45 protein-coding genes, 1 tRNA gene and 1 other RNA gene (2 of these 47 cut by a window edge) are annotated in these 57671 nt (G+C 43.4%); 12 read left to right on the top strand and 35 right to left on the bottom strand.

The genetic code is table 11. From position 1 onward, the window contains the following. From FQ084_RS10905 to FQ084_RS10895, 3 genes are all read left to right on the top strand, one after another. Window positions 1-836, top strand: partial view of a RelA/SpoT family protein gene (locus FQ084_RS10905; RefSeq protein ID WP_149490645.1) — the final stretch only. 1723 nt of this gene lie to the left of the window's left edge; only the last 836 of its 2559 coding nucleotides appear in the window; the start codon falls outside the window, past its left edge; the stop codon is at window positions 834-836. 59 nt (window positions 837-895) lie between these two features. Further along, window positions 896-1882: a bifunctional DNA-formamidopyrimidine glycosylase/DNA-(apurinic or apyrimidinic site) lyase gene (gene mutM / locus FQ084_RS10900; RefSeq protein ID WP_149490644.1), complete on the top strand. Its 987-nt coding sequence runs from the start codon at window positions 896-898 to the stop codon at window positions 1880-1882. 326 nt (window positions 1883-2208) lie between these two features. Next, window positions 2209-2649, top strand: a complete 441-nt coding sequence (locus FQ084_RS10895) for a hypothetical protein (protein ID WP_149490643.1) — start codon at window positions 2209-2211, stop codon at window positions 2647-2649. An 87-nt stretch (window positions 2650-2736) separates the two neighbouring features. Here the strand turns inward: FQ084_RS10895 and mscL are convergent, their stop codons facing one another. The 3 genes from mscL to FQ084_RS10880 all read right to left on the bottom strand — a co-directional run bounded on the left by mscL (window position 2737) and on the right by FQ084_RS10880 (window position 6989). Beyond that, on the bottom strand, window positions 2737-3180 hold the full coding sequence (mscL, locus tag FQ084_RS10890) for a large conductance mechanosensitive channel protein MscL (protein ID WP_149490642.1): 444 nt from the start codon (window positions 3178-3180) through the stop codon (window positions 2737-2739). Between the two features lie 293 nt (window positions 3181-3473). Beyond that, on the bottom strand, window positions 3474-5321 hold the full coding sequence (typA, locus tag FQ084_RS10885; protein WP_149490641.1) for a translational GTPase TypA: 1848 nt from the start codon (window positions 5319-5321) through the stop codon (window positions 3474-3476). Between the two features lie 351 nt (window positions 5322-5672). After that, the gene (locus tag FQ084_RS10880) at window positions 5673-6989 is read right to left on the bottom strand and encodes an OmpA family protein (protein WP_149490640.1); all 1317 of its coding nucleotides are present in this window, start codon (window positions 6987-6989) and stop codon (window positions 5673-5675) included. 595 nt (window positions 6990-7584) lie between these two features. Between FQ084_RS10880 and FQ084_RS10875 the strand changes: the two genes are divergently transcribed. Beyond that, window positions 7585-8172, top strand: a complete 588-nt coding sequence (locus tag FQ084_RS10875) for a Tfp pilus assembly protein FimT/FimU (protein WP_149490639.1) — start codon at window positions 7585-7587, stop codon at window positions 8170-8172. 12 nt (window positions 8173-8184) lie between these two features. Here the strand turns inward: FQ084_RS10875 and FQ084_RS10870 are convergent, their stop codons facing one another. From FQ084_RS10870 to coaD, 19 genes are all read right to left on the bottom strand, one after another. Beyond that, window positions 8185-8973: a pyridoxine 5'-phosphate synthase gene (locus FQ084_RS10870; RefSeq protein WP_410477344.1), complete on the bottom strand. Its 789-nt coding sequence runs from the start codon at window positions 8971-8973 to the stop codon at window positions 8185-8187. A 77-nt stretch (window positions 8974-9050) separates the two neighbouring features. Next, on the bottom strand, window positions 9051-9833 hold the full coding sequence (recO, locus tag FQ084_RS10865) for a DNA repair protein RecO (RefSeq protein ID WP_149490637.1): 783 nt from the start codon (window positions 9831-9833) through the stop codon (window positions 9051-9053). Between the two features lie 81 nt (window positions 9834-9914). Then, entirely contained in the window at window positions 9915-10880 is a 966-nt protein-coding gene (gene era / locus FQ084_RS10860; RefSeq protein WP_262880749.1) for a GTPase Era, read from the bottom strand. A 428-nt stretch (window positions 10881-11308) separates the two neighbouring features. Next, the gene (gene rnc / locus FQ084_RS10855; protein ID WP_149490635.1) at window positions 11309-12106 is read right to left on the bottom strand and encodes a ribonuclease III; all 798 of its coding nucleotides are present in this window, start codon (window positions 12104-12106) and stop codon (window positions 11309-11311) included. A 133-nt stretch (window positions 12107-12239) separates the two neighbouring features. Then, window positions 12240-12635, bottom strand: a complete 396-nt coding sequence (locus FQ084_RS10850; RefSeq protein ID WP_149490634.1) for a DUF4845 domain-containing protein — start codon at window positions 12633-12635, stop codon at window positions 12240-12242. 172 nt (window positions 12636-12807) lie between these two features. Beyond that, a complete protein-coding gene (gene lepB / locus FQ084_RS10845) occupies window positions 12808-13710 on the bottom strand; it encodes a signal peptidase I (RefSeq protein ID WP_149490633.1) in 903 nt (300 codons plus the stop codon). Window positions 13711-13818: 108 nt separating this feature from the next. Beyond that, a complete protein-coding gene (lepA, locus tag FQ084_RS10840) occupies window positions 13819-15615 on the bottom strand; it encodes a translation elongation factor 4 (protein ID WP_149490632.1) in 1797 nt (598 codons plus the stop codon). 368 nt (window positions 15616-15983) lie between these two features. Beyond that, window positions 15984-17225 (bottom strand): capsule biosynthesis protein, encoded by a 1242-nt coding sequence (locus FQ084_RS10835; RefSeq protein ID WP_188032948.1) that lies wholly within the window; start codon window positions 17223-17225, stop codon window positions 15984-15986. A 143-nt stretch (window positions 17226-17368) separates the two neighbouring features. Continuing rightward, window positions 17369-19843, bottom strand: a complete 2475-nt coding sequence (locus FQ084_RS10830; protein ID WP_149490631.1) for a capsular polysaccharide biosynthesis protein — start codon at window positions 19841-19843, stop codon at window positions 17369-17371. A 51-nt stretch (window positions 19844-19894) separates the two neighbouring features. Further along, window positions 19895-21676 (bottom strand): polysaccharide biosynthesis/export family protein, encoded by a 1782-nt coding sequence (locus FQ084_RS10825; protein WP_149490630.1) that lies wholly within the window; start codon window positions 21674-21676, stop codon window positions 19895-19897. A 55-nt stretch (window positions 21677-21731) separates the two neighbouring features. After that, window positions 21732-22748, bottom strand: coding sequence for a capsule biosynthesis protein (locus tag FQ084_RS10820; RefSeq protein ID WP_262880739.1), 1017 nt, complete (start codon window positions 22746-22748; stop codon window positions 21732-21734). A 67-nt stretch (window positions 22749-22815) separates the two neighbouring features. Next, entirely contained in the window at window positions 22816-23487 is a 672-nt protein-coding gene (locus tag FQ084_RS10815; RefSeq protein WP_149490628.1) for an ABC transporter ATP-binding protein, read from the bottom strand. A 14-nt stretch (window positions 23488-23501) separates the two neighbouring features. Then, complete coding sequence (locus FQ084_RS10810) at window positions 23502-24314, bottom strand: ABC transporter permease (RefSeq protein ID WP_149490627.1); 813 nt, start codon at window positions 24312-24314, stop codon at window positions 23502-23504. A gap of 249 nt (window positions 24315-24563) precedes the next feature. Continuing rightward, window positions 24564-24640 (bottom strand) — tRNA-Met (locus FQ084_RS10805). Between the two features lie 135 nt (window positions 24641-24775). Continuing rightward, an RNA gene (rnpB, locus tag FQ084_RS10800) (RNase P RNA component class A) lies at window positions 24776-25142 on the bottom strand. 86 nt (window positions 25143-25228) lie between these two features. Next, a complete protein-coding gene (gene bioD / locus FQ084_RS10795) occupies window positions 25229-25948 on the bottom strand; it encodes a dethiobiotin synthase (RefSeq protein WP_149490626.1) in 720 nt (239 codons plus the stop codon). Next, complete coding sequence (gene bioA, locus FQ084_RS10790; protein WP_149490625.1) at window positions 25945-27282, bottom strand: adenosylmethionine--8-amino-7-oxononanoate transaminase; 1338 nt, start codon at window positions 27280-27282, stop codon at window positions 25945-25947. The genes bioD and bioA overlap by 4 nt, the downstream gene beginning before the upstream one ends. 3 nt (window positions 27283-27285) lie before the next feature. Beyond that, window positions 27286-27534: a YfhL family 4Fe-4S dicluster ferredoxin gene (locus FQ084_RS10785; protein WP_149490624.1), complete on the bottom strand. Its 249-nt coding sequence runs from the start codon at window positions 27532-27534 to the stop codon at window positions 27286-27288. A 138-nt stretch (window positions 27535-27672) separates the two neighbouring features. Further along, a complete protein-coding gene (gene coaD, locus FQ084_RS10780) occupies window positions 27673-28182 on the bottom strand; it encodes a pantetheine-phosphate adenylyltransferase (protein WP_149490623.1) in 510 nt (169 codons plus the stop codon). A 313-nt stretch (window positions 28183-28495) separates the two neighbouring features. On the opposite strand from coaD, the gene smpB reads away from it, so the two are divergent. Further along, window positions 28496-28969 (top strand): SsrA-binding protein SmpB, encoded by a 474-nt coding sequence (smpB, locus tag FQ084_RS10775; RefSeq protein ID WP_149490622.1) that lies wholly within the window; start codon window positions 28496-28498, stop codon window positions 28967-28969. A 118-nt stretch (window positions 28970-29087) separates the two neighbouring features. Here smpB and rarD read toward each other — a convergent pair whose 3' ends face one another. After that, window positions 29088-30110, bottom strand: coding sequence for an EamA family transporter RarD (gene rarD / locus FQ084_RS10770; protein WP_149490621.1), 1023 nt, complete (start codon window positions 30108-30110; stop codon window positions 29088-29090). A gap of 238 nt (window positions 30111-30348) precedes the next feature. Here rarD and FQ084_RS10765 point away from each other — a divergent pair, with 238 nt between their 5' ends. From FQ084_RS10765 to FQ084_RS10745, 5 genes are all read left to right on the top strand, one after another. Next, the gene (locus FQ084_RS10765) at window positions 30349-30816 is read left to right on the top strand and encodes an Lrp/AsnC family transcriptional regulator (RefSeq protein WP_149490620.1); all 468 of its coding nucleotides are present in this window, start codon (window positions 30349-30351) and stop codon (window positions 30814-30816) included. Between the two features lie 141 nt (window positions 30817-30957). Then, window positions 30958-31716: a hypothetical protein gene (locus FQ084_RS10760; RefSeq protein ID WP_262880738.1), complete on the top strand. Its 759-nt coding sequence runs from the start codon at window positions 30958-30960 to the stop codon at window positions 31714-31716. A 220-nt stretch (window positions 31717-31936) separates the two neighbouring features. Then, complete coding sequence (locus FQ084_RS10755; protein WP_149490619.1) at window positions 31937-34369, top strand: YgiQ family radical SAM protein; 2433 nt, start codon at window positions 31937-31939, stop codon at window positions 34367-34369. 355 nt (window positions 34370-34724) lie between these two features. Then, the gene (locus tag FQ084_RS10750; protein WP_149490618.1) at window positions 34725-35132 is read left to right on the top strand and encodes a hypothetical protein; all 408 of its coding nucleotides are present in this window, start codon (window positions 34725-34727) and stop codon (window positions 35130-35132) included. A 235-nt stretch (window positions 35133-35367) separates the two neighbouring features. Further along, the gene (locus FQ084_RS10745) at window positions 35368-35901 is read left to right on the top strand and encodes a hypothetical protein (RefSeq protein ID WP_149490617.1); all 534 of its coding nucleotides are present in this window, start codon (window positions 35368-35370) and stop codon (window positions 35899-35901) included. 347 nt (window positions 35902-36248) lie between these two features. On the opposite strand, the gene ligA is transcribed toward FQ084_RS10745, so the two are convergent. The 5 genes from ligA to FQ084_RS10720 form a co-directional block, all read right to left on the bottom strand. After that, window positions 36249-38324: an NAD-dependent DNA ligase LigA gene (gene ligA / locus FQ084_RS10740; RefSeq protein WP_149490616.1), complete on the bottom strand. Its 2076-nt coding sequence runs from the start codon at window positions 38322-38324 to the stop codon at window positions 36249-36251. A gap of 192 nt (window positions 38325-38516) precedes the next feature. Then, entirely contained in the window at window positions 38517-39533 is a 1017-nt protein-coding gene (locus FQ084_RS10735; protein WP_149490615.1) for a cell division protein ZipA C-terminal FtsZ-binding domain-containing protein, read from the bottom strand. Window positions 39534-39738: 205 nt separating this feature from the next. Continuing rightward, window positions 39739-43683, bottom strand: coding sequence for an AAA family ATPase (locus FQ084_RS10730; RefSeq protein WP_149490614.1), 3945 nt, complete (start codon window positions 43681-43683; stop codon window positions 39739-39741). Window positions 43684-43760: 77 nt separating this feature from the next. Then, on the bottom strand, window positions 43761-44249 hold the full coding sequence (locus tag FQ084_RS10725; RefSeq protein WP_149490613.1) for a hypothetical protein: 489 nt from the start codon (window positions 44247-44249) through the stop codon (window positions 43761-43763). 47 nt (window positions 44250-44296) lie between these two features. Then, complete coding sequence (locus tag FQ084_RS10720) at window positions 44297-45100, bottom strand: sulfite exporter TauE/SafE family protein (protein ID WP_188032956.1); 804 nt, start codon at window positions 45098-45100, stop codon at window positions 44297-44299. A 179-nt stretch (window positions 45101-45279) separates the two neighbouring features. On the opposite strand from FQ084_RS10720, the gene FQ084_RS10715 reads away from it, so the two are divergent. Together FQ084_RS10715 and FQ084_RS10710 are read left to right on the top strand one after the other, a co-directional pair. Continuing rightward, on the top strand, window positions 45280-46230 hold the full coding sequence (locus tag FQ084_RS10715; RefSeq protein ID WP_149490611.1) for a biotin--[acetyl-CoA-carboxylase] ligase: 951 nt from the start codon (window positions 45280-45282) through the stop codon (window positions 46228-46230). 38 nt (window positions 46231-46268) lie between these two features. Then, window positions 46269-46997, top strand: a complete 729-nt coding sequence (locus FQ084_RS10710; RefSeq protein WP_149490610.1) for a pantothenate kinase — start codon at window positions 46269-46271, stop codon at window positions 46995-46997. A 104-nt stretch (window positions 46998-47101) separates the two neighbouring features. On the opposite strand, the gene FQ084_RS10705 is transcribed toward FQ084_RS10710, so the two are convergent. The 7 genes from FQ084_RS10705 to FQ084_RS10675 all read right to left on the bottom strand — a co-directional run. Further along, on the bottom strand, window positions 47102-48289 hold the full coding sequence (locus tag FQ084_RS10705) for an isovaleryl-CoA dehydrogenase (RefSeq protein ID WP_149490609.1): 1188 nt from the start codon (window positions 48287-48289) through the stop codon (window positions 47102-47104). A gap of 65 nt (window positions 48290-48354) precedes the next feature. After that, window positions 48355-49275, bottom strand: coding sequence for a hydroxymethylglutaryl-CoA lyase (locus FQ084_RS10700; RefSeq protein ID WP_149490608.1), 921 nt, complete (start codon window positions 49273-49275; stop codon window positions 48355-48357). Window positions 49276-49289: 14 nt separating this feature from the next. After that, window positions 49290-51392 (bottom strand): acetyl/propionyl/methylcrotonyl-CoA carboxylase subunit alpha, encoded by a 2103-nt coding sequence (locus FQ084_RS10695; RefSeq protein WP_149490607.1) that lies wholly within the window; start codon window positions 51390-51392, stop codon window positions 49290-49292. Window positions 51393-51536: 144 nt separating this feature from the next. Continuing rightward, complete coding sequence (locus tag FQ084_RS10690; protein WP_149490606.1) at window positions 51537-52343, bottom strand: enoyl-CoA hydratase/isomerase family protein; 807 nt, start codon at window positions 52341-52343, stop codon at window positions 51537-51539. Window positions 52344-52404: 61 nt separating this feature from the next. Next, window positions 52405-54015, bottom strand: coding sequence for a carboxyl transferase domain-containing protein (locus FQ084_RS10685; RefSeq protein ID WP_149490605.1), 1611 nt, complete (start codon window positions 54013-54015; stop codon window positions 52405-52407). A 126-nt stretch (window positions 54016-54141) separates the two neighbouring features. Continuing rightward, the gene (locus FQ084_RS10680; protein ID WP_149490604.1) at window positions 54142-55896 is read right to left on the bottom strand and encodes an AMP-binding protein; all 1755 of its coding nucleotides are present in this window, start codon (window positions 55894-55896) and stop codon (window positions 54142-54144) included. 278 nt (window positions 55897-56174) lie between these two features. Then, window positions 56175-57671: the 3' portion of an AMP-binding protein gene (locus FQ084_RS10675; protein ID WP_149490603.1), read on the bottom strand. Its footprint extends 261 nt past the window's final position; only the last 1497 of its 1758 coding nucleotides appear in the window; the start codon falls outside the window, past its right edge; the stop codon is at window positions 56175-56177.

Raw genomic sequence — 57671 nt, 5'->3', positions numbered from 1 at the left:
TCATCACCAAAGCATCGCGTGAGCCTAACCGTGATTGGCTAGTCGCCTCGCTTGGTTATATCCATACCAACCGCGCGCGCTCAAAACTGCGTCAATGGTTTAATAAACAAGACCGCGATAAGAATATCGAGATAGGCCGCCAAATGCTCAGCAAAGAGCTTGAGCGTTTATCAGTCCATCCCAATAGTATCGATTTAAACGACTATACTCAGCATTTTAATGTCAATAACACTGATGACATTGTCGTCGGTTTGGTGACCGGTGATATTGGTCTCAACCAGCTTACCAGTCATATTTCTCGTCAGCTGCATCTAGAGCCTGAAAGACCTGAAGAAGACTTTACTCCCAGTATCGATACACGGGATGTAGGAAAACTTGATGCCTATAAAATCCATATCGATGGTTTAGATAATATCGAAATCAACCTAGCAGGCTGCTGTCATCCCGTCCACGGTGAACCCATCGCAGGCTATATTACGTTGTCGCGTGGCGTCAGTGTCCATAATCGTGGCTGCCCCGAATATCTGCGCTTGATTGAGCGTGACCCTGAGCGCGAGATTGATGCCGCTTGGACAGTTAAATCGAGTCGTTATCAACCGGTAGATATTCATATAGAAGCTTATGATAGGCGCGGACTACTGCGTGATTTGACCCAGATTATTGATAGAGAAAACGTCAATATTCGTCAAGTTGAAACATTGAGTAATGATGACAATATCGCTTTTTTAAAATTTCATATTGAAGTATCAGGGCTCGCACATTTGTCTAAATTACTGGCTAAACTTGAGCAGCAGCATGGTATTTTACATGCCCGCCGCGCCGTTGCTGTCAATTAAGTCGGTAAAACTTTCCAACGACACCTTTAATTCATAATAAAGTTTTCATAAGAAATACTATGCCTGAGTTACCCGAAGTAGAAACCACCAAAACCAGCCTTGCACCACTTTTAGGTCAACAAGTGACCAATATCGAAGTCTTCCAACCTAAGCTACGTTGGGCGATGCCTGATGATTTAAGTCAACTAGTTGATTACACTTTAGATAGCGTCGAGCGCCGAGCAAAGTATTTAATTCTTAATTTCGTTCCACTCATTGCTGCCAATACCAGCGCCCCTATCCAACCTACAAACTTAGCACCACGCCAACTTTTGATTCATTTGGGTATGTCAGGTAGCTTACAGCAACACAGTTATGGCACGAATAAGCGCAAACATGACCATTTAGTGGTGACTTTCAATGGCGCTGATGACACCCAAACACAGTTGCATTATTATGACCCTAGGCGCTTTGGGTCCGTGTTATGGTTTGAAGATTATGGCCAGAAGCTATTAGATCATTTGGGTCCTGAGCCGTTATCGGAAGCATTTACCGCTGATTATTTATATCATCTCATCCAGCGCTCAAATAATCCTAATCAAACCTCTGATGATAACGCGACTATCGAAAATAGCACTAATAAATTGGCTGCGAATAAAGCTACTGCCAGTAAGGCTACGAGTAGGCAACCTATCAAACGCGCCATTAAATCCGTCATTATGGAACAACAAATCGTTGTCGGTGTTGGCAATATTTACGCGACTGAAAGTCTCTATTTATCAGGCATTCATCCTGCAACGCCAGCTCATGAAGTATCGTATGCGCAAATAGTTACTTTGGTTGACCATATAAAAACGATTTTAAAAAAGGCGATAGCCCTTGGCGGGTCCACATTACGCGATTTTACGGTCGCCAGCGGTCAAACAGGCTATTTTCAACAAACCTTAAATGTCTATGGCAGACAAGGCGAAACTTGTCCACATTGTGACACGCTATTAGAAAATATTAAGCTCAATGGACGTGCTAGTGTTTATTGCCCTACCTGTCAACCAATCAACATTGATTAGACAATGGTTAATAAGGCTACAAAGTATCAAAATGATACCGTAGCTAAGTTAGCTTACACCATTATTTACAGTAGCTAGTAAATCCATTTAAAATCGCTCATACTAAAAACGCCCTATTAATACACATCTCCTGCGCATTTTTGTTGCTTATTAGCGTACATCTTGCTTTAATAGCCCTTATATTTACATAAATAGTGCAAATCGTTTATGTATCTGTAATATTAAAAATACCTATCGTTGTCGCATTATTTCTATAGGGAATTTGTCTCTGTGTGGAAATAGCAGCAGCTATTAATCATACTACTTATGAGTTTTAGGATATTATTATGAGTGCTCCAGCTAAAATGAAACGCACCGCTAAATATAAGTTACTGACCATGATGGCAAGCGTAAGCTTAATTTTTGCAAGCATGCAACCCGCTTTAGCAGCGATAGAAATTGATGAAACTGATTTTGGCCCCTCTTACGAGACTATGGCGGTAGATACTATTGTCGGGAAGCCATTACAGTTAGTAGCCGCTGTAGCGGGAACAGCCGCTTACCTTGTGAGCTTACCCTTCTCGCTGATCGGTGGCAATGCTGATCAAGCGCAGCAGAAATTATTTGTTGAGCCATGGGATGCTATGGGCCGCTGCTTAGGCTGTACGGTTGCTGAAGATAATTATTATAAATCACAAGCCGTTGATAATAATGTCGTCCGTATCGTTGTCGATCGTCCTTCAGAGATTTTAATCAATACGAATGACTATGTGGTAGTCACACCATAGGTTGCACGCTTCGAATTCATCAATTGACAATAAAAAAGGCTAACTTCTCGTTAGCCTTTTTTATTCTAGTAAGCAAATTGTATGGTTTTATTTTGTTATGTGATTATTACTAAGCTTAGCACTAATCTCACGAAGCAGTTGCACCTCTTCAGACGGCTCTTCTATCGCTTCTTCTACCTCATCTTCACGGCGTAATCTATTAACCATTTTGACCATCATAAAGATAATAAACGCTAAAATCAGGAAGTTAATAAGTACGGTGATAAAACTACCGTAGGCCAATACTGGCACACCCGCTGCTTTAAGTGCATCGTAAGTCATGGCAACGCCTTCAGGAGCGTCTCCTAATATGAAAAACATATTTTTAAAATTGATTTCGCCACCAGCAATAAAAGCCACAATTGGCATAATAATGTCTTCAACCAAAGACGTTGTGATGGTTGCAAAAGCGCCACCGATGATGACACCAACTGCTAGGTCCATCACGTTACCTTTTAAAGCAAACTCCTTAAACTCAGATACCATACTCATAATGTCACTCCTCAAAAGTATTATCTATGGTCAGATAGATAATTAGTTAAATAGTTAATCTTATTGAAAGATAACATAAGAAAACCTAAACAAACCAATTCGATTGATTAGTTTTTTATTGTATATAAAAGATAGGCGCAAAAAAAAGCAATATAAAGTGAATCATAGTTGACCCACTCTATACTGCTAATTATAGCGCTCATTCAATACAAATAAAAAAGGTCTTTACTAATATTGAATACTTCTCTCAATTCTTAACAAAAATTATGATTAATATCATTTTTTGTCAGAAATTAAGCACCTTTCTTACGACCATGACGCTTACGCTCGCTTTCCGTCAAATAACGCTTACGTAAACGAACGGCTTTTGGCGTTACTTCTACTAGCTCATCATCTTGAATAAATTCAAGTGCTTGCTCAAGAGTAAACTTAACCGCTGGGGTCAAGGTCAACGCTTCATCAGTACCACTTGCACGAACGTTGGTCAACTGCTTAGCAGTCGTCGGATTCACCGCCATATCATCGTTACGAGAGTTAAGACCAACGATCATACCTTCGTAGACTTCAAGCTGTGGCTCAGCAAATAATTTGCCACGTTTTTGCAGATTAAATAGTGCAAAACCTAAGCAAACGCCATTTGCCATAGAAACCAATACGCCGTTAGAGCGGCCACCAACATCACCAATTTTTTGTGGACCGTAATGCGAGAAACTTGAAGTCATGATACCAGTACCCGACGTCAGTGTTAAAAACTCTGAACGGAAACCAATCAAACCACGCGCTGGCATTGTCGCTTCAATACGCATACGACCTTTATCATCAAGCTCCATATTGGTCATCTCGCCTTTACGTAAGCCGATTTGCTCCATGATTGGACCTTGATGCGCATCTTCAATATCAAATACGACGTTTTCATATGGTTCTTGTAGCTTACCATCGACTTCTTTAACGATAACTTCTGGACCAGATACGCCAAGCTCAAAACCTTCACGGCGCATATTTTCGATCAGCACCGATAAATGTAGCTCACCACGACCTGATACTTTAAATTTATCAGGAGACTCAGTATCTTCTACACGTAGTGCAACGTTATGAATCAATTCACGCTCAAGACGCTCACGAATATTACGTGACGTCACAAACTTCCCTTCACGACCAGCAAATGGTGAGTTATTTACTTGGAAGTTCATCGATACGGTCGGCTCATCAACCGTCAAGGCTGGTAACGCTTCAACATGGTTAGGATCACAGATAGTATCTGAGATATTAAGCGAATCGATACCAGTAATACAAACGATATCACCCGCTTGCGCATCTTCTACTTCGATACGATCTAGACCGTGATAACCCATAATTTTCAGAATACGACCATTACGCGTTTTACCATTTTTATCAACGATAGTCACTGGTGTATTGGTTTTAACTTTACCGCGCTGAATACGACCAATACCGATAACACCAACGAAGCTGTTATAGTCAAGGCTAGAGATTTGCATGCGGAACGGTGCATCGGCATCAACCTGTGGAGGCTGTACGACATCAACAATGGTTTTAAACAGCGGCGTCATGTCATCCGCTAAGTTGTCTGCTTCTAAGCCAGCAATGCCATTTAGGGCTGAGGCGTAAACAACTGGGAAATCCAATTGCTCATCAGTAGCACCTAAGTTATCAAACAAATCAAAAATTTGATCCATTACCCAATCAGGGCGTGAACCAGGACGGTCAATTTTATTAATAACAACAATCGGCTTTAGACCTTGTTCGAATGCTTTTTGAGTCACAAAACGCGTCTGTGGCATTGGGCCGTCAACACCGTCAACCACTAATAAAACACAGTCAACCATTGACATAACACGTTCAACTTCACCACCAAAATCGGCGTGACCTGGAGTATCAACAATATTAATACGGTATTCAGTGCCATCAGTATCATCTGTCCAGCGGATGGCTGTATTTTTCGCTAAGATGGTAATACCACGCTCTTGCTCAATATCACCTGAATCCATTGCACGTTCAGCAATGTTTGCACGATCGCCAAAAGTACCAGATTGGTGTAATAGCTTGTCAACCAAAGTGGTTTTACCGTGGTCAACGTGGGCAATAATTGCAATGTTACGCAGGTGTTTGATATCGTTCGCCATATAAAATGCTCGTTTCGTCTTAAAAAAATGCAGTAGCAGTAAGCGCCGCTGGATAAACTGTTACCATCAACCAAATAGACATGATTACTTTATGATTAGATGACTGTGCAATAGGCACAATCGATCAATTTTAATAAAATCAAATACCTATGCTGATAAATCCATCGTACAGATAGCTATGCTAATGTACACTTTGTCAATTTACAAAGTGTTTGGGTGGCTAGTATAACATTATTGCACCATTAATTTATGCAATAACTCACTTTTCTCAACACATAAATAAAAAAAAGCCACCCAAAGGGTGACTTTTTTTGTAACTAATTACTTTATGACATAATTAGTAGCTATTACTTATTGAACAACCATATCTTTAGTTTGTTCAACAGTCATGGTTTTGTCACCAGTAATGATGGCATAAACACGACGGTTCATAGCGCGACCTTCTTCAGTGTTGTTGTCAGCGATTGGTTGGTCATAACCATAACCAACTGTTGATAGACGATTTGGCTCGATACCAAATTCGTTAGTCAACATAGATTTCACAGCAACAGCACGAGCTTCAGATAAACGTTGGTTATAACGTGCTGAAGGACCAGTCTTAGAAGCATGACCTTCTACACGGGCTGTAGAGTTAGGATACTCACGCATCTTCTCTGCTACTTTAGCGATTTCTGGCTTGTATTGGTTTTTGATAGCTGATTTGTCGTTATCAAAGAATACACGTAGTTCCATTTTCAGTTCATCAGTAATATCTACTGGTACTGGGCAACCGCGCTCATCAACAACTACGTTCATTGGAGTGCCTGGGCATGCATCGATGCTATCAGGTACACCATCACCGTCAGAATCAAGATCAGACTCAACAACAACGATTGGCGCAGCATCAACGTTAGGCTCTTGCATTGGCGGAACAGCTACTGTAGGTGCTAAATGGCCACCAAGTACAACTTCTAGACCGGCCAAAGCCATGCCTTCCCACCAGTTGTTATCAAAGTTATGAATCGCACGAGCTTCACCACGTAGGCTTAGTGCATCGTTGATACGATACATAGCACCTAGACCTAGGTTACCGATAGTATCTTTAGAGCTCGATACTTCAGTACCTGCTTGTACAATTTCACCAGTGTTATAACCAGCAACTGGAGATGCAGCTCTATAAGCTTCTTGGTTTTCTACTTTGATCTTAGACTGACCAGCACCAACCAAAACGTATGGCTTTAAAGGACTATCAGTATAACCAGTAAACTCTTCTGTACCGATTAAGAAGTTACCAGAAAGCATGGTTTGTTCTACGTCAAAACGGTTAACACCTGAAACTGCAGAATCTTCAGAAGCTTCGCCATTTGCGTTAGATACACCATATTCAACTTGGAATTGCGTAGAAGGAGTTAGTTCGATACCTAGTGCAGCACCAGTATACAGGCTGCTCTCTTTAGCCACACCGCCATTGTTGTTACCACGTGGCTCATTTAGCCATTCAGTACCATTTGCATCTGCATACAGGTTTTTACCTGTACGAAGAATGTCACGCTGTTTATCAGCTGTGTCACTAAAGTCTTCAGTAAAGTGATAACCAAGTAATAATGGGCTAATAGTAACGCCAGCATTGGCTGCTAAAGGAGCTGCTGTTACAGCAACCAGAGCTAGAGCAATTTTATTTAATTTCATGGACTTCCTCCAAAGGATAATTTTAGTAATGCGTTAAGCATAACCGCTTTTCAAGATGCTCTAAAATGTACATCTTTTACAAATTTTAAGTGACAAAGCAAAACCAATTAAGGAGTAGCTTAGCGATTATCAATGCAGTTTACAACTTTTTTCGTTAACCAGCTACACATTATTACACGATAATGTCATAACTAAAACACATTAGTCAGCTGAACTTACTGAGAACTAACACACCTTACAGTTTTTATCTTTTGTATGTTAGGTCACAACAGATGATGAAACGAATCATACCTATTGTTTCAACTTATTTTAATACAAATCATTTATTTTCTCTATTGATAAAACTAATGATTCACGAATTGAAACATTTTTTGACAGTAGACATATATTTAGTTTATATTCATATTAGCAAACATTATTCCACTCTACGGTTAAGTGATTAAATTTGACCAGATTTTATACATTATTAATATTTTAGATATAAGGCTAGATACTAGCAGTCAAGTATAAATTAAGCATCACTAATGACATTAAAACGGTTTGCTCAGTTATATTTTTTATATTTCCATACCTTTTATATAGGCGGCAGTCCATCATGATGGAATCATATAAAGTATCGTCAGGTAAACGAAAACACCTTCAAACATATAATCAGTATGGCTTTAACTTAGTGGAACTGATCGTCACAATCGCGGTCTTAACTATCGTAGCAATAATTGCTACGCCTTACATCCTAGCGCAATTAGCCCGCATGGAAGCAAAACGTATTGAAGGTCAAATTGAAAATACGCTAACATTGGCTAAAGCGGAAAGTTATATCAGGAGACAAGACTTACTAGTTTGCCTATCTAACAATGGTGGCTTGTGTCATAGGGACAGTTATAAGAAGTTATTATTATTTCTAGATACAAACAATAATAAGAACTTTGATTTAGGAATTGATGATCTGCTAGAAGAACAAGCGTTAGATCCCAAATACAGCACACTATATTTACGAGTGGGAAATAATCGTCATTACACTAAGTTCTGGGGCGATAGCGGTAAGCCTCGCGGGCATTTCGGGCATATTAAATATTGCCCGACCTCAACCTATAATAAAACCATGTATCAAATCTCATTCAACCAAGGCGGCCTCATTACTTATAAGCCCAACGAGAACCACCCTACTGGCTGTGGGCAATGAGAAATGACAAGGTTAAGCACCTTGGTGCATTGCAGATTTCATCATAATAACCGCCTGCTCTAATCCAACAAAAACGGCATCGGCAATAAGCGCATGTCCGATATTTAGCTCATATATACCGTCAATTTGGGCAATCGCATGAACATTCTCACGTGTCAGACCATGACCTGCATTAATCAGCATATTACTATTGGCATCTTGGGCAGTCCGCACGGCTTGTTTAATCCGCGTAAGCTCAGCATTCATCCTATCAACATTAGCGGCTAGACCTGCCTCAGCGTAAGCACCGGTATGCAGTTCTATTGCATCAGCACCGCAATTCACCGCTGCAGCAATCTGTTTGTCTTCTGGATCAATAAACAAAGAAACCTTGGTATCTACCGCTTGTAATTTGGCGATATATTCAGTCAACCAAGGCATCTGTCCTGCGACATCCAGACCGCCTTCGGTAGTCAATTCAGCACGCTTCTCAGGCACTAAGCATACCCAAAACGGCTTAACCTGACGAGCAATCTCTAACATTTCAGTCGTTGCTGCCATCTCCAAGTTCATTCTCGTGGTCAGCTGTTCAGCAATCTCATACACATCGGCATCTTGAATATGACGGCGGTCTTCACGCAAATGAATCGTTATGCCATCTGCCCCTGCCTTTTCACATAAAAGAGCGGCTGCCAATGGGCTTGGATAGCTGACACCTCGTGCTTGGCGTAAAGTTGCTACATGGTCAATATTTACCCCTAGTAGAGGCTTTTTTAAGCTGCTCTCTAAGGTTTCCTTTAAGTTAGCTGTCTGTACTATCATGGTGTTAGTCATAAAAAATCCTTTCAATAATATCCAGATCATTTACTAAAAAGTGGGGTATAAAACCTTTACAAACCCTAAGATTGATAGCGCTGTTGCTGTTGCCAAAGCAAACGACTTTGTAATGGCTGGTAATCAAGCAGATGATCAATCAGTTGTCGATGTAAACGTGACCAAGTGTTAAGCGTATCAGCAGAAATACCCTGCTCTACCATCACTAAAATCTCACTACCTTTGAAAACAGCTTGCGCTATTGCGTTTTCGTTATCATCGTTAAGGAAAATCGGCACCAAACCGACATCAGGCAAGAATCGATAAACGCAGTCAGACTCAATTGGCTGATAAAGGCTGTCATGCTTTAATGTTAAAGCAAAGCCCAACTCATTGAATAAATACGTCTCAAATTGGCGCAAACACAAACGCAACTCATCAGCAGTTAAGGGCTGCTTAAGCTGGTATAGGCTGTTTTGATAATGTTGCCACAATACTGGCATAGGATCTTCAGTAGCTAATAGCCGCCACAATATTTCATTTAAATACAAGGCGGCGTATTGATGTTGCCCACTAATACTCTCGTGATGCAACGCCTCTGCTAGGTTCGCGTTATTGTCCTCTGGCTCTGAAAAATCTTGCGCTATAAAACCTTGAACCGCGCTTAAGGGGGCAATATTAATCTGACTGAATGTTTTTAAATCACGTTTACCGCTCGCAAAGAGTTGCAATGGCATAAAGAGTGGCGCGCCTTTTTTGCCAACCCCATGAATCACCCCATGTTGCTGAGAAAACAAATAGTATAAGGCACGTTTTTCTTGGTAAGGGCGCTGATGTAATAAATAACCGATTAACGCTTCGTTACGCATTGATTATTACCTCAGCAATGATGATATGAACGCATGGCGATATAAATGCCTGATCACCATGCTATTTCCGTTAAGTCACTATTAATATCCCAAACTGGTTAACGCTCGCTCATCATCAGACCAGCCACGTTTCACTTTCACCCACAGTGTCAACATGATTTTTTTATCAAACAGCTGTTCCATATCTTTACGCGCATCCATGCCCACTTGTTTGATACGCTGACCTTTATCACCAATCACGATCGCTTTTTGCCCACTGCGCTCGACATAAATGGTCGCATCAATAAAGGTACAAGCTTTACGGGGACGACCTGTTTTTGGATCTATATGCGCCGCCTCGTCTTTAAAGCCATCAATCTGTACCGTCAAATCGTATGGCACTTCATCACCCGCGCTACGCATTATTTTTTCACGTATAATTTCACTTGCTAAAAAGCGCTCTGAGCGATCCGTAATCTGCTCGGTATCATAAATAGGATCAGCGATGGGCAAATGTGATGCAATCACTTCTTGTAGACGATCTAAGTTTTGATTCTTTAAAGCAGAAACAGGGACAATGTCAGCAAAATCGAAACTGTCATTAAAGGTTTCGATCAGTGGCAACACGCTACCTTTATCTTTTAAGGTATCGGCTTTATTAATCACCAATACCACGGTCAGATTGGTATCGCCAAGCTTCTGGAGGGTTAATAAGTCATCATCGCGCCATTGGTCTGAATCAACCACAAATAAGACCAAATCAACATCAACCAGCGCAGATACCGCTGCTTTATTCATGCGTTCATTGATAGCGCGTACTTCATTGCGATGAATACCTGGAGTATCAACAAAGACCGCCTGCATTTCATCGTTAGACAAAATACCATGAATACGATGGCGGGTCGTTTGTGGTTTACGCGACGTGATAGAGAGTTTTTGACCCAATAAGTGGTTCATCAAAGTTGATTTACCCACATTCGGGCGACCAACAATGGCAACATAACCAGTTTTAAAACCATCAGCCCTGTGCGCATTGTTATTCGGTGAAAAAAACTCTTCGATGGCCATATCATTTTCTAGTGTATTGCTTTCTAACGTAGCGTCTTCTGAGCTATCAACATTTAGCTTAGCATCATTTAATCTAGCGTTATTTAATTCAGCATTGTTTTGCGCAATGTCATTCTGTTTACTGTCATTTGCTTCAGCAATATTTTGAGTTGAGCTCGTGTTTGTGTTTTGGGTCATATTTTTGGCATTATCTTCATTATTTAATGGCAAGTCATTGTGATTGCTCATGGGTTAATCCTGTGGGCGTGGTAAGCAGCCCTGCTGCTAGATAGGTTTATCGATTAAAGCAGCAAGACGGTTATCAAGTTAAGAATATGGGTATTAATCTAGTATAGTTGATATTTCAAATATTGAGTGCTTGAAAAAATGGATAATTAAAGACTTAGTGTTTCTAACATGGGCTTGAAAAACAATCTTTATCAAATAAGTTACGAGCGTTTTTTAGGCTGACCTGGCAATTTATGCAACTGATTAATCATCAGCTCTGCCGCTTTTTGCTCAGCGATACGGCGACTCTCGCCAGATTCAGTAATATCAGGACAGTTATCAATATTTACCTGACAGCGCACCACAAAAATTTGATGCGGGGCATTGCCACGGGTTTCCATCAATTCATAATGCGGCAAATCAAACTGCTTAGATTGCAACCATTCTTGTAAGCGGCTTTTGGCATCTTTGAGCGCTTTTTGATCATTGACATTATCAATAAGGTCACCATACCAAGAAAGCACACAATCACGGGTAATATCCATATCTTGGCTGTCTAAATAAATCGCCCCAATCAGTGACTCTACCGCATCTGCTAAGATAGATGCACGATTGCGCCCGCCACCTTTACGCTCACCAACTCCCAATATCAGCTGATTTGACAGCTCTAGATTTTGCGCAATAATGACTAGCGATTCTTGTCGTACTAAAGTCGCGCGCATACGGGTCAAACGACCTTCGTTTTGCGTCGGATAACGGTGGTATAAAGCTTCACCGACTATCATACCTAGTAGCGCGTCACCCAAAAACTCTAAACGTTCATAGTTTTTCTTACTATCAAATGAGCGATGGGTAAGCGCCAGCTTAGGCAGACTTAAATCATTAAACACATAACCCAACTTGCGCGTTAATATCGCTAACCGTTGAATAAATTCTGAGCTAATAATAAGCGTGTCATCAGACATGCTACTTTTTTGGTGATTAGGAATCGCCTGAGGATACTGCGAAGTTGGTTTCATGCGTGGCTTGTGATTATCCCTTTTGTTGCATTAATAAATGTGACGAACTGCTATTACTCTAAAATAGAGCTCAAAAAAAACTTCAAAAAATCAAAATTCAACAAACAGTCTTTTCTATGATATAGACTAGTAATTATTCGGCAGTGGTTGCATCAATGTCACCTTCGAAGCGATTAACGATATCGATATTACCAAAAAGTTTATTGGTGGTTTCATACTTCTTATGGATAGCAAGCTGACCTGTCTTTTTATCGGTAAAGGTGAAAACCTCTTCTGCTTGCGTATCATAATCAGCATTAATAGAAAGCTGCTTATTCACACGCTCCACAAACTGTTTGGCTGTTTCTTTATTAGCATTGGATTCTTTAAGCTGGGCGCTTAACGTTTTAGTCAGCTGGTAATCACCAATCTGCGCCGGTACGATAGCGACGATCAATTTAGCAGCCACACCCAAAACGATAATGATAAAAACGATACTAGTAACACTAGCACCACGTTGCGAAGACAAACCAGATAACTGTTGCACCATAATACCTCTCAAAGCGTAAGTTGCTATAGGTAAACCGCCATACTTTCAAAAACCATACTGTTACCATCACTATTTAATAGTCGATAGTAACAGGCAGATGGCAGTTTATTAGATAGCCATAATATTAGCACAAACTATTATCGGTAAATCAACCTTTAGCTCATCCATGATACTAATCAATACTGCCGTTACGTTTAAAAGTTGGTAAGTTAAGACCAGGTGGTTTATGCATCCAAATATAGACCGCTTTACCGGCTAAGTTATCATCAGGAACGAAACCCCAAAAACGTCCATCGGCACTACGATCGCGGTTATCACCCATCACAAAGTAATGACCTTCTGGCACACTGATACGCCACTCTGTCCCTTCAGAGCTCACCACTTCTGGTGATTCCTGCTGTAAAAATGGCGCATATTGTGCACTATTCATATTAGGTAAGTAGCGAACCAAGTGTTTATTGTCCCCTTGAGTCTCTTCGAAGTACTGCGCTGCGCTTTCTTCCTGCTGACCCATTTGTACAGCATTGTCTTCAGTCAACACTTGCCCTGGTCCAACTTGTCCTGCTGGGTATAGCTGTGACGTTAGCTCGACATCAGCATTGAAATCTACCGCTTTGGTAGGAACAGGTATATCATTGATTGCCAAAGTGCCTTGATTATAACTGACAGTATCACCGGGCAGACCAATCACGCGCTTAATATAATAAATACTTGGGTTTTCAGGATAGCGAAAAACCGCCACATCGCCATGCTCAGGCGCGCCTGTATCAAGCACCTTATTATAAGTCAGCGGTAGGCGCACCCCATAGGCATATTTATTGACCGCGATAAAATCACCGGTATAGAGTGTCGGTACCATAGAAGATGAGGGAATATTAAACGGCTCAATCAGGAATGAGCGCACAATCAACACCACCGCTAACACAGGGAAAAAGTCATATGCCCAGCGTACCAGCAAGCTTTCTTTACCGCGCCCACGAGTTTTACGTTGTTTAAGCGTCAGCTTATCTAATAGCCAAATAATACCCAAACCAATGGTTAATGGTACTAAAATCAAATTGAAATCAAAATCCATACTTATTTGCCTATTAGCGAGCTACTTATATGCCAGTCTTTATTATTAATAAATGAACTATTAAAAATAGATATTAAAACAGATGATGTTTGATCATTTATCGGTGATTTATTCAACTTGCAAAACGGCTAAGAAGGCTTCTTGTGGAATCTCGACGTTACCGACTTGCTTCATACGTTTTTTACCAGCTTTCTGTTTCGAGAGTAGCTTTTTCTTACGCGAAACGTCGCCACCATAACACTTGGCTAGAACGTCTTTACGCATAGCTTTCACCGTACTACGGCCGATAATTTGGCTACCAATTGCGGCCTGAATCGCCACATCAAACATCTGGCGCGGAATCAGCTCTTTCATTTTCCCAACCAATGCATTACCACGGTAGCGCGCTTGGTCTTGATGCACAATCATAGCTAACGCATCGACTTTTTCACCGTTAATCAGCACGTCAACTTTGACCAATTTATCCACTTGATAACGCTCAAAGTTATAATCCAGCGACGCAAAACCGCGCGATACGGATTTTAGACGGTCAAAGAAGTCCATGACCACCTCGCCCATCGGAATGTCAAAAATCAGCTGCACTTGACGACCCATAAAACGCATATCGACCTGCACACCGCGGCGCTCGATACAAAGCGTCATGACGTTACCCAAGTAATCTTGCGGTACTAAAATCTGACAGCGGGCAATCGGCTCCCGGAATTCTTCGATATTATTTGGCTCAGGCAATCTTGATGGATTATCAACATAAATGACTTCGCCGTTCTTCTTTTCAATCTCATAGATAACTGATGGCGCGGTAGTGATTAAATCCAAGTCATATTCGCGCTCTAAGCGCTCTTGGATAATCTCCATGTGCAGCATACCCAAGAAGCCACAGCGGAAACCAAATCCGAGTGCATCAGAGGTATCGGGCTCAAAAAATAATGAAGCATCATTAATCTGTAGTTTTTGCAGCGCTTCGCGGAATTTTTCAAAATCGCTGGAGTCAACTGGGAACATGCCAGAATAAACTTGTGGCGTAATCTGTTTAAAACCAGGAATACGTTCAACGTCAGGGGTTTTAGCATGGGTAATCGTATCACCCACGGGAGCGCCTGCAATGTCTTTGATACCAGCAATGATAAAGCCAACTTCACCGGCTTCTAAAATCCCCGTATCTAACGGCTTCGGCGTAAAGACACCTATCGAACTGACTAAATGTGCTTCTTTGGTTGATAAAATATATATCTTATCGCCTTTTTTGACCGTTCCTTCACGCACACGTACGAGTGAGACCACACCTAAATAGCTATCAAACCATGAGTCAATAATCAACGCTTGCAGCGGCGCCTCACGATCGCCGGTTGGCGCAGGAATAAACTCGACCAAGGCTTCTAACAGCTTATCAACGCCAAGACCAGACTTAGCTGATACGCGCGGCGCATCAACCGCATCAATCCCGATAATGTCTTCAATTTCTTGAATAACGCGCTCAGGCTCAACTTGTGGCAAGTCAATCTTATTAAGAACCGCCATCACCTCTAAGCCTTGATCAACCGCGGTATAGCAGTTAGCCACTGACTGTGCTTCTACGCCTTGCGCAGCATCAACAACCAATAGCGCGCCTTCACAAGCAGCTAATGAGCGTGACACTTCGTATGAAAAATCAACGTGACCAGGCGTATCAATAAAGTTCAGCTGATAGCGCTCGCCGTTAGGATGGTCATAAAACAAGGTCACAGACTGGGCTTTAATAGTGATGCCGCGCTCACGCTCAATGTCCATAGAATCGAGGACCTGCGCCTGCATTTCACGATCTTGCAGCGCACCGCACATCTGAATAAAACGATCGGCAAGAGTCGACTTGCCATGATCAATGTGGGCAATAATAGAAAAGTTACGAATATTGGCTAATGCAGTCACAAAGCGCCTACTAAATAATGGAGGATTGAATAACGGAAATACATACTGTCAGATAGAATCAATAGAATGCTTACTCATACTTCGTATTGGCCAATACGCCAATACTGTCGTAATAAGCAAAAAGATTATCGTTTCTAAGGTAAAAGCTCATGGCCCTTATCACTACTGACTAACTCAATTGGTTAGTGATCAATAGGCGCAGGCATGTAAGGGTATTCTAGCAGTTTTCCACTGTAAAGTAAGGCGATTTTATTAGTAAGGATAGGGTTTGTAAATGAATGTAAGCGTTCATAGACTTTGAAAGTAGAAAGCAAGCTACTTATTAACCCCTAACCTAATTAAAAATTGAGATTTAGGGAAAGAGGCTACTAATGAATATTTGGTTTTGAAAGTTTAACCTCTGCAGATTTAACACTGGTTTGGTGCAGATGCTTAGATATCCATGGCGATTTTCCATAAAACGCACCATTTAGTTGGGTTTGCTCTATCAGATACTCACGAAATCTTAGATAAAATTCATTGTCTGGTTTTTTAGGCTGCTGCCAAAAACGATCAAGTGGCTTTTGGTCTGTCAGTTTAGGAGTATCATAAATCGCACGCCCCATCACTTTAGTTGGTTTTTTATGGTATACAGACTGCAAGCCCGTGGTACTGTTGATAGTCACCATACCTATACTATGTTTAATTAACGTTGGCAGATGCATGTCACAACCATAAAAGACACGCTCACCTACCTGATATCGCATTGCTAAGCGAGTGACAAGCTCACGATAGTCTCGATGGCCACGATCCAATGGGTGATGTTTAAATACTAATAGCTGTGTTTGGTGAGCGTGAACAGCAAAGCTTGCAATCGACTCATCAATAAACTGCACCACATCTCGATAATCACTATGATGCGTAATTTGTGAATCATTATGTACTTGCAAGCTTATCAGGAAATAATTTTCGCTTTCTTGCTTAGTTAATTTTTTTTGCAGTTTTTTATCAGGAAAATAATCTCGTAGCTTACGCCATGGCGCTTTGAGCCAAGCTATTGCCTCTTGCCACGCTGTCATTCCTCGGTAATGAGAATAGTGAGGATAGCGAGATTTATACAGCCAAGTAATGATGTAATAAACGATAGCTGCTATGCTCAAGCGATAAAAGCGGTTATGGGTATATAAAGGCTGGTCATTAGCTTTGTTAAGCGCTTTGATATCGGCAATATTTAAGCGCGAATAACCATTGATACCATGTTCTTGCAGAGTAATATAATCAGGGCGCAAATACCCTTCTTCAAACACAAAAAATGATATACCAAGATTATCACTGATACAAGCAGCCTGGGTATGATGCGGGCGACAATCACCAAAACAAACAATCGCATCGATATTATGTTCTGCAATAAAAGCTTGTAGCCAAGGTGAAAACTGCGCCAAAGTCCCCGTATAGTCATGAGAGTTGGGCTCATGGTAAAAAAATGCATCACCTGCATTAAAGTTAATCTTACTGACTTTAATGTCTTGCGTTTGTAAGAATTTTGAAAAGCGATTGAAGTATCCGCCCATCTTTCCTTGTAGCAGCAAGACGTGTCGATGAGTAAGCAAATAAGACATCGAAGCTGCCATAGTATTGGATTACCATTAGTTAAAGGAAAGAAGACAAAACTGAGAGAAATAGTAAAACTAAGAAAATATCATAAATGACAAGTAATTATACCTAAAAAAAGTAGAATTGTCGCAGAGGATGTCGACTAGTCATTTAAAGAATACTAAAGAGACTTTTTATGCAAAAGTTGTTGCCATTGATGGCGTTGCTGCATAAAACGCGTCGTAGCTCGGCGTTTTAACTGGGTCGATAACGGCAATAGTGAGCCTTGCTTCACGGCTAAGTTTCTATCTGTAGCAACAGTTAGCTTTTGTAGCTTCACATAAGGGTCATTAATGTCTTTATCTGTTGGGGGATACAAATAATCAATCACTTGCTCTACTTGCGCTAGACCATAGCCATCTGGTAAGCGATACAAAGGATAGCGGATTAGGGTGCAATATATTAACTGCTCGAGCGATAATGCAGCGCCTCGTTTGCGTCTCATCAAGTATTCAGATTTCGGCGATAGCTGTGCATCAATATCGGTCGTTAGACTCCAGCCTGCGTAAAATGGTAAGCCGTAACAAATCACTTCTAAGCCACGCAGTAATGCCTCAAAACCGGTCAATGAGCTGATCGTATGTACTGCATCGACACATTCTAGGCAATCAGGCATCGCCGTATCATAAGCAACTGCATTTACTTGTTTCAAGCAATTTGCATCAACCTTACCTGCTCGTAGCCCTGCTTCAACATCTGGATGTGGTTTATAAATTAAATAAGCATCAGGATTATCCTGTCGTACACGTTCAATCAGGTCACTATTTTTCTTAATATTTGAACCGCAATACTGTACCGATAAATCATCTTCAACTTGTCCAACGATCAGTATGCGTGGCTTACCAGATAGCTTTGCTTCATGCATCCATAAGTGACATCTATTATCAGCACCAACATTGTACTTACTCACTCTCTGAGTAAGCAGCTTATCTTTAAGTTTTTGTACCCGCAGACTTTGCTCTGAACTTAACGCCTCACAGTTGCGTAATAAAGTCTCTAGATCCGAAGGTTGAGTCGCATCATAGTAGATGCCTTGCTCATCTATCACCACCGACAATGGTGCTAATAATGTGGCACCTAAGCCATTCGAGCGGATAAAACCGTCCTCCATACAATAAACAGCTGGCATCTCTGAATGTTGCTTAAATAGCTTGTCTTGTAGTTTCTTTTGTACATGTTGACGCTTTGCTAAACCCCATACTAATAAGGGCTGCTGATAATTCACTCGGAAATGAGCAGGATGGAGTAAGTTTTTAAGACGGGGCTTTGGTTTGATGAATAATGTGGTACGCGGAAAATCAAGGAAGGCTTTAACAAAAGGCAGCTTCCAACGACTGAACTCATAGACTGTTAAAGCGCCTGCAAGTTGAGACTGCCAATGACGATTGGTCATTAGCCATTCAATAGCGGTATCTATCTCGCATGCTTGCTTCGTTGCTGGATCGACGTAATGACTGTAATCGATATAAGCACTATAGAACAAAGTCTCTAGTGTAGCAGCCGTTTTATTACCAAGTGAGTGAGGAAACCATGGTGAAGTTGATTTTTTTCTAGTCTTTAGCCATTTAGTGGCAAGTTTTTGACGACGCTGTTGAACGGTTTTAAGTAAGCCTTTTGGTGCTCCACTGTCATCGGTGAGCCCCCAACCACTATACCAATTAACCCCAAAGCAATGCACCGTTTTACCGAGCATCAAGGCTTCAAAACCCATATGCGAGCTGACCGTATAAACATCGCTGACTTGTTCTAGCAGTACAATTGGATTAAGTACTTGGGTTAATACTCGGACATTTTTAGGTAATTTTAGAGCAGTAAGGTATCCTAACTTTGCAGCAGGATGCGCTTTGATCCAAATATAGGCATTAGGGTGATTACGGCAAGCAGATTTTAACATCCGTTTAAACTGACGTTTATTAGCGCCTGCGCCTTTGATAGAGGCATCACCTGTGACTTGGTCAATTAATAAAACGTGTGATTTAAGAGGAGTTCTTGCAGCGTGATTATTCTCTTTATTAATCAGTTCATCCAATGATGGGCAATCCATCACTGTATTATATTTACTGAGTTTTTGGTCACAAAGACGTGCCATTAACTGTTGGGCACGCTCTTTAAATAGATAGTGCTCACTAATAGCAGCGTTATTTTTAGCCCGTGAAATTATCAATTGCTCAAGGTATGAGCTTTGTGTTAAATCAAAATAAATACCCACATCATCAACGACCACACTCAGACCATGACGGCTACTAATACCTGAGTCTAAAGAACGCAAAAAGCCGTCTTCGACACTTAAGGTCTCAAGCTTTTGACGCTTAGCCGCCTTATTGGCTCTTTGATAGCTTTGCTTCTTTCCCCAACCAATAAAAGCATCGGGCGTCTTAAAGCCTGAATGCAAACGTTGTTGTAAACCTGACCACGGATACCAGCGCTGAATATCCGCTTGTAGTATTTGAGATAGCAACGCATTGTTCTGGCGCATGCCCTTGCCAATCACTGCTAGAATTTTTGGTGATGGGCGTTGTGCTGATGGCAAACATAGCGCATTATCAGAGGTGGAGGCGACTGACCCCTTGAATTCATCTGCGACGCTGTTTACCATTTTTGACACCTTTGTTCATTACTGATTCATCAATCTAGCCACTATTTCCCGTTAAAGATCTAGTACTACTTTAGCCGCGATAGCCAGTTGATAAAGGATTTGTGATAAACCACGGGCAATTTCTACCCGCTTAGTTTTGACTTTTGGCAGCACCATAATCTCATCGCCCTGTTGGATACGATACGCGGTATTGACCACTTCACTGGCACCATTTTGATGAATGACCAAGATTTCTTTGACATCAGCATTATCAGAGAAGCCTCCTGAATTGGCGATATAATCACTAACAGTATAATCAGGATTAAAGGTAAGCGCACCTTGTGCTCGTACCTGACCATTAACCGTAATTACCGATGTTTGGGCTGGAATCTCAATGATATCGCCTTGCTGTAAAATAATATCTTGCCATGAATTTGGTACAACGACAATTCGACCAGTCGTCTTAACGTTACGTGCTTTGGCGACAAACTGTTTCACCAAATTAGCATCATCTTGACGTAGTGCTGCCTCTTCACGAGTCGTAGACTGGCTAGCAAGTGTCAATTCCTCTAGACGATCAAGCGACTCATTAATCATGCGTTTTTGTTGCTCAGCAACGGATTCACGATAGATAGTCAAATGAGTCAGATTTGCCAGTGGACTCGGTTGTAATTGTGGCACGATATCTTTAAGTCGAGCACCATAAGGTACAACCATCGCGCCATTCCCTGTATGCGCACCTTTGACTTGTACCGCTATCGTACCAGCATAGCGGTCTGAGGTGACGACCATCTTATCCCCATTATAGACGGGAACATTTTGTGCTTCGGCAAGTGAGTAATACTCAGCAGTTTGCGCGCGTCCTGCACTACGAGTAATGCTAATGTTAGTGGCATTGGCTGCGGGATTGGCCACTTGCAAGACATCACCAATGGTCAAATCATTGACATCAAACTCAAAAATGTATTCGTTCTGAACTTGGCCGCCCACTTCAAATGTCTTTTTCTGCGGTGCAACGGTAATTACATCGCCGTCACGAAAGGAGAATGCCTGCAATTTCCCAGCTAGTAAAAAGTCATATAAATTGACTTGCTGTAACATTTGACCATTACGCTTGATCTGAATATCAATATAACTACCACGAGTGGGGTCAACGCCGCCTGCTCGATCTAAATAAGACAATACTGAGTCTGCTGCCAGACCACCATAATAACCAGGCTGCTTGACAAAACCAGTAACAAATACTTTCACGGGTTGGGCTTGTTCTAAAGAGGCGTAAACGCCAACATTTGAGCGATAAACACGACTGACAGCGCTTTTCACTACATTTTGTAGACTGCCGTTTTGCACACCAGAGATACGTACTGGACCGACATTTGGCAAGAAAATATTGCCTTGTGGATCAACGGTCATGGTAGCCGCATACTGATAGGCACCCCACATCCGTACTTGAACATTATCACCAGGATTAATCACGTAGCTGTCATTAAAGGTAGAGCCAGAAGTGGTCGAAAAGGCGCCGCGAAACAACTGCTCACCAAACATCATATCTTTAGTGTTGATATCTTGATAAGGGCGCGTAGTATTGATTACTGATTGACTTGGCAAACTTGCCGCATTAACCGCTTCCTGCGTAGTCGCCTGTGCAGGCACACCGCCTGAAAATGCCTGCGTTGAGACATTGATGTTATTGCGATTCTGATCTTGACTCATGCTATTGTTGTTGGTGCCAAAGCTAGATCCTGATATTTGATCAGCATAACTGCCTGCTGCTAGAGCGGACACACTGCTTGCCGCCATTGCCAAACTTATCGCTTGTATCACGGTCACGATAGGACGTGGTTTCATATTCATGTGTGGTATTCCTTTGCTGATCTATCGATCATTACTAATATCAGGTTTGTTAAAACTAGCTACGATGATCACGGACAACCGCCATCACTAGGCGCACAAATCCATAAAGCATCAAAAGCAAAGCCAACGAGGTCCAAATAATATAAGCCCGGCGTGGATAGGTTGCTTCTTCAGCCTCATAAGGCGTTGAGATGACAATTAGGTTTTTCATCTTTTTGAAAGCCTCTAAGCGCGCTTTTTCAAGTGATGTTAACGACAATTTATATAACTCAGTTGCGAAATCGACATCCGCTTTAATGGTCTCAAACTGTACTGCTTGACGGTTCAGTTTAGTGGTATTCGGTGACGTTAGCTTGGTTTGCTCTTGAGTGATTTGCTCTTCAACCGCTTTAATCTGACTTCTTAATGACACCACTTGCGGTGCATCTGGATTGAGATAGCTGAGTAATTGCCTCTCTTCGGTACGTAACGAGCTTAATTGTGCTTGCAAACTGCCAATGAGCTGATTAACAATTTGAGCATTGGATTGCGGATCATAAACTTCATTTTCGTTTTGATACTTTAACAATTGTTCTTTTGCATCGTTTAAGCGCTCTTGCGACTCATCTAACTGCGTCTCTGCAAATGCCAACTGATCACGCGCGACTTCCTGTGAGATCCGATTGACGAATTTCTCAGATTCATTCAAGATCGTTTTATTGAGCTCAAAAGCATATTTTGAATCAAAAGCTTCTGTCGATACTGACAATACATAACTTTGCTCATCAAGATTGATATGCACACGCTTTTTAAAATACTCAAGTAATTCTTCTTGTGTGGCGTCAGGAGCAATCTCATTGATCGGATCTGAGCCATCGACGTGATAGGCTTCGCGGAACTTGAACTTATTATCAAGGCGCTTTACCATATCATTAGATAGAATATATTCTGTCAGATAGGTAGCATCTTCTTTACTGGTGCTGTTCACACCTAACAAAGCCGATAGGCCACCACCAGAAGGCACACTGGTATCACTGACTTGCTTCACTACCACGTCAGCAGTCGAGACAAAGCGCGGATGAGCAATTGTCATGACATAATATATCACTAACACCCAAGGCAGAATCACCAAGCCGATAAACAGCGATAAGTTAATTATATTACTTTTTTGCTTTGTGGATATGCTTTTCATAAACCTCAATCGCTTCTGTTGTATCGTCAAAGACGTGTGCTGTTTGATCCATTAATACAATACCAATATCGCAATTACGCTTAATATCACCGATATTATGCGACACTATCAGGAATCCCGCTTGTGCACGGCGTGCTGCTAGTATCTCTTCACTACGCTTACGAAAAGCCGCATCACCAACGGCGCCGGCTTCATCGAGCATATAATAGTCAAAATCAAAGGCCAAGCTTAATCCAAAAGTTAGACGTGCTTTCATACCAGACGAATAGCTTTTAACGGGCATATCGAAATAACTGCCAATATCCGCAAACTCCTCGACAAAACGAATTTTTTCGTCGATGTAAGGACCGCTTGAATAAAGACGGCAAACAAAACGAACGTTTTGACGACCGGTCAGGCTACCTTGGAAACCACCTGCGACGCCAACAGGCCACGAAATAGTCGAATCAGTGATAATTTCACCATGATCTGGCTCATCAAGTCCACATATAATACGTAGCAAGGTTGACTTACCCGCACCATTACGACCGAGCAGACCCACACTTTGTTTATCACCAATGGTCAGGTTTAGATCTTTAAATAGATAGTGCCGACCTTTCTTGGTCATAAATGACTTAGAAACGTTTTTAACTTCAATCATTCATTTACCTGTCATTACTTTGAGCGGATAAGGTCTTTCTCGACCGCTTTATACATCAATAAACCTAAAAAATTAATACCTACTGTCCACTTTAAAAAATATCCTATATCAATATGATACGCAGGATAAGTAGGAGATAGAGCATTTCTCATTAGCTCAATATTATGGACAAATGGAATATATAACAAATAACTAAAGTATGGCTCAGGAATAATATGAATAGAATACATAATCCCAGATACAAAATATAAAATAGTAAAAATCAAACTAATTATTTTGCTAATCTCACCACCATAATAACCAACAACCATCATTATCATGGCGAGGCCAAAACCAAATAAAAACAAAGTCAGCCAGCAAAATATCACTATATGTAATTGCGCAAAACTGATGGGAATGCCAATAAAAGCAAGTATAACTAACAACAGTACAAAGGTAAAAAAGTAAATCACTAGCTCTAGAAATGAGCGGGCAATAATGACATCAATGTGCCGTACTGAACGATACATTAGTAGACCTTGATTAGCCTCAACAGCTCCTAACGATCGTGTTGCTATCGTACTCATCATGCGAAACGGTACTAAACCTGCGACCAAAAACAGCATATAATCCATTCCTGGCAGTACACGCGTCATAATAGCGCCAAATATTATTAAATAAATAGCGACTTGAAAAATGATTTCTAACGGCGCCCAAAGATATCCCAAGCGATAGCCACCGAAACGGGTTTGCAGCTCACGCATCAGCAAAGCATGGAATGCTGCACCCATGACTTTAAGGCCACTGCGGTGCTTGATAGGACGATAAGGAGGTAATTGTACAGACATGGTGTTACACGACTTTACCGAAAACAGCCCCTATGATAAGTAAGCGCGACATAAGTTACAACAAGTAATCTGTGTCTAAACAGATAAACCTATGATTTAGCAAGAAATCAGTAAGTAATTCAAACCCGATCTCACAAGAAGCTATATGTCTACAGCTATATCACAAGCTGGTGAGTCATTTATTTTAAGCAAAAAAAAACCAATCATAGAATGATTGGCATTTTTTAATACTGCTAGTCTTACAATAAATGGTGGCGATGAAGAGACTTGAACTCTTGACCTCACGATTATGAGTCATGCGCTCTAACCAGCTGAGCTACATCGCCATTTAAGGCTCGGTATAATACCGATAGAGATGACTATCGTCAACCCCTAATTATCGTTTATTTGCAAAAAATAGGAATTTTATTCAAATTAATGGAAAATATGCATAATACTAACGATAAAAACGAACAATAAAAAAAGTTGGTAGACCGATAAGCCGGGTTCTGTCGTGGACGATCATTCCTCTAGGCGTATCATCGCTGATACGCTCAAGCAACCTACCCGCATCGAACGCGGGCCGCGCCATGCCGATGCCTATTTGGTCTTGCTACGCGTGGAGTTTACCATGCCGTGAACTGTTGCCAGCCACGCGGTGCGCTCTTACCGCACCCTTTCACCCTTACCGATAATGTCTTGCGACACCAAAGGCGGTCTCCTCTCTGCTGCACTTGTCGTCAAGTTACCCTGCCCAGCCATTAGCTGGCACGCTGCCCTATGTAGCCCGGACTTTCCTCCCCTGCATGTCTGTTGCCAGTGTGCAGCGGCGATCGCCTAGTCTACCAAGCGCGCTAGTATAGCAAAAATAATGGCTGTCTAGGAATATCTTTTGTGCTTATTTAACTTTTTTACCAAATGATTTGAATCATGATCTAAATAAAGTTCAGCGGCAATATTAAATCATTGTCATTTTTCTGGTCTTTATCTTGGCATGGCAGCTGTAACCAATTGGCATTTGGATAGTTTTGCGCCAGATAGTTTTTTAAATAATCAATCGTGCTATTAGCAATCTCAGTATCGGTATTATCAGCAGTATCATGAATATGATTATAAATTACGCTATGCATCGTTAAACCGCGCGCTCGGATTGCTTCCAAGCTAAGCAAGGTATGATTAATACTACCGAGCCGACCTGATGTGACTAAAATGATCGGATATCCTTGAGTCACAATATAATCTAAGGTCAATAGCTGCTCGGTTATGGGTACTAACAATCCGCCTGCGCCTTCTAACAGCACCACATCGTAGTTTTCTTGCAATTGCTGCGTAGACTTGGTGATTATTTCAGGGTCTAAAACGGTGTTGGCAAGTTTCACTGCCAAATGCGGCGACGCAGGCTTTTCATAACAATACGGGCAAGTAGTGCTATCAATATCGCAAGGCTGTAGGGCAATTTCCATCAATTGACGATGAGTGACAATATCATCGGCAATATTCATCTCCCTACTATCTGAATTGACACTAACACCTGTTTGTACCAGCTTTTGAGTGATGACGTTAATACCTTGCTGCATCAGTGCTTTTGCCATCATGCCGGTGGCGTACGTTTTGCCAATATCGGTATCAATGCCTGAAATAAATAGCACACTCATAGTGAAACTCTGTTGGTCGTAGAAATTTGACCCAAATAAGAAGTAACAACGGTTAGTAGTGACTGACACAACGTCACCAGTTCATCATCTGTAATCACATAAGGTGGCATGATATAGACCAACTTACCAAAGGGTCTGACCCAAATACCATTGTCAATGAGCAACGTTTGAAAGGTCGGCATATCAACGTTAGTTTCTAACTCAATCACGGCAACCGCGCCCAAACAACGCACCGCAGCAACGCCTTTTAACTTCTCAGCAGGTGAGAGCTGTTGCTCCATCACTGCGTGCATATTTGCTGTGCGGACTTCGATATCGTAGGACAGAATTAAATCAATCGATGCACAAGCAACCGCGCACGCCAGCGGATTGCCCATAAAAGTCGGACCATGCATGAGCGCCGGATAAGCACTGTCATGAATGGTATTGGCAACCTTGCGTGTACATAAGGTCGCGGCAAAGGTCATATAGCCACCTGTCAGCCCTTTACCAATGGTCATAATATCAGGGCTAATATTGGCATGCTCGCAAGCAAATAATTTGCCGCTACGACCAAAGCCAGTAGCGATTTCATCAGCAATGAGCAGCACTTCATGCTCATCACACAGCTGACGTAACAGTTGCAGATACTCGGGGCTATAAAAACGCATACCACCTGCGCCTTGAATAATGGGTTCAATGATAAAACCGGCAAGTTGATGGCTATGTTTAGCAAAAAACGCTATTAACTCATCACGCTCATTTTGTGTTAGCTCACGCTCAAACCCTAACGGCGGTGCAGCGATGAAATGCTGCAAGGGTAATTGCTTACCATAGAGACTATGCATGCCAGCAAGCGGATCGCAGACGCTCATCGCATGCCAGGTATCACCATAATAGCCTGACTGTGTCGAGGCAAATTGCTGCTTAGCCGGATGCTCAGCAGCAATCTGATATTGCAGCGCCATTTTTAGGGCCACTTCGACGGCAATGCTACCGCTATCGGCATAAAATATCGCATCAAGTCCAGCAGGCACAATAGATAGCAGCTTTTTACCTAAGTTTATCGCTGGTTGATGGGTTAACCCACCAAACATCACATGCGCCATCTTACCCAACTGTTCAATCATCGCCGCATTTAGTTTGGGATGATTATAACCATGCACACTCGCCCACCATGACGACATCCCATCAATCAGGCGCGTGCCATCTTCAGTAAATATATAAATACCTTCGGCATGGTCAATAACAATATTTGGATAGGTGGGCGGCAAACTGGCATATGGATGCCAAAGGTGTTGCTGGTCGAAGTCGTTTGTTGAGAGATTACTCGGTGAGGGGTTGGATATTGTCATATTTTATTGACCAGTGATACGCTTATATTTTGACATCAAATCACTTTGGGTTTCGACATGATTGGGGTCATGAGGGATGCAGTCAACGGGGCAGATGACCACGCATTGCGGCTCATCAAAGTGACCAACACATTCCGTGCATAAATCAGGGTCAATGACATAAATATCATCGCCCTCTGAGATGGCTTCATTGGGACAAGCAGGCTCGCAAACATCACAATTGATGCATTCATCCGTAATTAATAGCGCCATAAACTGCTCCTTATTTGCTAGCAGCTGATAATAAATGAGTGTGTTCGTTGTTTACTATCAAACTCAATATTGTATATTCTGCCAATATTTAACATTAAACCTAGTAAACACTCAAATTACTAAGTACTCAGCTTAATATTAACGACTGAGTTTTTGTATAAAAGCTTCTGAGACGCAAGGTGGCACAAATTTCGTCACATCACCGCCAAGTTTGGCAATTTCACGAATCATCGTCGATGAGATAAACGAGTAATTTTGCGACGGGGTTAAAAATACCGCCTCAAAGTTTTCATCAAGCTCGCGGTTCATATTGGCCAATTGAAATTCATACTCAAAGTCTGACATGGCACGCAAACCACGCAAGACTGCGGTGGCGTTTTTTTCGCGCATAAAGTCGACCAACAAACCTTCAAAGCCAATCACCGACACTTGCGGTAAATCAGCAAATACCGTTTCGACCAAGGCAACACGCTCTTCAAAATCGAACAAAGGCTTTTTATGATGACCTGAGGCGACCGCAATGACCACCTCATCGAACAGTTTCGTTGCGCGTTTAACCAAATCCACATGACCATTGGTAATGGGATCAAAGGTACCAGGGTATAAAATCTTGGTATGCAGTTTTGAAGAAGTAGCAGAAAGGCTCATAACAGGACTAATATGGTTAATGGTAATGCCCCATATGCTAGCAAATTTTACTCAAACTTAATACTTATCTGCTACATTTGTCATAACAGCCGATTTACCTTTTCGCTGTCTGCTTTGCTACAATAGTCGGTTCGACTCATCCCTTTTGCTATGCCTGATTTGCCATGCTTGATATGACAAACTAGCATGACAAAAAAGACCACCCCTATTCAAGGGTTAGGATGAGGAATAGTTAGACAGGGACACTGTATGTTGAAGCGATACTAGAACAAGATATCCAAAAACAATATATTAAAGTCCTTATGGAGAAATTATGTCAAAAAAATCAAAAAAACCTGACAATCAAATCTGTGCCAATAAAAAGGCTCGTCACGAGTATTTTATTGAAGAGACGTTTGAAGCAGGTCTATCGTTACAAGGTTGGGAAGTTAAGGCCATTCGTGCGGGCAAAATGACTATTACGGAAGCTTATATTATCTTCCGTAATAATGAGGCATTTTTATTTGGCGCGCATATTCAGCCGCTGCTCTCAAGCTCAACACATGTCAGTCCTGATAGTATCCGTACGCGTAAGCTATTGCTTAATCGCCGCGAAATTGAAAAGTTAATGGGTGCGGTTAATCAAAAAGGCTATGCTTGCGTGCCATTATCCTGCTACTGGAAAAACTCGCTGGTAAAATGCCAGATTGCTTTAGCAGTAGGTAAAAAACAGCATGATAAACGCAAAACGCTTAAAGACCGTGATTGGGAACGTGATAAGCAGCGTGGCTTTAAAAATGCCGACTAAATTTATTGGTTTAATACTACTGTCTTAAATTAATTATTTTTAGCGATAAAAAAGGACGATTCAACATAATGCTGAGTCGTCCTTTTTTATTTGCTTCACTCACCGCCTTTATAAGCTCTTAAGCCGCGTGAGAAATTTTTCTCATTCTCGACTTTTCATGCACTTGGCACAGTTGACGAACACCATGCAAAATTAAACAAGCAATCCCGAGCCAAATCAAGCCATAGCTATAAATCATCGCGGATTCAAAAGGATTGCCCAATACGGTGATTGCCAAGATAAATAATAACGCCGGCTCTATATAGCTCATCATACCGTAAACATTTACTGGCAGCATCTGACTGGCGTCGACGTTAGTTTTCATGGCCAATACACTTAAGATACCCAAACCTATTAGCATCATGATAAAAAATCCTGAACCGCTAACCAAGCTTAAACTACTCGGTGCAATAAAAAATAAATACGCCAAAGCAAACGGTGCAAAGATGGTCAAATCGACCAACAAACCCGTCACCGCGCCAATCCCTTGTAGGCGACGTAAAATATAATAAATAGGATAGGTCCCGCAGATCCATAGTGTCGCCCAAGAGACGCTTTGCGTACGTACAATTTCACTGCCTACGCCAACAGCAGCAAAAGCAACGGCTAACCATTGCAGGCGACTTAATTTTTCACCAAATAATACACAGCCAAATACCACCATCATCAGTGGAAACAGAAAATAACCCATTGCCGTTTGTACGCCTTGCCCATTTACCGGTGCCCACATAAACAGCCAAAACTGACTTAAAAATATCGGTGTAGGCAATAATAACCAAGCCCACTGCTTGACCGTTTTCAATGCTTTTAATTCACCAATATGTAACCCCAAACGTCCGCTGATAAGCAAATACCCCACCAATGCTGCCCACATTGCTAGCATGCGCCAGATAAATACCTGCGTACCTGATAGCGGTGCTAAAAAACTGCTATACACGTAAATCACACCAAATAAGAGGTTTGATAATATTGCAAAACCCACACCCATGATTAGTCTACGTTGCTGTGCGCTACCCGCCGTCCATACCGCAGTCAATGATAAACGTGAAACCACGCTTGCTAGCGTACTAGTAAAGACATTAGATAGCGTTGAGATAAGCATAATAAGCACCGTAAATATAAATATGAGATAAACCAGCTGTTTCTATTTTGCTAACCAGCTTCGATTAGTACGGTGTATTTTACGGACATATAATAAGAAATTATTTCTAGATAGAAATAAATAAGAAAAAATTTATCTATTTTTTCCTTAAAATACAAATTTTTTCTCATAATTAAATTTATAGCAATAATATTTATAATAAAATGCACGGTAACTATTTTTTTAGGAATGAGATGCTGTGAGCCAAACTTTAGATGCGACCGATAAAGCGATTTTAAACTTACTACAAGACGATACGGCCTTGCCATTAAAAACGGTGGCAGAACGTGTGCATGTCTCTATCGCTACTGCCCAGCGCCGCATTCAAGCATTAACGGATAGTGGGATAATTACCAAACAAGTCGCTATCGTTGATCCAAATAAGGTCGGTTACGGGCTTACAGCGGTGGTGATGATAGAGATGTCGCGCTCGAATACGTCGATGCAGCACAGGTTTGAGCGCTTAATGCACGATCAGCCACGCGTGATGAGCTGTTATGAAGTGTCGGGAGATGCGGATTTTATGTTGATGGTCAATGCCAAAAACATGAACGACTACCATGAATTTACCCGCAATCTGCTGACCTACGAGAATAATGTGCGCAGCTTTAAAAGCCAGTTTGTGATGAACTTTACTAAGAGTGGCACCAAGATTATCCTAGATTAACGACAACTATAATGGCAATTCAATTTTCATTATCAATTATGAGTGGATAAGTTGCCTCTAAACCATGTACGATATCAACGGCAGTTTGGCATTAAATGACAGATCAACAATCCATCGTATAGCAGACAAGGAAGCCTGATTATGGGTAAAGAAATAGAGTATATCGACACAAACAAGAATACTCAGATACTATTGAAGTTATTAAAGCCAAAAACTTTATTAACAGGCACAGCGCTTGCGGCATTGCTTGCCAGTTCGGGTTGCGCAACCAGTTCATTGTTAGAAAGTGACAATCATGTCAGCACCACGACTACCAAGCAAGTCTTGTCTGAAGACCAAATTGTAGCTTTTGGTCGTCCTGCACAAGCATTACCAAAAACGCCAAATGCGACCATGGTTATCGTCGGTGAAAAAAACAGCTATGTGCTGACCCAAGGCGGGACAGAAATGATTAGCTTATTAAGTAACCTGACGCCAAAAAATATCCACGTCGATAACGACATGAGCTTTTCTGTACCCAATAATGATGGCTATTTTCAGGGCGAAATGAAGCTGTCTTATGCCAAACTAAAAGATGAGTTTCAACGCTCTGACTATCAGTTCTTTTTGCAAAACAACGGGCGCGACTGCACTTCAGCCAGCGACCTACGTATCAATGCCCAGCGCTTTTGCTTTAGCGTTCCTGTCAAAGGTGCTATCTATCCACAAGTCAGTAATTTAAGCTTAATTCAATCTAATTACCGCGCTTTGACGAAACCTTATATGGTGAGTTTTTATACGCAAGGTCAGCAGAAACAAGTCGCTCGTAGCGGCGCTAATACCGCGCAAAAGCTGGTCTTACTGCCCTTTGCCCTTGCTTTTGACGTAGTGACGTTCCCATTTCAACTATTAGAACAATGAGTTTTTTGACTTAAAAACTGCGTAAGCAAATAGATGTTTCTTATTTTTAACAAACCTGTTTGTATACAGATTATCTTACGCTATCAATAACTTATCGCTAATCGTTTATCACATCATGAGTGCAATTCATGTTAAAATGAGCGCTTTTAAATAAGCCGTTATTAATTAAGAATGATAACGGCTTATTTTTAGTACCATTTTCTAATTAACAGGTCCGCTCATGTCTGCCGATACCATCGCCCGCACCGCCTTTAAACAAGGCACCAAACCCCTTTATGACTATGACAAACATTGGGCGAGCTGCTACGAGCCCGCGCCTTATTTGCCGATGAGCCGCAAAGAGATGGATGAGCTTGGCTGGGATGCCTGTGACGTTATCATTATCTCAGGCGATGCTTATGTCGATCATCCAAGCTTTGGTATGGCGATTATTGGACGCTTGCTAGAGGCGCAAGGCTTTCGCGTCGGTATCATTGCGCAGCCAGATTGGAAGAGTAAAAATGCGTTTATGGAGCTTGGTAAGCCAGTCTATGCTTATGGCGTGACCGCTGGCAACATGGACAGCATGATTAACCGCTATACCGCTGATCGTAAAATCCGTAGTGATGACGCTTACTCGCCGGGTAACGTGGCTGACAAACGTCCTGACCGCGCTGCTATCGTTTATAGCCAGCGCTGCCGCGAAGCTTATCCTGATGTGCCTATTATTTTAGGTGGTATCGAAGGCAGCTTACGCCGTATCGCGCATTATGATTATTGGTCGGATAAAGTCCGTCGCAGCATCTTGATGGATGCCCGTGCCGATGTTTTATTATATGGTAATGCTGAGCGCGCCATCGTCGATGTGGTACATGGTCTATCTAAAGGCTATAGCTTTGAGCAAATGAGCAGCTTGCGCGGTACAGCGTACTTGCTCACGCCGACGCGCCGTCATTGGCAAGCGGGCATGACCGAGGTTGCCAGTAATGACGTCGATACCGTTGGTCGTGTCGATCCAATTATCAATCCATATGTCATGACTGAAGACGTTGACAGCTGCAAAATTGAACAGGAAAAGCCATCTGACTCACCTGTTGGGCAAGCACTGTCAGGAATGGCTTCACAATATCCAGGCTTCGTATCTGAGCCAGTGACCAATAAAATCTTGAATGCTGATCAAGTCGATGAAGAAACGCAAGTGGTACAAATGCGCGGCTTTGATAAACCGATGACTGCCCGTAAGCATAAAATTAAAATGCCACCACGCGAGCAAACGGTCATTCGTCTACCCGATTACGAACATGTCAAATCCGACCCTGTACTTTATGCGCATGCCAGCCGTATCTTGCACCTTGAGACCAATCCGGGTAATGCCCGCGCTTTAGTACAGCGTCATAGTAGCGGTGCTGGTAATTCACATACCTCGATTGACGTTTGGCTCAATCCGCCACCGATTCCGTTATCGACGGAAGAGATGGATTATGTGTTTGACTTACCGTACGCGCGTCTGCCGCATCCAAGTTATGGCGATGCACGTATCCCTGCTTACGACATGATTAAATTTTCGGTCAATATTATGCGTGGCTGTTTTGGCGGTTGTACTTTTTGCTCGATTACCGAGCACGAAGGACGCATTATCCAAAACCGCTCAGAAGACTCTATTTTACGTGAAGTCGAAGCGATTCGTGATACTGCGCCGAACTTTACCGGTGTCATCTCTGACCTTGGTGGTCCGACCGCCAATATGTATCGTCTGAACTGTAAAGACGAAACGATTGAAAAGAACTGCCGCAAACCATCGTGTGTCTATCCTGATGTTTGCGAAAACCTGATTACCGATCACAGTAACTTGACCCAGCTGTATCGTAAAGCACGTGATATCAAAGGCGTAAAGAAAATCCTTATTGCTTCAGGTCTACGTTATGATTTGGCGATTAAAGATCCTGAATACGTCAAGGAATTGGTGACCCATCATGTTGGTGGCTATCTAAAGATTGCCCCTGAGCATTCAGAAGAAAACGTTTTATCAAAAATGATGAAACCTGGTATGGGCAATTATGACAAATTTAAAGCCATGTTTGAGCAGTACAGCCAAGAAGCGGGCAAAGAACAATATCTAATTCCTTACTTTATCGCTGCCCATCCAGGTACCAAAGATGAAGATATGATGAATCTGGCCCTATGGCTAAAAAGTAATGGCTACCGCGCTGACCAAGTACAGGCGTTTTATCCAAGCCCGATGGCGACCGCGACCACTATGTATCATACCCATAAAGATCCACTGCATAAAATCAGCCGTGACGAAGGTGATATGGATATCGTCAAATCTGGTAAGCAGCGCAAATTGCACAAAGCTTTCTTACGCTATCATGACCCAAAAAACTGGGTACTATTACGTAAAGCACTGCAAGACATGGGACGCGGTGACTTGATTGGTAAAAATCGTGGCTGCTTAATTCCGCCATTTAATGCCAGTCTAGAAGGTCGCGATGCGGTGCAAGACAGCTACCAATCGGCGCGTAAAAAGAACAGCCGTTTGGGTAATGACTCAGTGAAACGCAGCAATAATAGTCCTAGCGCTGTAAAAAATACCTCGAGCAAAAACAGCAAAAGAGTCAGTAAAGGCAACTTCCAAACCCAACATACTGGCTTACCACCTCGTAAGACCAAATAGCTTAGTGGCTGTTAACTATCGCTATTAAACCAGTTCAAACTGATTAATTAAGCTCAAACCAAAGCGCCTATCGGCTCATCAGTCGATAGGCGCTTTATTATGTCTGATTTATTAAATTGGCTGACTACTTTGATGCTTGTTATTTAACTTACTTAGGCTTAGTTATTTTACAAAATCTTTTAAGTATATCGTTACATTAATCAGTGTTTTAGTAACTTAGTGAACATGTAACAAACAATTTCTAACATTATCCAGAAAGGGTTTTCGTTAACATATGCGCTATATGCTGCACGCATCGTTAAAAAACATATCGTTAAAAAAACACATTATAAATCATATAATTTTGGAGAAAGCCATGAATATCCTAACTAAAGTTGCTGTTGCGTTACCTGCCCTTGCTCTACTCAGCGCGTGTGCGACTACTGCACCTACAACGCCAAACAAAACCCCTGCATCAGAAAACGTGACTGACGCCGCTTATGACCGTATGGCACCAGCACCTTATACCTGTACTGATGGCAGCACCATCCGAGCAAAACAGTCAATCAATAAAAAACAAGTGATGCTAGATGCCACATTACCTAAAGTAAACTGGGCAAACCAGCCAATTATCCTAAATGGTGGCGTGCAAGGTGATACAGCAAGCTATGTGAATGAGTCAAATCCAGAAGTGGTCTATGCATGGCACATGAAAGGCGACAAAGGTATCTTTGCGATGAAATGGGCAAATGGTAAAGAATACCAAGTAAACTGCCAAATCTAAGCAGCAGATAGACGCAACAGATAGCGCATAGTACCTATTAAACAGTCATCGAAAGATGGCTGTTTTTTTTATGCTTGCTCTGTTGTAGCGCCTTATAGAAAACGCGCCTTATTAGTTGAATTGCTAACATAAGAAACAGCCCTGTTCTGTATTTCGCTAGAGAAGCGCACAGAAAGCTGTCAAAATAGTCCATCTATAAAAATGTCTTATGACTCATCATAAAGAGGATATCTCGATGCCAAAGCGTCTTATAACTATGCTCATCATCGCAACTGCCAGTATATGGGCGCTTTCAGGCTGCGATAATAGTACGGATACTACTGCTAATAAAAACACTGATACGGCGGTATCAACGACGGACTCAGCGGTAGCAAATACGATAGATTGGTCAGTCATGGATAGCGGTGAAGAACCTGCTGACCCCGCCAATTATAAATATCCATTTGCACTTGATAGCCAAAATGTTCGTGATTATGCTGAGTACTTTAAGGTAGATAATGCTACTGCTCAGCATAACCTAACTGTGAGCATGGCAAGTAATGAGGCACTATCAAAAGCCTTGGATCAACTCAGTGAAAGCTATGTCTCACATGAACTGACCGATAATAAAGAGATGAAACTGATCATTCATACCACGCCCGATATCGCTGCTGGCAGCTATGATTATGTGCTGTCTGATGACTTTGCTAAAGGATTGGTGTTACCTATCGTCATTCAGCCAGATGGTAAGAAAGGTGATGTGAAGGGACATGGAGAGGTGCAGGAGTAGAAGTTGATAGCGTGTGTTTTGATTTATATGGCACACGCTACTAGTTGTAGGGTGCGCCCAGCGCATAAACACGTAATAACAGATTAAAAAACTTATTTATAGAAAACACTCCACATTGAATTACTTATTAAATAATATATAAATTCAAAATCCGTCTCTTGAATGGTGCGCTGGACGCACCCTACACTTTTATATGCGAAATTTTTTGCGCGAGGGACGAGCGCCGAGTGAAACATTAAAGAAAGACGGCTCACGACCCGCATATTTGCCCACTATTAAAGCAAGCGATGCTGAGGCCATGCTTTTTCTTTTCTGTCTCTTTGCTCTTTTAATGGCAAGGACTTTCCCTACTCCCCAACCAACGCCAAAAACTCTTCCTCACCCACCACCTTCACGCCAAGCTTTTCAGCTTTAATCAGCTTCGAGCCAGCTTTATCCCCTGCCAACAGTGCGGTAGTTTTCGCCGAGATGCTACCGGAGACTTTTGCGCCGAGCGCTTGTAGCTTGGCTTTGGCTTCATCACGCGCCATGCTATCAAGTGCGCCGGTTATAACCCACGTCTGCCCATCGAGCGTCAATCCCTCTGACACCACTTGCTCGACCTTATCCCAATACACGCCTGCCTCGCGCAGTGCCGTGATAACTTCGACATTATGCGGTGCACGGAAGAACTTATGAGTCAGCTCAGCAGTAATAGCGCCCACATCTGGCGTAAGTAGCAGTTTTTCGATACTGGCAGACATTAAGGCATCAAGGTCGCCAAATTGCTGAGCCAGGCTTTGCGCCGTGGTCTCACCGACACCGCGAATACCAAGCGCATAGATAAAGCGCGCGAGTGTGGTCCGTTTACTGGCTTCGATAGCGCTGAGAATGTTTTGAACAGATTTTTCGCCCAGTTTCTCAAGCGTAATTAGCTCGTCTTGATGCGTGTGTAACTGATAAATATCAGCGACGGTCTTGACCAAACCGTGCTCAAAAAAGCTAATCAGCCAACTTGCGCCTAAGCCGTCGATATCCATCGCCCGACGCGAGACAAAGTGAATAAGTGCTTCTTGTTGCTGTGCAGGGCAAAATAGTCCACCCGTACAGCGTGCCAAGGCTTCATCTTTGGGCAATACCACAGGTGAGTCGCACACCGGACAGGTCGACGGTAACTGTACAGGTTGAGAGTTTTCTGGACGCTGCTCATGCCAAACGCGGGTAACTTTGGGAATAACGTCACCTGCTCGATGGACGCTGACCATATCGCCTGCGCGCACGTCTAAGCGCTGAATCTCACCAAAGTTATGCAAGGTGACATTGCTGACCGTGACGCCGCCGACTTTTACCGGTTCAAGTTTACCGACTGGCGTGATCTGTCCGGTGCGTCCGACTTGCCACTCGATATCATTTAGACGTGTCATAACGGTTTCAGCAGGGAATTTATAGGCGGTTGCCCAGCGCGGCTCACGCGATAAAAACCCAAGCTGCTGCTGCAATGCTAGGTTATTTACCTTGATGACCATACCATCAATTTCAAATGGTAATTTTGCGCGTTTTTCAGTCATCGATTCATAATAGGCTTGTGCTTCGCGCGGGTTTTTTACCACTCTCACAGCACTGACGCTAAAACCAATGTCACCAAGCCAAGCCAAGGCGGCTGATTGGGTATCGATGGTCTCAGATAGACCTTGATTCACTGAATAGCAATAAAAGGCCAGCGGGCGGCTGGCAGCAATCGCTGGGTCTAGCTGACGTAAACTGCCAGCGGCCGCATTGCGTGGATTGGCAAAGGTTTTATCGCCTTTTTCTTCCGCTAAGCGATTCAGACGCTCAAAACCTGCTTTGGGCATCAGCACTTCGCCGCGTACTTCTAACAGCTCAATATCAGCGGCAGCGGCTAGCCAAAGCGGTAAATTGCGAATGGTTTTGGCATTTTGGGTAATATCTTCGCCCGTTTGACCATCACCGCGTGTCACCGCTTGGATAAATTGTCCATAAGCATATTTGAGTGACACTGCCAAACCATCAAGCTTTAGCTCCATTTCATACTCAGGATTTTTCTGCGCGTCATTAAGACGATCATTGACGCGGCGCATAAAGGTATGCAACTCGTCATAATCAAAGACATTACCCAGTGACAGCATAGGGATATCATGGGTGACTTGGGTAAAAGCTGATAGCGGCATGTCACCGACTTGATTAATGGGACTGTCCGGCTGTACCAATTCTGGATATTGTTCTTCAAGCTCTAGTAAAGAGCGGCGCAACTGATCGTATTCACTGTCTTCTAAGATGGGATTGTCGAGCACATAATAGGCATGATTATGTTGCTTAAGCGCATCGATAAACGTACGCATTTGGGCGACGATAGCATCATCATTGTCGGCAGATTTTGCAGTATTGATGTCTGTAGAGGTAAGCGGTGCGATAGGATCAGTCATAGTCGGCGTCTTTTCTTTGCGATTCAAGATGCCGATATGATAACAAGTTTGCAGGATATGCGGATATCATTTTGTAGAAAATCCGTCTAATGAACACTCACCAACCGAAAACTAAAAAAGGCAAATAACGTCAATCGCTATTTGCCTTTAGAATGCTTTAGAGATAATTTTAACTGTTTGTCTATTTAGACTTTACCCTTCATAATCGCGCACTTGATTACGCAGCTGTTGTTTATACTCAGGGGTAATTGGTTCGTTCTCTTCATCGAGCATAATGGCGTCCAAATCGCTTGCCATCATATATGCAATGCTCATCATACTATCGAAACTGCGCAGCGCTTGTGGGTGCGGCAAGGATAAGAATACCACCACGCCGTTATAAGTATTGGTCGCCACACTATGCGGGTCAAAAGGCGCGATACCGCTATCAGTGATGCCCATCATACTGAACCACAGCATGCCCGTACCGTCTTTTTGCTCATAGCGATGGAACATATTCATCGCGCCATAGCGCAAGCCGTATTTATCAATTAAGGCCAACAAGTCACGACCACGGATAATCGCGGCTGGACGGTCACGATATTGATGCGGCAAGATGGTGATATTGATATTGTCTTTGGCATTGATCAATGGAGCGTTTTGTGCGTCATCAACCGGCTCTGAGAGATGCTGATCGAGTATCGGACTATTATTATCAAAGCTTGGCTCGTCTGCGGTATCAATCACTGGCATCAGACTATCGGTTGCTGAGACCAAGCTCGAAAACGCATCTGGCTCTTGCTCGATATTCATATGTTCTGCGGTAGATACAAACTCGCTGTCATCGGCGTGCTGCTGCTCAGCTTGCCAGCGCGTATAGTCGCCGTCATCTATCATGCCACTATTATCGTCATTAACATCATGGCGCTCAGCCGTTAGCTGCGCATCGACGTTGGTATGAGATTGGCTCAAAGGCGCATCTTCAACGACCGCATTTAGATAGCTGCGATCAGGCGCTATGGTGGTCTCGCCCGCGACGGTGTCATCTAAGTTTGGCTGATCAACGATATTGCGCTCGTGGCGCGGTATGATTGGAATACCGTTTTTATCATAATTGACCGCGGCAGCCTCAGCAGTTTTGCGACGCTTAAAGCTACGCATGACCATAATTAGCCCTGCGAGCACGATAAATGCGGCAATGGCGATCAATATAAACTGGATAGCGGTCATGAGAAATACATCCTAATATATGACAAAAGGGAATACATAAGAGGGAATAAATGGCAATAGTCTAGCATGGCTGATTAATATCGTCACCATATAGTCATCGTTTACCGTGAAGCTGACACACTTGCGTGACCTTATAACCTCAGCCCTAACTATACCACCGACTATCGCTTGCAGTTATTAATTATTTTGCTACTGTGCGCTGCTCTTAATCAGAAAGGTAACGCGCAGCTTCATCGAGCGAGACGCTGACCAAAGTAGAAATACCTGCGCTTGGCATGGTGACGCCTTTCAACTCATCAGCAATCTGCATCGTTAACTTATTATGACTGATAAAGATAAACTGTAAATCATCTGCCAATTCATGAATCAGACTGGTAAAGCGGGCAACGTTGGCATCATCAAGTGGCGCGTCGACTTCATCAAGCACACAAAACGGTGCGGGGTGCTGCTTAAATATCGCAAAAATCAAACTCAGCGCGGTCAGGGTTTTTTCACCGCCTGAAAGTACGGCCAAGCGGCTATTACGCTTGCCTTTTGGCTGTGCCATCAATGTTAGCCCTGCCCGCCACTGTTCTGATTTTAGTGCATTAGCAGGCATATCATCAGTATTTAGCGTTAAGCTTGCTTGCCCACCGCCAAAAACTTTGGCAAATAAATTGGCAAGCTCGTTATTGACCGCATCGAGCGTCTGCATAAATAAAGTCTTAGTAGTCTCATCAATCGATGCAATTGCCTCCGTCAACGTCTGCATACTGGCGGCAATATCTGCTGTCTGCTGTGCGAGTGGCTCTAGACGTTCATTGACCTCAGCCAATTCTGCCACGGCGGCAAGATTAACTGCGCCAATTTTACCTAATTGCTGCTCAAGTTTCGTACGTTCGGACTCAAGCTCAGCGATTTTATCTGGACGCACACGGCGATCATGAGCAATAAAATCCGCTAATAAATTTGAGACACTCATCATTTGCTGCGGGTGCTGTGATATGTCCGATTGCGATTTACATTTATGGCTCATATTATAGTAAGCATCTAGCGCTTCTTGCGCATGGCTGCTAGCATCGTCTAGCCGTGCCATGCTTAGAGCCAAATCGGTGGCGAGACGTGCAAGCTCACTTTGTTGATTTTGCAAAGTATTTTGCAAAGTATCTAACTCGACCTGCTGCTGACTATAATCTTGTTTAAGCACCGTTAATGCGGTTTCGCGCGTCGTTAATATTACCTGTTGCTCATCGCGTACGGTTTGCGCGTTTTGCAATGCAGCTTGCAGTGCGGGCAGCTTACTTTGCTGCTGCTCATAACGCGCCTTTAAACTCTGCGCACTTTGCAGCGACTTATCGTATTGCTCGCTCGCTCGCGTAAGGCTACTAACACTATGCTCTAAACGCATCTCGCTTTGTTGAATACGAAGCTGCAAGGCTTGCCAAGCGTCATCGTCTGCCTGACGCGTACGGGTGAGCTCACTGCGTTCCGCTTGTAATTGCTGAGTTGTCGCTCGCGCATTGGCGATTTGTGGCGTTAGCGCTGCTATCTCGCTTTGGATACCGTTCTGCTCGTCATTGATCGTTTGCTGTTCTTGTGCCAACTCTGTTTTTTCTAGCTCAAGAGCTACTTTGTCTGCATTGAGGCGTTGGCTATCTGCTTGCACGCGCTCAACGTTGGCGCGCTGCGTGGTAAGCTGCTGCTGACATTTATGTTTATCGCGGGTTAATTGCTCAGCTTGTGCGCGCGTTTCCTCTAAGCTGACTGTCAATGCATCATAGTTTTGCTGATTTTTCGCTATAGCCTTTTGCTGGGCTTGTATCTTGGTTTCAAACTCATCAAGCAGATCTTCTAACGCTTGCAGACGGCTGCGCTGCTGTAAACGCTGAGTCAAGAATTGACTATTACTATTGTTTTGACCATCTTGCGCGTTAGCAAACTTACTTAGATTCATCGTACCCTGACGACTGATGAGCCAGCCATCAGACGTTAGCAAAATGCCGGATGGCGGCAATGCTTTTAAAATCTCAGCCAACGCTTCTAACGTTTGCTTATTATCTGTCTCAGGCTGCGCAATATATAAATAACAGTGCTGCCAAAGCACTAATGCGGGCTGCGTAATCAGCTGTGATAACGGTAGTACTTTATCAGTTAAAGTAGCTGGCAAATTGCCGATAAATGGCTCTGTATTTGTCTCATTTTGCTTAGTAGATAACCACAAGCTATGACCTGTTTCTATTAGCGACTTGCCTTTTCTATTAACCTGCTCATTTTGCACAGCTTGATAAGTAAACACATCAGCTAAATCATGCTCAAGCACTTGCCATAAGGTTGCTTTTTGAGAATCGCCATTAGCGTTCTGCATGTTTGACTGGTTGGTTTGATTTGATATTAATACGTGGCTATCCAACCACAACGCCAATACGCTATCGAGCAGCTGCGCATGCTGTTGCCCTTTCGCGCTTAGCTCAATCTGCTCACGCAAGGTCGTGATGACTAATTCGTTATAGTCGCTAGCTACTTCATTTTCTAATGCAGTTTTTGCTTCGACAGTTTTTGTATGAGTAAGCTGTTGAGGTTTTGGCGTAGGTTTAGGATGCAATATCTTGTGCAGCGTATCGTACTCACTTGCCAATACGGCGTGGCGCTTTTCATTCTCGCTTAATTCACGCTGCTGCGTGTTTAAGCGATGCTGTAACTCATGCGCTTGCGGTTGAAGTTCAGACAGTCGCTCATCGATACTATCTTGTTGGCGCTCAATTTGCTCCAGCTGTCTATTTAGCTCAGCAACCTGTGTCTCTAAGGTCTGCTGTAAGTTGTTCGCATCAATTTTCTCGCGTCCATCAGTAATCTTAACTGATGATAGTGATTGTTGTAATTGCTGCCATAAATCCTGCCAATTTTTCTGACGGCGTTGCCATTTATCATAGCTTTGCTGATGACGCTTTTGCGCTTGGCTATTAATCGCTTGCTGTTGCTCAAGCATGCGCGCATTGTCTTGCAAACGGGACAGCTGATTTTGCGCGTCATGGTAGGCGTGCTGCAATGGTTGCTCATTACGTTTGTGCGATTCACGTTTGTTACTAAGTTCAATCAGCTGCGGACGCAATTCTTCTAATATATTCCGCTGCTCAGCTTGCTCAGCTCGTAACCGCTCAATCTCATCGACTGCTTGTTCGCGCTGCTGTTCTAACCCAGTTAATTGCTGTTCAATAGTAGTCAGCTGTGATTTGGCATCGCTAAGCTCATGCTCAGCTTGTTGATAGCTTAGCTGCTGCTGATAATGGCTGCTTTGAGCATCGTCTTTGAGCCACTGCTCTTGATTGATATGAGTAGCAAGTTTATCTTGCTTAGCTTTCAAACCTTCATAACGAGCTTGCAGTGTGGTGACTTCGGCGGCGCTATGCTCATGGGCGATTTTTTGCTGCTGCTGGGTATGCTTGGCTTGATACAGTTGCTGAATGGCCAGCTGTTGTTTGATATCAGCAAGCGTTAATGCCAGTTCTTCGTAACGCTCAGCACTGGCTGCTTGTTTAGATAAGCGTTTTTGTTGGCTGACCAGCTCGCTTTGCATATCGTGCAGGCGTGCTAAATTATCTTGGGTCTTCTCAAGCTTTTTTTGCGTTTCTTCGCGGCGCGCTTGATAGCGCGAAACCCCCGCTGCTTCTTCGATAAATTCACGCAACTGCAGCGGGCTGGATTCGACAATCCGCCCAATCATACCTTGCTCAATGACTGCATAACTGCGCGCGCCAAGCCCAGTACCCAAGAATACATCAACCACATCACGGCGACGACAACGCGTGCCATTGATAAAGTAATCCGAGCGTCCCTCCAAATTTACCTGACGGCGGACGGACAGCTCTTGATAAAGGTTAAACTCATGGCGAATGCCATTCTGCTCGTCTTGGGTATGCTCAAAAGTCAGCTCGACGCTGGCGACACTTTTGGCGGCTTTATCTTGCGTGCCAGCAAAGATGACATCACTCATCGCCCCACCACGCAGCTGCTTAGCAGAGGTTTCACCCAACACCCAACGAATAGCATCAATCACATTAGATTTGCCACAGCCGTTTGGCCCGACAATGGCGGTGATACCATGACGGAAGGTAAAAGTCGTAGGATTGGCAAAGGATTTAAAGCCTGCCAGCTTGAGAGATTTTAGGCGCATGAAGGATCAATAAACTTAGCAAAAACAGGCGGCTATTCTACCTGAAATTGTCGAGGATTTTTAGGGTTTGTGGGTTGTTAAGTATAGTCTGACTTATATTTTTGAATCTCACTATACAATTCATCATATCTTTCATCGAATTTTATTTTAAGCAAATCTAAGTTATCTGCATTATTATTTATAAGGTTATGATGCCGATCATATTGTGATACGAACAACTGATGTGCTACTTCTAAAAACCTCTTGCATTCATCAACTAATTTAGGGAAGTAAAGCACAGTAATCACCTCTATTTGTCCGCCTTTCTCGATAAACTCATTAATATTGACTTGCATTATTTCCTGCTGCTGTGCGTTCAAATCTAATGATTTTAAGATCATTGAAAAATCAATAAGCCTAAACACTAAATCTTCATACTTTTGTCTTAGGAAAATTTGTCGCTCATACTTGTGTTCAGACTTCAGCTTCCAGAAACCAATACCCTGACTGACCAAAACACCAAATAATGCTGAACCTGAAGCAATTAGAGCAACAATAAAACTTTCACTTTGAAAAAATAATTCCATTTATCAATTACTCATTGGGTAATTTATTTAAAATAATTGTCAAGAATTTACAATACCCCAATCCCACTTAACAACAGCTGCCCACCTGCAAATAATAGCAACACCCCAAAGGCACGCTTAAGTGTTAGCGCAGGCAATACATGAGCAAGCTTGGCACCCACTTTTGCCATCGCGAAGCTAGCGACGGAAATAAATAAGAAACCCGTAATATGGACAAAGCCTATTGTGCCCTCGGGTAGATTGACCACGTCTTGACCAAACCATGCAAAGCCTGCCGCGCCAGCCAATGCAATCGGCAAGCCACAAGCTGCTGAAGTGCCAACCGCTTGCTTCATCGGTAGTCCTGCCCAATTTAAAAACGGTACAGTTAAACTGCCACCCCCAATCCCAAAAATAGACGACGCCATACCAATACCCGTACCCGCGCCAAACTGTACGCCAGCTGACGGTAATGGCTTGCCCAACTGCTCTTTGTTAGAAAAGAACAGCATTTTTAATGCGACCAATAACGCGCCCACACCGATGATGGCTTGTAATACTTTGCCATCAATCATATCTGCAATACCAGCACCGACCAGACTACCGATAACTAAGCCCAATGCCATTTTGCGCCACACTTCCCAACGTACACCGCCGCGCTTATTATGCGCAGTCAAGGAGCTAATAGAAGTTACTACGATGGTCGCAAGTGAGGTACCGATTGCCAGATGAGTCACCACTTCTGGTGGAAAATGATAGGCAGTAAAAATCCATACCAAAGCAGGCACGATAATCATGCCACCGCCTACGCCAAATAGACCTGCGCTAACTCCAGCAAATGCCCCTGCAATGACAAACCACACATACAACATCATAGCGCTACCTTTTATTATGGCTGTTTTTATATGATAATAACTAACGCCTTCACGTCATTAGTATCCAAGTCGTGACAATGTTGCCGATGGCTATCATTCTTAACAATCGCGTTAGTATATCAAAAGCGATGCCAAAGACTCTATCAAACATTATATGAACCACAGCGACTAAATTTATGCCGTTATCTATATCTATGCCGTCACCAACCAATCCCTCTGTCCATTTATCTGAGCTTACTCATCGTCACGTCACTAGCAGCGCTTCTACCAATAGCGAGCTGATAGAAGCGGTACAGAATGGTACGCTGAACGCCACGGAATTGCATCTATTAACGGCTGAGTCTCAAAGCGCAGGACGGGGGCAGCGAGGTCGTTCATGGCAATCACCGCGCGGCAATGTGTATCTGTCGTTATATCATCCAGTGCATATGCCGATTAGCGGTTTGTTGTCCTTAGTTATCGGCGTTGAACTGGCAAAAATGCCTGTTATCCAAACCTTAAATAAGCAATTACGCGTACAAGGTTTAACGCCTATTGGCGTAAAATGGGCCAATGACTTGGGCTTTTATCAAAACCCACCTAAATCAGATGACGCTGAACTGGATACGCAAATTATTCAATTTAATAAGCTTGCTGGTATTTTAATTGAACCGGTATGGAAGGCAGGAAAATTGGTTGGTGTGGTGATGGGGGTTGGACTCAATGTACAAGCCACTCCAAAGCTGACGGCAGAAACTTGCGAAGGCATGAGTTATCAAGCGATCAGCTTACAAGATATTTACGGTATGCTGGAATCAGATAATACTAACAGCCTACCGACCTTACAAACGCTTTATCAGCAAATTAGTGAGTCATTACTAGCAGCGATGACGCGCTTTGAGCACTTTGATATAGAGAAGCCGACCGGACATACCTATTATCTGGATGGCTTTTTGCAAGAGTTTGCAACGATGGATGCACTAGCAGGTCTGCGATTACAGGTCACTCAAGACCATGATGATAAGGCGCATGTGGTCACCGGAGACGCCTGCAGTATTGATACAAACGGATGTTTGCAATTGCGTCAAGATAACGGTAAGATTTCTGCGCTTTTTACCGGACGCATTGACGTTATTAATAAGGCTTAAATTAAAGACCCAACGGGCACTATATAAAGGGATTTTTTATGCTCTGGTTAGATCTGGGAAACACCCGTCTCAAATACTGGCTGACCGACGATATCGGACAGATAGTCGCACATGATGCCAAGCAACATTTGCAAGCGCCGGCCGAATTACTTATGGGTTTGACCGATCGCTTTGAGCGTTATGCGCCTGACTTTATTGGTATCTCATCAGTGCTAGGCGATGATCTCAATGCTAAGGTTTCAGAGACTTTAAGTCGCCTTAACATCCCATTTGAATTTGTCCATGTCGATGCCAATTATCCGCTGATGAAAAGTGCTTATAATGACGAGCAGCTCGGCTGTGATCGTTGGCTGCAGATGCTGGGCGCGGTGGATAAAACCAAACGTCAATGTGTGATAGGTTGCGGTACAGCAGTCACCATTGATTTGATTGACCACGCTGAGCATTTGGGCGGTTATATTTTTCCCAGCATCTATCTACAACGTGAGTCATTATTTTCTGGCACCAAGCAAATCACCATCTCTAACGGTACCTTTGATAGTGTTAGCCAAGGTATCACCACGCAAGATGCGGTACATCGCGGCATATTACTATCTATCGTTGGCGCGGTAAATGAGATTAGCCATCGCCATCCCAACTTTGAAGTCATTATGACCGGTGGCGATGCAGCTATTATCGCCCAACACGTCAATCGCCCAGTGCGTATCCGTGATGATTTATTATTAAATGGTCTGGCACGCTATTTTGACCATAGTAAGCAGGCATAATTCCTGAAAATTTTCATAAAATAGAACCAAAAAAAAGCAGTACGCTTAAAACGTACTGCTTTTTTGTTATAACTAATACCTAAATACTTTTACCTAAATATTTTCTATTTCGTCTCGTTAAACAGTTCGCGACCAACCAACATCCGGCGAATTTCACTGGTACCTGCGCCGATTTCATACAGCTTGGCATCACGCCAATAGCGACCAAGCGGATACTCATTGGTATAGCCATTACCACCAAAGATTTGAATGCCCTCGCCTGCCATCCAAGTGGCTTTTTCAGCACACCATAAAATGACACTGGCGCAATCTTTACGCACTTCTCTACTATGACCGGCACCGCGTTTATCTAACATATCGAGATTTTTACCAACGGTATATAAGAAGCTGCGCCCTGCTTGCAGGATGGTATACATATCTGCGACTTTACCTTGAATGAGCTGGAACTCACCAATTGCTTGCCCAAACTGCTTACGGTCATGGATATAAGGGACGACATTGTCCATTACCGCCTGCATGATACCGATAGGACCAGCTGCCAATACCGCACGCTCATAATCAAGACCACTCATCAATACCTTAACGCCTTCATTTAGGCCGCCTAAGATATTTTCTTTGGGTACTTCAACATTGTTAAAGGTCATCTCACCAGTATGACTACCACGCATGCCAAGTTTGTCGAGCTTTTGCGCCGTGCCAAAGCCTTCCATGCCTTTTTCAACGATAAAAGCGGTCATGCCTTTAGCGCCAAGCTCTGGATTAGTCTTAGCATAAACCACCATCACGTCAGCATCAGGACCGTTGGTAATCCACATTTTGCTACCATTTAGCACATAATGACCGTCTTTCTCTTCGGCTTTCAGCTTCATACTGACCACATCTGAGCCAGCGCCAGTTTCACTCATGGCGAGTGCACCGATAAATTCACCGCTGATTAATTTTGGCAGATATTTTTGTTTTTGAGCTTCACTGCCGTTACGTTTAATTTGGTTGATACACAGATTTGAATGCGCACCATAGCTCAGCGCTACAGAGGCAGAGGCGCGACTAATCTCTTCCATCGCGACCATGTGTGCGACGTAACCCATATCAGAACCACCGTACTCTTCGGGAACGGTGATGCCATGTAAACCAATGTGGCCCATCTTTTGCCACAAATCCATTGGAAACTCATCGCTACTGTCAATCTCGGCCGCACGCGGAGCGATTTCTTTGGCAGCAAACTGCTGCACCATATCACGTAAGGCGTCGATATCTTCGCCAAGCTGAAAATTCAATCCAGGTAAACTCATAACCATTCCTTGTATTTTGATGTTTTAAATCTTGAATTTTAATTTGTTTTTTCAAGCAGTATTAGTTAAGCCTGACGCTTATTAATTAACGCATGAGCCACGCTTGAACCATTGCGACGACCTAGAAATTCACTAATACGCTCGCCAGCTATGACCAGCTTATCTAAATCAATGCCTGTGTTGATGCCCATACCATGCAGCATATAGACGACGTCTTCGGTGGCGACATTACCTGTTGCACCTTTGGCGTATGGACAACCACCAAGCCCCGCCACTGAGGTATCAAATTCACTGACCCCCATTTGTAAGGCGGCTAAGGTATTACTGACTGCTTGACCATAAGTATCATGAAAATGTCCTGATAGCATGCTGATATCAGCGTACTCCAGTGCGGCTTGCAACGCGCGCTGTACCTTGAGCGGCGTACCTACGCCAATGGTATCGGCAATGCCAATCTGCTCTGAACCTATTTCAACCAAACGCTTGGTGACATAAGCCACTTGGCTTGGGTCAATCTCGCCTTCATAGGGGCAACCGACCGTGCAAGAGATAACACCTCGCACTTTGATACCTTGTGATTTTGCAGCGGCAGCAACAGGCGCGAAACGCTCAATACTTTCATCGATACTACAGTTGATATTCTTTTGGCTAAAAGTTTCACTGGCAGAGCCAAAGATAACGATTTCATCAGGACGATGCATGATGGCATTTTCAAAACCGCGCATATTGGGCACTAATACCGAATAGCAAACGTCCGCATGGCGTGTGGGCGCCAATGCTTCTAGCAGCGCACGATTATCACCCATTTGTGGCACCCATTTTGGCGATACAAAGCTAGTCGCCTCAAGCTTTTTGACACCTGCTGCGATTAAATCATCGATAAGCCTTTGCTTAACCGCCGTTGGTACCGTCATGGCTTCATTTTGCAAGCCATCACGTGGACTGACATCGACGATGGTGACGTGTTCTGGGTACGAGTGATTCATGCTTATCATCCTTTTTACTTATTATCTGCACTGTCAATACGCAATAGCTCATCGCCATCGGCAACCAAGTCACCGGCGCCAAATAACAATTCTGCCACCACACCATCCGTCGGGGCGGTAATGGTATGTTCGATTTTCATTGCTTCGATAACCGCAAGTGGCTCGCCTTTTTTCACGCTATCGCCAACGGCAACTTTAAACGCAACGACCTGACCTGGCATTGGTGATTTCAAGCTGCCAACCGCCGCACTCTCTTCGCCAACGTGCGCCATGATATCGATCAGCGTAATTTCGTCACGACCGCTATCGGTGAACACATAGACGGTCTCATTATGTACCCAGCTTTGGGTGCTAATACGTGCCTCATCTAACCATAACGTATGATTGTGTGCGTCACTACTAGCATAACTCACTTGCCCTTCATAAACCCTTGCTGTTTGGGCGGCTACATTAGCATTGCTGTTATCTTGAGTGTTAGCGATTTCTTTTTCAATGACCAGCGTAAAGCTACTCAGATTTTCAGCACCTTTTTTGCCGTCAGAACAACTTGCATTGTGCCAATGACTAATACGAGCAGTGTAAGGTTGCTCATCATAAACCAAGCCAAACGATCTTGTGTAGTCGCTATAAGCACGGAAACCTGTCGGCTTACTAAACGGATCTGACCCTTGCATTGTCGCTTCACTGGCAAGCTGCTGCGTAATAGCAGTCACCGAAAGCGTCGACAAATCAAGTGGATGCTGATTAAATAGCTCGTCCGCCTCACGTTCTATCAACGCCGTATCAAGATTGGCCTGACTAAAAGACTTGGTATTTATAATGTAGCGCAAAAATGCGACGTTATTTGGCAGACCGACGATGCGCGTTTGAGCGAGTGCACGGTCAAGTTTGGACAATGCTTGCTCGCGCGTGGGCGCATGAACGATAAGCTTTGCAATCATCGAGTCATAGAACGGACTAATGACATCGCCTTCGCGTACGCCATCGTCGATACGCACATCTGCAACATTGAAGGTGCTGTGTTCAGGTTTTTGATAAGTGAATAAAGTACCCGTCGCTGGCAGAAATTCATTGTCAGGATTTTCAGCACAGATACGTGCTTCAATCGCATGACCGTTAATCGCTAGCTCCTCTTGTTTTTTCGGCAAAGGCAAACCTGCCGCTACTAGTAGCTGCCATTCAACCAAATCTACCCCAGAGATGGCTTCACTAACCGGATGCTCAACTTGCAGACGGGTATTCATCTCCATAAAATAGAAATGCATGGCGCCCGCGCGTTGCTCAACGATAAACTCGACCGTGCCTGCACCAAAATAATTGACCGCACGCGCGGCTTCAATGGCAGCGGTTCCCATTGCTTCACGCATCGCCGCGTCAACACCCGGTGCTGGCGCTTCTTCTAATACTTTTTGATGGCGACGCTGTACCGAGCAATCTCGCTCAAACAAATGCACATAATTGCCATGGGTATCACCAAATACTTGGATTTCGATATGGCGTGGTTTTAGGGCGTACTTTTCAATCAGTACTTGATCATTACCAAAACTGGTAATCGCTTCACGGCGACATGAGTCTAGTAGGTCAATAAAATCGCTGCTCTGTTCAACGATACGCATGCCTTTACCACCACCGCCAGCACTGGCTTTAATCAATACGGGATAGCCGATGCTGTCTGCTTGCTGCTGTAAGAATTCTGCTTCTTGGTTTTCACCGTGATAGCCGGGTATCAGTGGCACGCCAGCCGCTTCCATCAGACGTTTGGACTCAGATTTTCCACCCATGGCGCGAATAGCGTCAGCCGATGGACCAATAAATACCAAACCAGCATCTTGGCAAGCTTGCGCAAAATCCGCATTTTCACTTAAAAAACCATAACCTGGATGAATCGCTTGTGCGCCAGTTGCTTTGGCAATCGCAATGATAGCATCGCCCTTGAGGTAGCTGTCTTTAGGCGCCGAACCACCCAAATAAACAGCCTCATCACAGACAGCGACATGCTTAGCCTCACGGTCAGCATCAGAATAAACAGCAACGGTACTTACGCCCAAACGCTTGGCAGTCGCGGCAACTCGGCAGGCAATTTCACCACGGTTGGCGATTAGAATTTTAGAAAACATAACTATCCCTGTGTCTTGTCATTTTTATCGTTTTTTACATTGATAAATAATAAAAATATATGCTGATGTTCACATACGACTGGTTTAAATTAAATAGTATTTATTGTTAATTTATCATCAATTTGCCGAAAGCCTCTTTTACTATTAATCTGCTGTCAGCCAATCAGGCTTGCGCTTCTGTAAAAATGCTTGCACACCTTCTTTGCCTTGCTGTGATGAACGAATATCAGCAATACCTTTGACGGTGTCAGCAATTAGCTCATCGGTAATCGGTGCGCCCGCGACTTCATGTAATAAACGTTTGCAGGTCTTAACCGCATCTGGGCTGTTTTTGACCACTGTAGCGCAGAATAGAGCAACTGCCTCATCAAGTGATTCCTCACTGACGCGCTCATGAATAAAACCTAACTGCCGCGCCTTTTTGGCATCAAATACTTCTGCGCTTAAGAAATAACGCTGCGAGGCTCTAGCACCTAATGCGCGTATGACATAAGGGCTGATGGTCGCTGGCGCCAATCCCAAACGCACTTCACTGAGGCAGAAGTTGGCGATTTTAACCGCAATGGCCACATCACAAACGGCCACCAAGCCCATGCCGCCTGCATAGACGTCACCTTGGATAGCGGCAACCGTTGGCTTAGGGCACTCATAAATGGTCTTGAGCATTTGCGCGAGTTTATCAGCATCGGCTAAATTTTCTTCATAGCTATAATCTGCCATCGTACGCATCCAATTAAGATCCGCACCGGCACAAAATGCCTTACCCGCAGCCGCTAAGACGATAACACGTACATCATCATCAGCGCCAAGCTTATCAAATGCATCCGTCAGCTCGGCAATCATTTCATCATTAAAGGCATTACGTATCTCAGGACGGTTTAAAGTTACCGTCGCGATATGCTGCTCAATGTTAACCAGTAGGCTTTTATAATTATTCAAAGTTTGTTGCATAACTTTCTCTATTTTTTATGTATTTATGAGCGCTAAATGACTGACGATATACCATTTAATGCTACATTCTAAAGACACCAAAGGTTGTCTCTTCAATCGGTGCGTTATAGGCAGCGCTCAGCCCTAATGCTAATACATTACGGGTATCAGCAGGATCAATTACGCCGTCATCCCACAGTCTAGCAGTGGCATAATATGGATGACCTTGCTTTTCATACATATCGAGAATCGGGGCTTTAAATGCCGCTTCGTCCTCGCTACTCCATTCCTCACCTTTGCGGTCGAAGTTGTCACGCTTAACCGTTGCCAATACAGAGGCTGCTTGCTCACCGCCCATCACAGAGATACGCGCATTTGGCCACATCCATAAGAAGCGTGGGCTATAAGCACGGCCACACATGCCGTAGTTGCCAGCACCGAATGAGCCGCCGACAATAACGGTAAATTTTGGTACTTTGGCATTAGCCACCGCCATGACCATCTTGGCACCATGACGAGCAATACCTTCATTTTCGTATTTACGGCCAACCATAAAGCCAGTGATATTCTGCAAGAATACCAACGGGATTTTACGCTTACAGCATAGCTCAATAAAGTGCGTGCCTTTTTGCGCCGATTCACTAAATAAGATGCCATTGTTGGCGATAATACCAACTGGCATACCTTCGATATGCGCGAAACCACACACCAGCGTCGTGCCAAAACGTGCTTTAAATTCATCAAAAGCACTGTCATCGACGATACGGGCGATGATTTCTTTGATATCAAAGGGCTTGCGCTTATCTGTTGGAATGACGCCATATAGCTCTTTGGCATCATAGCGTGGTGGACGTGGTTTAATTTGATTCGGCACTTGCTTCGCAGGACGGTTTAGATGACTGACGATATTACGGGCAATCGATAACGCATGGGTATCGTTTTGCGCCAAGTGATCAACCACGCCTGACAGACGCGTATGCACATCGCCGCCGCCCAAGTCCTCGGCCGTAACTTCTTCGCCGGTCGCCGCTTTTACCAATGGCGGACCACCTAAAAAGATGGTTCCTTGGTCTTTAACGATGATAGATTCGTCACTCATCGCCGGTACATAAGCACCGCCAGCCGTACAGCTGCCCATGACCACGGCAATCTGTGGAATACCCGCCGCACTCATATTGGCCTGATTAAAAAAGATGCGCCCAAAGTGCTCTTTATCAGGAAATACGTCGTCTTGGTTAGGTAAGTTAGCGCCACCCGAGTCCACCAAATACACACAAGGCAGGTTATTTTCTTGCGCAATTTCTTGTGCACGTAGATGTTTCTTGACCGTCATTGGATAATAAGTACCGCCTTTTACGGTGGCATCATTACAGACAATCATACACTCAGTGCCGTTAATGCGACCAATACCAGCAATCACGCCGGCCGCTGGAATATCTTCGCCATACATATCATGCGCCGCCATCGGCGCCACTTCTAAGAATGGTGTCCCAACATCAAGCAAACGCTCGACACGCTCACGAGGCAAGAGTTTGCCACGCGCTAAATGCTTAGCTCGCGCACGCTCTGAACCGCCTTGGACGACTTTACGCAAGTGCACATATAAGTCGTCGACCACCGCTTGCATAGCGGCACTGTTTTGCTGAAATTCAGCCGCGTTTGGACTCAGTTTACTGGTTATGATAGCGCTCATGATATCCCTTTTCTTTAATGCGTCAATGCGAGTAGTTTTTTTATAAGAGTTATTCTAGCTGCTGGTTATTTTAGTCTTTACTAATATAAGTCATTAGTAAAATAAGAAATAAAACAGCTCAAGTTTTTATAGACCCAATTCTTCTTTCATCTGTTCAATAATTTTATATTTCTGAATTTTACCAGTGATGGTCATCGGGTACTCAGTCACAAAGCGATAATAGGTCGGCACTTTATAATGGGCGATATGCTCACTACAGAATTGGCGTACTTCTTCTTCCGTTAAGCAGCCCTCTTCTTTAGGAATAATCCAAGCAGCCAATACTTCGCCATAACGCTTATCTGGGATGCCAACGATTTGTACATCACGAATTTTCGGATGGCGATAGAGATAATTCTCGACTTCTACTGGATAGATGTTTTCACCACCGCGGATGACCATATCTTTACTACGACCAACGACTTTGACATAGCCATCTTCGTCCATGGTCGCCAAATCACCAGTATGCATCCAGCCATCTTGAATGGCCTCACGCGTTTTAAAGCGGCTACCCCAATAGCCTTTCATTACTGAGTAACCACGAGTCAGTAACTCACCAGTCTCACCTAACGGTACAATCTCACCTGTTTCGGTATCGATGACTTTGACTTCAAGCGCTGGCTGCACGAGTCCTACGGTCGAGACTTGCTTATCAAGTGGCGTATGCTCATTGGTCTGGCAAGATACGGGACTGGTTTCGGTCATGCCATAAGCAATGGTCACTTCCTTCATGTGCATCTCATCGATGACGCGACGCATGACCTCAATCGGACAGCTAGAGCCTGCCATAATGCCAGTACGCAAAGTGGATAAATCGAAATTTTTAAATTCAGGATGGTCAAGCTCAGCGATAAACATCGTTGGAACGCCATGTAGCCCCGTACATTTTTCTTCTTCGACTGCTTTTAATACTGACAAAGGCTCAAAACCATCGTTCGGATAGACGATACAACCGCCATGTGTAAGAATCGCCAAGTTACCAAGTACCATACCGAAGCAATGATACAAAGGTACCGGAATGCACAGCCTATCTTCTTCAGTGAGATTCATAGCCTCACCAATAAAATAGCCGTTATTCAGGATATTGCGGTGGCTTAAGGTGGCACCTTTTGGCGTACCGGTTGTGCCACTAGTGAACTGTACATTGATAGCATCCGTGTTTCTGAGCTGGGCTTGGCGCTCTGCAACACGCGGATCGTTGGCATCACCTTCAGCCATCCAAGCCGAAAACTTCTGCATATAATTAAACTCTTCATCAGAGTTTGGCTCATCAATCCAAATAATGCGCTCAATCGTCGGAATCTCGACCAAATCAAGCTGAGTATAATCTTTATGATAAATCTCAGGGCACAGCTCGCGAATCAGACTCGCATAGTCGCTGCTTTTGAAATGGCGCATCAATACCAATGCTGAACAGCCCAATTTATTCAACGCATATTGTAGCTCAAAGGTACGATAGGCAGGATTGATATTGACTAGGATAACGCCGGCTTTCGCGGTGGCTAATTGCATCAGCAGCCATTCAGCATTGTTGTGCGACCAGATACCGATACGATCGCCAATCTCAAGTCCCATCTCAATCATACTGCTTGCCAGCTGATTGACTTGCTGCTGTAGCTCACGATAAGTCCAGCGGATATTTTGGTGACGTACAACCAGTGCTTCGCGTTCAGGATATTTAGAGACGATAGCATCAAAAAAGTCACCAATGGTCGCTTCTATCAGCGGCACATCAGGACCTTTATCATAGCTTTGGGTGAGTGGCGCATTTGCCGAGCGTGCACCCATATTGATGCTAGGAATATTAGCTAAGATAGTATTGAAATCAATATTTTGCGTCATAACGAGTCCTTTCGTTTTACTTTTTATGGTGCTTATTGGTCGCCTATGACCTCTTCATTCTTCCTTGAACAGGTCTTGACTGGCGTTAACTACTATACCGCCTTAAATCGAAAGCTGTCAATAATAGTAATACAATATGTATCATTTAAAAAGAAGATATAAAATCAATTTATCATTGATTGCTAGATGACGAGTCTTTTATATGACTTAAATCGGAAAAGCCAGCCTTATACCATAATAGTAAAAAGCTGGCTTTTCCAGTGATTAATAGTTTCAAGTTATCCTAGACCCAATTCCTCCACCATTTGCTCAACTATTTTATATTTCTGAATTTTTCCGGTGACGGTCATTGGATATTCAGTCACGAAGCGGAAATAGGTCGGCACTTTATAATGAGCAATATGTTCACGACAAAACTGTCTTATCTCTTCTTCACTTAAGCTATCTATCTCTTTTGCAATAATCCACGCCGCCAATACTTCGCCATACTTTTGATCAGGAACGCCAACTATTTGTACATCGCGAATTTTTGGATGGCGATAGAGATAGTTTTCGACTTCTACTGGATAGATATTTTCGCCGCCACGAATGATCATATCTTTACTACGCCCAACCACAGTAATATAGCCATCTTCATCCATCGTTGCCAAATCACCGGTATGCATCCAGCCATCAGTGATTGCCGCACGGGTTTTAAAGCGGCTGCCCCAATAGCCTTTCATCACCGCATAGCCATACGTATGTAATTCGCCTATCTCTCCAATCGGCACGACTTGACCCGTTTCAGTGTCAACGATTTTGACCTCAAGACCTGGCAGTACCATTCCTACGGTAGAGACTCTCTTTTCAAGTGGCGTTTGCGAGCTGGTCTGACAAGAAGCTGGACTGGTCTCAGTCATGCCATAAGCAATGGTAACTTCCTTCATGTGCATCTTATCCATCACACGGCGCATGACCTCAATCGGACAGCTAGAGCCGCCCATGATACCGGTGCGCAAGCTGGACAAATCAAAGCTATCGAAGTCTGGATGATCGAGCTCCGCGATAAACATCGTCGGTACGCCAAGCAAAGCGGTACATTTCTCCTCTTCGACCGTCTGCAATACCGTTAGCGGATCAAAACCATCATTAGGATAAACCGCACAGCCACCATGAGTTAAAATGGCGAGATTACCACCCACCATGCCAAAGCAGTGATACAGCGGTAATGGAATACACAGCCTATCATCACAGGTTAACTTCATGCCTTCGCCAAGAAAATAGCCATTATTCAAGATATTACGATGGCTTAAGGTGGCGCCTTTCGGTGTCCCTGTTGTGCCACTGGTAAACTGCACACTAATAGCATCAGTATTCTTAAGCTGGGCTTGGCGCTCTGCGACGCGTGGATCATTGGCATCACCTTCCGCCATCCAATCCGAAAATTTTTGCATAAAATTAAAATTTTCATCACTGTCTGGCTCATCAATCCAAATGATGCGCTCAATCGTCGGAATCTCGACCAAATCAAGTTGCTGATAATTCTTATGATAAATCTCAGGACACAGCTCACGAATCATCTGTGTATAGTCGCTGCTTTTAAAATGACGCATCAATACCAATGCCGAACAGCCCAGTTTATTCAGTGCATATTGCAGCTCAAAGGTACGATAAGCAGGATTGATATTAACTAGGATTACACCGATTTTCGCTGTCGCTAATTGCATCAGCAGCCATTCAGCATTGTTATGCGACCAAATAGCGATACGATCGCCTATCTCAAGTCCCATCTCAAT

Origin of the sequence: Psychrobacter sp. ANT_WB68, from assembly GCF_008369115.1 — a bacterium.
GTDB lineage: Bacteria > Pseudomonadota > Gammaproteobacteria > Pseudomonadales > Moraxellaceae > Psychrobacter.
Note: the sequence above shows the minus strand (reverse complement) of the source record. Positions and strands in the feature narration are given on the sequence as shown.

What these genes read in the sequence shown, in the direction of transcription:
- era (WP_262880749.1), bottom strand. Translation starts at nt 10,880, where the DNA reads ATGGCCATCGAAGAGTTTTTTTCACCGAATAACAATGCGCACAGGGCT.
- FQ084_RS10700 (WP_149490608.1), bottom strand. Translation starts at nt 49,275, where the DNA reads ATGAATCACTCGTACCCAGAACACGTCACCATCGTCGATGTCAGTCCA.
- FQ084_RS10870 (WP_410477344.1), bottom strand. Translation starts at nt 8,973, where the DNA reads ATGATAGTACAGACAGCTAACTTAAAGGAAACCTTAGAGAGCAGCTTA.
- FQ084_RS10850 (WP_149490634.1), bottom strand. Translation starts at nt 12,635, where the DNA reads ATGGTGCAACAGTTATCTGGTTTGTCTTCGCAACGTGGTGCTAGTGTT.
- FQ084_RS10685 (WP_149490605.1), bottom strand. Translation starts at nt 54,015, where the DNA reads ATGAGCGCTATCATAACCAGTAAACTGAGTCCAAACGCGGCTGAATTT.
- FQ084_RS10730 (WP_149490614.1), bottom strand. Translation starts at nt 43,683, where the DNA reads ATGCGCCTAAAATCTCTCAAGCTGGCAGGCTTTAAATCCTTTGCCAAT.
- FQ084_RS10715 (WP_149490611.1), top strand. Translation starts at nt 45,280, where the DNA reads ATGCCGTTATCTATATCTATGCCGTCACCAACCAATCCCTCTGTCCAT.
- FQ084_RS10895 (WP_149490643.1), top strand. Translation starts at nt 2,209, where the DNA reads ATGAGTGCTCCAGCTAAAATGAAACGCACCGCTAAATATAAGTTACTG.
- FQ084_RS10755 (WP_149490619.1), top strand. Translation starts at nt 31,937, where the DNA reads ATGTCTGCCGATACCATCGCCCGCACCGCCTTTAAACAAGGCACCAAA.
- mutM (WP_149490644.1), top strand. Translation starts at nt 896, where the DNA reads ATGCCTGAGTTACCCGAAGTAGAAACCACCAAAACCAGCCTTGCACCA.
- FQ084_RS10830 (WP_149490631.1), bottom strand. Translation starts at nt 19,843, where the DNA reads ATGGTAAACAGCGTCGCAGATGAATTCAAGGGGTCAGTCGCCTCCACC.
- bioA (WP_149490625.1), bottom strand. Translation starts at nt 27,282, where the DNA reads ATGACAATATCCAACCCCTCACCGAGTAATCTCTCAACAAACGACTTC.
- FQ084_RS10705 (WP_149490609.1), bottom strand. Translation starts at nt 48,289, where the DNA reads ATGAGTTTACCTGGATTGAATTTTCAGCTTGGCGAAGATATCGACGCC.
- bioD (WP_149490626.1), bottom strand. Translation starts at nt 25,948, where the DNA reads ATGAGTGTGCTATTTATTTCAGGCATTGATACCGATATTGGCAAAACG.
- recO (WP_149490637.1), bottom strand. Translation starts at nt 9,833, where the DNA reads ATGCGTAACGAAGCGTTAATCGGTTATTTATTACATCAGCGCCCTTAC.
- FQ084_RS10695 (WP_149490607.1), bottom strand. Translation starts at nt 51,392, where the DNA reads ATGTTTTCTAAAATTCTAATCGCCAACCGTGGTGAAATTGCCTGCCGA.
- FQ084_RS10810 (WP_149490627.1), bottom strand. Translation starts at nt 24,314, where the DNA reads ATGTCTGTACAATTACCTCCTTATCGTCCTATCAAGCACCGCAGTGGC.
- FQ084_RS10725 (WP_149490613.1), bottom strand. Translation starts at nt 44,249, where the DNA reads ATGGAATTATTTTTTCAAAGTGAAAGTTTTATTGTTGCTCTAATTGCT.
- FQ084_RS10680 (WP_149490604.1), bottom strand. Translation starts at nt 55,896, where the DNA reads ATGACGCAAAATATTGATTTCAATACTATCTTAGCTAATATTCCTAGC.
- FQ084_RS10720 (WP_188032956.1), bottom strand. Translation starts at nt 45,100, where the DNA reads ATGTTGTATGTGTGGTTTGTCATTGCAGGGGCATTTGCTGGAGTTAGC.
- FQ084_RS10750 (WP_149490618.1), top strand. Translation starts at nt 34,725, where the DNA reads ATGAATATCCTAACTAAAGTTGCTGTTGCGTTACCTGCCCTTGCTCTA.
- FQ084_RS10690 (WP_149490606.1), bottom strand. Translation starts at nt 52,343, where the DNA reads ATGCAACAAACTTTGAATAATTATAAAAGCCTACTGGTTAACATTGAG.
- FQ084_RS10785 (WP_149490624.1), bottom strand. Translation starts at nt 27,534, where the DNA reads ATGGCGCTATTAATTACGGATGAATGCATCAATTGTGATGTTTGCGAG.
- FQ084_RS10735 (WP_149490615.1), bottom strand. Translation starts at nt 39,533, where the DNA reads ATGACCGCTATCCAGTTTATATTGATCGCCATTGCCGCATTTATCGTG.
- FQ084_RS10820 (WP_262880739.1), bottom strand. Translation starts at nt 22,748, where the DNA reads ATGACAATTGCTCATCCGCGCTTTGTCTCGACTGCTGACGTGGTAGTG.
- FQ084_RS10760 (WP_262880738.1), top strand. Translation starts at nt 30,958, where the DNA reads ATGGGTAAAGAAATAGAGTATATCGACACAAACAAGAATACTCAGATA.
- FQ084_RS10815 (WP_149490628.1), bottom strand. Translation starts at nt 23,487, where the DNA reads ATGATTGAAGTTAAAAACGTTTCTAAGTCATTTATGACCAAGAAAGGT.
- lepB (WP_149490633.1), bottom strand. Translation starts at nt 13,710, where the DNA reads ATGGATTTTGATTTCAATTTGATTTTAGTACCATTAACCATTGGTTTG.
- FQ084_RS10835 (WP_188032948.1), bottom strand. Translation starts at nt 17,225, where the DNA reads ATGGCAGCTTCGATGTCTTATTTGCTTACTCATCGACACGTCTTGCTG.
- FQ084_RS10825 (WP_149490630.1), bottom strand. Translation starts at nt 21,676, where the DNA reads ATGAATATGAAACCACGTCCTATCGTGACCGTGATACAAGCGATAAGT.
- FQ084_RS10875 (WP_149490639.1), top strand. Translation starts at nt 7,585, where the DNA reads ATGATGGAATCATATAAAGTATCGTCAGGTAAACGAAAACACCTTCAA.
- coaD (WP_149490623.1), bottom strand. Translation starts at nt 28,182, where the DNA reads ATGAGCCTTTCTGCTACTTCTTCAAAACTGCATACCAAGATTTTATAC.
- FQ084_RS10745 (WP_149490617.1), top strand. Translation starts at nt 35,368, where the DNA reads ATGCCAAAGCGTCTTATAACTATGCTCATCATCGCAACTGCCAGTATA.
- rnc (WP_149490635.1), bottom strand. Translation starts at nt 12,106, where the DNA reads ATGAAACCAACTTCGCAGTATCCTCAGGCGATTCCTAATCACCAAAAA.
- FQ084_RS10710 (WP_149490610.1), top strand. Translation starts at nt 46,269, where the DNA reads ATGCTCTGGTTAGATCTGGGAAACACCCGTCTCAAATACTGGCTGACC.
- smpB (WP_149490622.1), top strand. Translation starts at nt 28,496, where the DNA reads ATGTCAAAAAAATCAAAAAAACCTGACAATCAAATCTGTGCCAATAAA.
- rarD (WP_149490621.1), bottom strand. Translation starts at nt 30,110, where the DNA reads ATGCTTATCTCAACGCTATCTAATGTCTTTACTAGTACGCTAGCAAGC.
- FQ084_RS10880 (WP_149490640.1), bottom strand. Translation starts at nt 6,989, where the DNA reads ATGAAATTAAATAAAATTGCTCTAGCTCTGGTTGCTGTAACAGCAGCT.
- typA (WP_149490641.1), bottom strand. Translation starts at nt 5,321, where the DNA reads ATGGCGAACGATATCAAACACCTGCGTAACATTGCAATTATTGCCCAC.
- mscL (WP_149490642.1), bottom strand. Translation starts at nt 3,180, where the DNA reads ATGAGTATGGTATCTGAGTTTAAGGAGTTTGCTTTAAAAGGTAACGTG.
- ligA (WP_149490616.1), bottom strand. Translation starts at nt 38,324, where the DNA reads ATGACTGATCCTATCGCACCGCTTACCTCTACAGACATCAATACTGCA.